This window comes from Streptomyces boninensis, from assembly GCF_048572725.1.
In the GTDB taxonomy this organism is placed as follows: Bacteria; Actinomycetota; Actinomycetes; order Streptomycetales; family Streptomycetaceae; genus Streptomyces; species Streptomyces boninensis.
This window is the reverse complement of the sequence record NZ_CP183837.1, coordinates 393,790-451,460: the sequence shown is the minus strand read 5'-3', so window position 1 is coordinate 451,460 and position 57,671 is coordinate 393,790. Positions and strand designations below refer to the sequence as shown.

General features: G+C 70.8%; 43 protein-coding genes and 4 pseudogenes (2 of these 47 only partly in view). 30 read left to right on the top strand and 17 right to left on the bottom strand.

Annotated elements, in window-relative coordinates; translation table 11 throughout:
• Positions 1 to 88: the 3' portion of a DUF1838 family protein gene (locus tag ACNNMR_RS02030; protein WP_419992727.1), read on the top strand. Its footprint begins 659 nt before the window's first position; the window shows 88 of its 747 coding nt (coding positions 660-747); its start codon lies beyond the left edge, outside the window; it ends in the stop codon at positions 86 to 88.
• A gap of 6 nt (positions 89 to 94) precedes the next feature.
• On the opposite strand, the gene ACNNMR_RS02025 is transcribed toward ACNNMR_RS02030, so the two are convergent.
• Positions 95 to 2,431, bottom strand: a complete 2,337-nt coding sequence (locus tag ACNNMR_RS02025; protein ID WP_419992726.1) for a glycosyl hydrolase family 95 catalytic domain-containing protein — start codon at positions 2,429 to 2,431, stop codon at positions 95 to 97.
• 148 nt (positions 2,432 to 2,579) lie between these two features.
• Between ACNNMR_RS02025 and ACNNMR_RS02020 the strand changes: the two genes are divergently transcribed.
• The 3 genes from ACNNMR_RS02020 to ACNNMR_RS02010 are packed head-to-tail and all read left to right on the top strand — an operon-like array spanning position 2,580 to position 10,129.
• On the top strand, positions 2,580 to 5,399 hold the full coding sequence (locus ACNNMR_RS02020; RefSeq protein WP_419992725.1) for a glycosyl hydrolase: 2,820 nt from the start codon (positions 2,580 to 2,582) through the stop codon (positions 5,397 to 5,399).
• Between the two features lie 10 nt (positions 5,400 to 5,409).
• Positions 5,410 to 6,954: a discoidin domain-containing protein gene (locus ACNNMR_RS02015; RefSeq protein ID WP_419992724.1), complete on the top strand. Its 1,545-nt coding sequence runs from the start codon at positions 5,410 to 5,412 to the stop codon at positions 6,952 to 6,954.
• Positions 6,955 to 6,991: 37 nt separating this feature from the next.
• Positions 6,992 to 10,129: a glycoside hydrolase family 2 TIM barrel-domain containing protein gene (locus ACNNMR_RS02010; protein ID WP_419992723.1), complete on the top strand. Its 3,138-nt coding sequence runs from the start codon at positions 6,992 to 6,994 to the stop codon at positions 10,127 to 10,129.
• A 33-nt stretch (positions 10,130 to 10,162) separates the two neighbouring features.
• Here the strand turns inward: ACNNMR_RS02010 and ACNNMR_RS02005 are convergent, their stop codons facing one another.
• From ACNNMR_RS02005 to ACNNMR_RS01995, 3 genes are all read right to left on the bottom strand, one after another.
• Positions 10,163 to 11,149, bottom strand: a complete 987-nt coding sequence (locus tag ACNNMR_RS02005) for a helix-turn-helix domain-containing protein (RefSeq protein ID WP_419992722.1) — start codon at positions 11,147 to 11,149, stop codon at positions 10,163 to 10,165.
• Positions 11,150 to 11,335: 186 nt separating this feature from the next.
• Positions 11,336 to 11,800, bottom strand: coding sequence for a hypothetical protein (locus tag ACNNMR_RS02000; protein WP_419992721.1), 465 nt, complete (start codon positions 11,798 to 11,800; stop codon positions 11,336 to 11,338).
• 174 nt (positions 11,801 to 11,974) lie between these two features.
• Positions 11,975 to 12,232, bottom strand: a complete 258-nt coding sequence (locus tag ACNNMR_RS01995) for a hypothetical protein (RefSeq protein WP_419992720.1) — start codon at positions 12,230 to 12,232, stop codon at positions 11,975 to 11,977.
• A 414-nt stretch (positions 12,233 to 12,646) separates the two neighbouring features.
• Here ACNNMR_RS01995 and ACNNMR_RS01990 point away from each other — a divergent pair, with 414 nt between their 5' ends.
• The 8 genes and pseudogenes from ACNNMR_RS01990 (at position 12,647) to ACNNMR_RS01955 (ending at position 24,180) form a co-directional block, all read left to right on the top strand.
• Positions 12,647 to 13,270 carry a hypothetical protein gene (locus ACNNMR_RS01990; RefSeq protein WP_419992719.1) on the top strand — a complete coding sequence of 208 codons (624 nt, stop codon included), beginning with the start codon at positions 12,647 to 12,649 and terminating at the stop codon, positions 13,268 to 13,270.
• 33 nt (positions 13,271 to 13,303) lie between these two features.
• Positions 13,304 to 15,367: an SPFH domain-containing protein gene (locus ACNNMR_RS01985; protein ID WP_419992718.1), complete on the top strand. Its 2,064-nt coding sequence runs from the start codon at positions 13,304 to 13,306 to the stop codon at positions 15,365 to 15,367.
• Between the two features lie 93 nt (positions 15,368 to 15,460).
• Positions 15,461 to 20,272: a DNA repair ATPase gene (locus ACNNMR_RS01980; RefSeq protein ID WP_419992717.1), complete on the top strand. Its 4,812-nt coding sequence runs from the start codon at positions 15,461 to 15,463 to the stop codon at positions 20,270 to 20,272.
• Between the two features lie 105 nt (positions 20,273 to 20,377).
• Complete coding sequence (locus ACNNMR_RS01975) at positions 20,378 to 21,508, top strand: PucR family transcriptional regulator (RefSeq protein WP_419992716.1); 1,131 nt, start codon at positions 20,378 to 20,380, stop codon at positions 21,506 to 21,508.
• Positions 21,509 to 21,734: 226 nt separating this feature from the next.
• A complete protein-coding gene (locus tag ACNNMR_RS01970) occupies positions 21,735 to 22,172 on the top strand; it encodes an NfeD family protein (RefSeq protein WP_419992715.1) in 438 nt (145 codons plus the stop codon).
• A gap of 29 nt (positions 22,173 to 22,201) precedes the next feature.
• Complete coding sequence (locus ACNNMR_RS01965; RefSeq protein WP_419992714.1) at positions 22,202 to 23,311, top strand: SPFH domain-containing protein; 1,110 nt, start codon at positions 22,202 to 22,204, stop codon at positions 23,309 to 23,311.
• A gap of 111 nt (positions 23,312 to 23,422) precedes the next feature.
• A pseudogene (locus ACNNMR_RS01960) lies at positions 23,423 to 23,521 on the top strand (flavodoxin family protein); the annotation flags it as partial.
• A gap of 164 nt (positions 23,522 to 23,685) precedes the next feature.
• Positions 23,686 to 24,180: a GNAT family N-acetyltransferase gene (locus tag ACNNMR_RS01955; protein WP_419992713.1), complete on the top strand. Its 495-nt coding sequence runs from the start codon at positions 23,686 to 23,688 to the stop codon at positions 24,178 to 24,180.
• 38 nt (positions 24,181 to 24,218) lie between these two features.
• Here the strand turns inward: ACNNMR_RS01955 and ACNNMR_RS01950 are convergent, their stop codons facing one another.
• From ACNNMR_RS01950 to ACNNMR_RS01940, 3 genes and pseudogenes are all read right to left on the bottom strand, one after another.
• Entirely contained in the window at positions 24,219 to 24,356 is a 138-nt protein-coding gene (locus ACNNMR_RS01950) for a LuxR C-terminal-related transcriptional regulator (protein WP_419992712.1), read from the bottom strand.
• A 1,216-nt stretch (positions 24,357 to 25,572) separates the two neighbouring features.
• Positions 25,573 to 26,199 (bottom strand): annotated as a pseudogene (locus ACNNMR_RS01945) (ATP-binding protein); the annotation flags it as partial.
• Between the two features lie 214 nt (positions 26,200 to 26,413).
• Entirely contained in the window at positions 26,414 to 27,982 is a 1,569-nt protein-coding gene (locus tag ACNNMR_RS01940; protein ID WP_419992711.1) for a helix-turn-helix domain-containing protein, read from the bottom strand.
• Positions 27,983 to 28,182: 200 nt separating this feature from the next.
• Between ACNNMR_RS01940 and ACNNMR_RS01935 the strand changes: the two genes are divergently transcribed.
• The 9 genes from ACNNMR_RS01935 (at position 28,183) to ACNNMR_RS01895 (ending at position 39,924) form a co-directional block, all read left to right on the top strand.
• Positions 28,183 to 30,048 (top strand): SIP domain-containing protein, encoded by a 1,866-nt coding sequence (locus ACNNMR_RS01935; RefSeq protein WP_419992710.1) that lies wholly within the window; start codon positions 28,183 to 28,185, stop codon positions 30,046 to 30,048.
• A gap of 62 nt (positions 30,049 to 30,110) precedes the next feature.
• Complete coding sequence (locus ACNNMR_RS01930) at positions 30,111 to 31,118, top strand: ABC transporter substrate-binding protein (protein ID WP_419992709.1); 1,008 nt, start codon at positions 30,111 to 30,113, stop codon at positions 31,116 to 31,118.
• A gap of 53 nt (positions 31,119 to 31,171) precedes the next feature.
• On the top strand, positions 31,172 to 32,185 hold the full coding sequence (locus ACNNMR_RS01925; RefSeq protein ID WP_419992708.1) for an ABC transporter substrate-binding protein: 1,014 nt from the start codon (positions 31,172 to 31,174) through the stop codon (positions 32,183 to 32,185).
• Positions 32,182 to 33,234 carry a FecCD family ABC transporter permease gene (locus ACNNMR_RS01920; protein WP_419992707.1) on the top strand — a complete coding sequence of 351 codons (1,053 nt, stop codon included), beginning with the start codon at positions 32,182 to 32,184 and terminating at the stop codon, positions 33,232 to 33,234. Before ACNNMR_RS01925 ends, ACNNMR_RS01920 begins: the two co-directional genes overlap by 4 nt.
• Before the next feature lie 71 nt (positions 33,235 to 33,305).
• The gene (locus ACNNMR_RS01915; RefSeq protein WP_420000239.1) at positions 33,306 to 34,343 is read left to right on the top strand and encodes a FecCD family ABC transporter permease; all 1,038 of its coding nucleotides are present in this window, start codon (positions 33,306 to 33,308) and stop codon (positions 34,341 to 34,343) included.
• Positions 34,340 to 35,194, top strand: a complete 855-nt coding sequence (locus ACNNMR_RS01910) for an ABC transporter ATP-binding protein (protein ID WP_419992706.1) — start codon at positions 34,340 to 34,342, stop codon at positions 35,192 to 35,194. The genes ACNNMR_RS01915 and ACNNMR_RS01910 overlap by 4 nt, the downstream gene beginning before the upstream one ends.
• Positions 35,187 to 36,389: an alpha/beta hydrolase gene (locus tag ACNNMR_RS01905; protein ID WP_419992705.1), complete on the top strand. Its 1,203-nt coding sequence runs from the start codon at positions 35,187 to 35,189 to the stop codon at positions 36,387 to 36,389. Before ACNNMR_RS01910 ends, ACNNMR_RS01905 begins: the two co-directional genes overlap by 8 nt.
• Entirely contained in the window at positions 36,386 to 38,155 is a 1,770-nt protein-coding gene (locus ACNNMR_RS01900; protein WP_419992704.1) for an ABC transporter transmembrane domain-containing protein, read from the top strand. Before ACNNMR_RS01905 ends, ACNNMR_RS01900 begins: the two co-directional genes overlap by 4 nt.
• A complete protein-coding gene (locus ACNNMR_RS01895) occupies positions 38,152 to 39,924 on the top strand; it encodes an ABC transporter ATP-binding protein (RefSeq protein WP_419992703.1) in 1,773 nt (590 codons plus the stop codon). Before ACNNMR_RS01900 ends, ACNNMR_RS01895 begins: the two co-directional genes overlap by 4 nt.
• Positions 39,925 to 39,987: 63 nt before the next feature.
• Here ACNNMR_RS01895 and ACNNMR_RS01890 read toward each other — a convergent pair whose 3' ends face one another.
• The 7 genes from ACNNMR_RS01890 to ACNNMR_RS01860 form a co-directional block, all read right to left on the bottom strand.
• Positions 39,988 to 40,245, bottom strand: a complete 258-nt coding sequence (locus tag ACNNMR_RS01890; RefSeq protein ID WP_419992702.1) for a hypothetical protein — start codon at positions 40,243 to 40,245, stop codon at positions 39,988 to 39,990.
• Positions 40,242 to 40,649, bottom strand: a complete 408-nt coding sequence (locus ACNNMR_RS01885) for a class I SAM-dependent methyltransferase (RefSeq protein ID WP_419992701.1) — start codon at positions 40,647 to 40,649, stop codon at positions 40,242 to 40,244. Before ACNNMR_RS01885 ends, ACNNMR_RS01890 begins: the two co-directional genes overlap by 4 nt.
• A 76-nt stretch (positions 40,650 to 40,725) precedes the next feature.
• Positions 40,726 to 42,255: a sodium:solute symporter family protein gene (locus tag ACNNMR_RS01880; RefSeq protein WP_419992700.1), complete on the bottom strand. Its 1,530-nt coding sequence runs from the start codon at positions 42,253 to 42,255 to the stop codon at positions 40,726 to 40,728.
• 90 nt (positions 42,256 to 42,345) lie between these two features.
• Positions 42,346 to 43,509, bottom strand: coding sequence for an N-acetylglucosamine-6-phosphate deacetylase (locus ACNNMR_RS01875; RefSeq protein WP_419992699.1), 1,164 nt, complete (start codon positions 43,507 to 43,509; stop codon positions 42,346 to 42,348).
• Entirely contained in the window at positions 43,506 to 44,813 is a 1,308-nt protein-coding gene (locus ACNNMR_RS01870) for a neutral/alkaline non-lysosomal ceramidase N-terminal domain-containing protein (RefSeq protein ID WP_419992698.1), read from the bottom strand. The genes ACNNMR_RS01875 and ACNNMR_RS01870 overlap by 4 nt, the downstream gene beginning before the upstream one ends.
• Positions 44,804 to 45,562 carry a sugar isomerase domain-containing protein gene (locus ACNNMR_RS01865; RefSeq protein WP_419992697.1) on the bottom strand — a complete coding sequence of 253 codons (759 nt, stop codon included), beginning with the start codon at positions 45,560 to 45,562 and terminating at the stop codon, positions 44,804 to 44,806. The genes ACNNMR_RS01870 and ACNNMR_RS01865 overlap by 10 nt, the downstream gene beginning before the upstream one ends.
• Positions 45,563 to 45,700: 138 nt before the next feature.
• Positions 45,701 to 46,687: a LacI family DNA-binding transcriptional regulator gene (locus tag ACNNMR_RS01860; RefSeq protein WP_419992696.1), complete on the bottom strand. Its 987-nt coding sequence runs from the start codon at positions 46,685 to 46,687 to the stop codon at positions 45,701 to 45,703.
• A gap of 112 nt (positions 46,688 to 46,799) precedes the next feature.
• On the opposite strand from ACNNMR_RS01860, the gene ACNNMR_RS01855 reads away from it, so the two are divergent.
• Genes ACNNMR_RS01855 through ACNNMR_RS01840 form a run of 4 tightly spaced genes read left to right on the top strand, consistent with a single transcriptional unit; the run spans position 46,800 to position 51,616 of the window.
• Complete coding sequence (locus ACNNMR_RS01855; protein ID WP_419992695.1) at positions 46,800 to 48,056, top strand: AGE family epimerase/isomerase; 1,257 nt, start codon at positions 46,800 to 46,802, stop codon at positions 48,054 to 48,056.
• Between the two features lie 47 nt (positions 48,057 to 48,103).
• Positions 48,104 to 48,859, top strand: coding sequence for a 6-phosphogluconolactonase (locus ACNNMR_RS01850; RefSeq protein WP_419992694.1), 756 nt, complete (start codon positions 48,104 to 48,106; stop codon positions 48,857 to 48,859).
• Positions 48,860 to 48,905: 46 nt separating this feature from the next.
• Entirely contained in the window at positions 48,906 to 50,114 is a 1,209-nt protein-coding gene (gene manD / locus ACNNMR_RS01845) for a D-mannonate dehydratase ManD (RefSeq protein WP_419992693.1), read from the top strand.
• A 20-nt stretch (positions 50,115 to 50,134) separates the two neighbouring features.
• Entirely contained in the window at positions 50,135 to 51,616 is a 1,482-nt protein-coding gene (locus ACNNMR_RS01840; protein WP_419992692.1) for a mannitol dehydrogenase family protein, read from the top strand.
• A 225-nt stretch (positions 51,617 to 51,841) separates the two neighbouring features.
• Here the strand turns inward: ACNNMR_RS01840 and ACNNMR_RS01835 are convergent.
• Positions 51,842 to 52,039 (bottom strand): annotated as a pseudogene (locus ACNNMR_RS01835) (transposase); the annotation flags it as partial.
• A gap of 201 nt (positions 52,040 to 52,240) precedes the next feature.
• Between ACNNMR_RS01835 and ACNNMR_RS01830 the strand changes: the two are divergent.
• Together ACNNMR_RS01830 and ACNNMR_RS01825 are read left to right on the top strand one after the other, a co-directional pair.
• Positions 52,241 to 52,726, top strand: a pseudogene (locus ACNNMR_RS01830) (transposase); the annotation flags it as partial.
• A gap of 58 nt (positions 52,727 to 52,784) precedes the next feature.
• Positions 52,785 to 53,156: a transposase gene (locus ACNNMR_RS01825; protein WP_419992691.1), complete on the top strand. Its 372-nt coding sequence runs from the start codon at positions 52,785 to 52,787 to the stop codon at positions 53,154 to 53,156.
• Here ACNNMR_RS01825 and ACNNMR_RS01820 read toward each other — a convergent pair.
• A complete protein-coding gene (locus ACNNMR_RS01820) occupies positions 53,117 to 53,482 on the bottom strand; it encodes a hypothetical protein (protein ID WP_419992690.1) in 366 nt (121 codons plus the stop codon). The genes ACNNMR_RS01825 and ACNNMR_RS01820 overlap by 40 nt on opposite strands.
• Before the next feature lie 417 nt (positions 53,483 to 53,899).
• Here ACNNMR_RS01820 and ACNNMR_RS01815 point away from each other — a divergent pair, with 417 nt between their 5' ends.
• Together ACNNMR_RS01815 and ACNNMR_RS01810 are read left to right on the top strand one after the other, a co-directional pair.
• On the top strand, positions 53,900 to 54,382 hold the full coding sequence (locus ACNNMR_RS01815) for a hypothetical protein (protein ID WP_419992689.1): 483 nt from the start codon (positions 53,900 to 53,902) through the stop codon (positions 54,380 to 54,382).
• Between the two features lie 407 nt (positions 54,383 to 54,789).
• Positions 54,790 to 55,170, top strand: a complete 381-nt coding sequence (locus ACNNMR_RS01810) for a hypothetical protein (protein WP_419992688.1) — start codon at positions 54,790 to 54,792, stop codon at positions 55,168 to 55,170.
• Positions 55,171 to 55,780: 610 nt separating this feature from the next.
• Here the strand turns inward: ACNNMR_RS01810 and ACNNMR_RS01805 are convergent.
• The gene (locus ACNNMR_RS01805; RefSeq protein WP_419992687.1) at positions 55,781 to 56,587 is read right to left on the bottom strand and encodes an HAD family hydrolase; all 807 of its coding nucleotides are present in this window, start codon (positions 56,585 to 56,587) and stop codon (positions 55,781 to 55,783) included.
• A 166-nt stretch (positions 56,588 to 56,753) separates the two neighbouring features.
• Between ACNNMR_RS01805 and ACNNMR_RS01800 the strand changes: the two genes are divergently transcribed.
• Positions 56,754 to 57,671, top strand: partial view of an aminoglycoside phosphotransferase family protein gene (locus ACNNMR_RS01800; RefSeq protein ID WP_419992686.1) — the 5' portion only. 12 nt of this gene lie beyond the right edge of the window; the window shows 918 of its 930 coding nt (coding positions 1-918); the start codon lies at positions 56,754 to 56,756; its stop codon lies beyond the right edge, outside the window.

Genomic DNA, 57,671 nt, shown 5'->3' with positions numbered 1-57,671 from the left:
CCCGCACTTCGCGCACGCCCCGGAGAAGTGGAGCGAGCCGAACGAGACCAGCTGGACGTACTTCCGCAAGCTCCACCCGCCGGAATAGGTTCCGTCATCCGATGCCGAGCGTGCGGTCGCCGAGTCGCTTGACGTCCGTCGCCGGACTTCCGCCGACACCCGCGAAGGGGAGCGAGGAATGGGGCCGGTCGACCCGCTCGACGAGGTAAGAGCGGCCGTCCCTGACCGGGAGTTCGACGACCGCGTCCGTAGTCGGGCCGGCGATCGGGCGGCCCTCGCCGGTGGCGCCGTCCACGACCCGTACCTCGTGGCCCGGCCAGGGGTTGGCGACCTTCAGGGTGCCGTCCTCGGCCGCCTGGATGCCGACGACGTCGGGCTCGCCGTCGCGCACCTGGGCGCTGACCCGGTGCCCGCCCTGGATCTGCACCGAGCCGGAGACGTCCCAGTCGGCCGGCCAGGCGGGTGCGACCCGTACGACACCCTCGTACGACTGGACCAGCGACTCCTGCAGCGCGGAGGCGACGACCGAGTTCCAGCCGTTGTAGTAGTTCGTCTGCTCGGTCGGGTCGTCGTTCTTGCCGTGGGAGCCGAACCCGTTGGGGAAGATCTGGAAGTCCTTCGTGCCCTGGACGAGCAGGTCCTTCATCTCACCCGGCAGGCCGAGCCTGGCCGCGAGGAGCGAGTCCTCGGCCCATTCCCGGGTCTGCACGAACACCCGGTTGCGGAAGGTCGACTGCATGAGTTCCGAATCCGCTCCGTACAGCCCCCAGGGGAAAAGCGGCTCGGTGTCGGGGTTCTGCGTGTTGTGCGCTTCCTCGTCGGTGGCCGACCAGGCTATGACCTCCTCGCCGTTGCGCGTGGTCCGGTGGAAGTCCGGGATCTTCGGCAGGGCCGCCCGCAGCTGTGCCGCCAGCTTCTTTTCGCCCCGCCGGTCCGCCTGCCCGGCGATGATCGGGAAGATCACCCGCATCGCGGCGAGGTCCGGTGCGGGATCGGTGGCGTCCCACTGCGTCTCCATGGCGTTCACATGGTGCAGATGCAGCTTCCCGTCGTCGCCCTCCTCGAGGATCGACAGGTAAAAGCGCACCACGTCCCGCATGAGCGGATAGGACTCGTCGAGGACGGCACGATTGCCCGTGTAGCGGTACTGGAGCCACAGGTTGTAGATGACCTCGGGTCCCGTCGAGACGATGCGGTTCAGCCAGCTCGGCTCCATGCTGCTGTCGCAGGCCTCCGCGGTGCCGTCGTAGCGGAGGTACTCGGGCACACAGACGCCCGCCTCCGCCTCGGGCCAGTGGGTGCGGGTCCACTCCCGCATCTCCTTGAGGCGATCGAGGTAGAGGCGGAAGTACGGCCTGTTGAACTCCTCGGTGTCCGCGCCGAAGTTGGTGTAGACGGGCTGGCGCAGGTTGAAGCCCCACCAGTAGTCGGCCGACCAGTGGACCTCGTCCTGCCAGGGCGAGAACATGTTGATCACGCCGCCGTGGCTGCTCGGCACCGAGCCGCGCATCGTGGCGGCCGTCATGTAGAGCTGCTGCGCCCGCAGGTGCTCCATGTACTCGCCGACGCCGTCCCGCGAGTCGATCCGCATCGGCGCCGCCTTCGACCAGAAGCGGTGCCACCACCGCTCGTGCGCGTCGTCGATGTCCTCCCCGGACGATCCGGCGAGCGCCTTGTCCGCCGCCGCCCCGAGGTCGCCGCCGGTGTACGCGGGGACACCGGTGACGATACGGAAGCTGCCGTCGGCGCGCGGCTTGAAGCTCACCCGTACGGTGCCGCCGTCGACGACCTTGGAGCTCACGTCGCGCCCGGACGCGGTCAGCGCCGCGACCGCCCCCGTCGTACCGCCGGACGCGTCGTCCGCGAACGTCTCGGCCAGCGCGGCAACCGCGCCGCCGGCATACGTCGACGGTGAGCGCCCTTCCCAGAGCCGCAGATCGGCGGTCTGTGTCCGGTCCGGGTCGGCTCCGGTCACCTCCAGGACGAACTGGTCCTTGTCGGCCCGGACGTAGCCGCGGGCGGACATGCCGCCGCCGCGCTGCGTCAGGTCGGCCTCATGCAGCCGCAGCCGACCGTCGTAGTCGGATGCCTGCATGAGCGGGCTCAGGCCGGGGACGGTGAGCTGGCCCGCGGACTTCAGATCCGGGAACGTGTCGGACCGGTTGAGCTGCGCCCGGAGCCCCTCCTCACCCTCCGCCCATATGGCCGCGCCCAGCGTGCCGTTGCCGACCGGCATGCTCTGGTACGGGCGGCTCGCGGGCTTCTCGAGTACGAAGTCCGACCGGGACACGACGCCCTTGGTGTCGACCTGGAGCGCTCCGTTCCGCCATGCCGTCGTGGGCTCGGCCTGCCCCTGCGGGTGCGCGGGTCCGCCCGTTCCCGCAAGTAACGCGGTGACGAGCACGGTCACGAACACGGCCCTGCGAGCCATCGGATCTCCTCATCGCGACAATCGATTCAATGGAGTCAACTCCTGCCACCTGCCGACCAATTGACGTGGCAGCGCCGCTCTTCTAACGTGAGCCCCTCGTTCCCCATTGATACGTTTCAAACGTCGCAGCGTCAAGGAGCGTAACCACGTGACTCAGGTGAAGGTGGTGCTGGCCGCGGCCCTCGCCTGGTGCTGCGTCCTGACCGTTCTGGCCGGTCCGCCGCCCGCGTCCGCCCGGCCGGCGGAGGGGTTCGTTTCCCGATTCGTGGATCCGCCGGCCGCCTTCCGCCCCTTCTACCGGTACTGGCATCCGGGTGGGCGGATGGACCCGGCCACGCTGCGAGCGGACTTCGAGGCGATGCGGGAGGGGGGCGCCGGCGGTGTCGAGCTCGTCAACTTCGTCCGCGACAACGAGATCGCTCCCATCGAGGGCTACGACCCCGCGGTACACGGTTTCGGGACGCCGGCGTGGCGCACCGGTTTCGCCGCCGCCCAACGGATCGGGCGGGACAAGGGTCTTCAGGTCGACGCGCTGTACACGTCCAAGTGGTCGGCCAACCTGCCGACCGTGTCGCCGGACGGGCGCGGCTCGGCCAAGGAGCTGTCCCTCGCCACCGCCATGCTGGACGGCGGCGAGACGTACGCAGCTCGCGTACCCGAACCGGATCTTCCCGATCGGGTCCACAAGCGGCAGCTGGTCGCGCTCCGGGCCTACCCGTGTCGTGAGAACTGCGGTGGCTCAGGGTTGCCGGTCCTCGACCAGGCGAGGTCCGTCGACCTCAAGCCCCGGCTCACTACCGGCCGGCGCCTGGACTGGACCGCTCCGGGCGGCGCCGCGCGGTGGGTGCTGGTCGCGTCGTGGCTGCACGGGACCGGGCAGCTGGTCGAGGGTGCGGAGACGGCGGGCGACTCCTTCGTGGTGGACCATTTCAGCCGCGATGGATTCGGCGCGGTGCGGGACTTCTGGACGAAGCGGGTGCTCGACCCGAAGGTCCGGTCCGCTCTCGCCGCCGGCGGCGGCTCGCTGTTCTTCGACTCGCTCGAGCTGAACCGCGACGGCAAGCAGCTCCGGCACTGGACCGCCGGCTTCCTGCGCGAATTCAAGGAGCGCCGGGGGTACGACCTGGAGCCGTACATTCCGGCGCTCGCCCTGCGCGACCCGGCGTTCGAGCTGCCGGGAGACAAGGGCGAGCGGGTGCGCGAGGACTACCGGCGCACGCTGCAGGAGCTGTTCCGCGACGAGCACCTGCTGCCGCTGCGGGCATGGGCGCACCAGCTCGGGCTGACGCTTCGCGGCCAGCCGTACAGCTCCTGGGGGCCCAGCTTCGCGGATCCGATCGAGTCCTCGTCGCTGCTAGACATCCCGGAGGGGGAGGACCGCTCCTTCAACGCCGGTGCGGGGCAGGACTTCATCGAGACGCAGGGCGCCGACGCCTACCGCAGCCTGGCGACCGCCGCCCATGTGACCGGCCGCCCGGTGGTGTCGACGGAGTGCTGCGCGTCGTTCGGCAGGGCGCATCGCGTGACCCGCCAGGAGCTGCTCTCGCACCTGAACCAGAACTTCTCCGCCGGTGCCAATCGCGTGGTGTGGCACGGCTGGTCCCACGACGCGCCGGGTACCGCGTCGACCTGGCCGGGCTGGGCGGCATTCGGCAATACCGGAGTCGATGACTCCTACGGGCCACGCAATCCCACCTGGGCCGACGACCGCCGCATCAACGACTACGCCGCCCGCCTGCAGGTGGCGCTCCGCGCCGGCAAGCCCCGTACCGACATCGCCGTCTACCACCAGAAGCCTGGACACAGCGCGGAAGGAACCGTCGGCGAGCGGTACTTCACCAGCTCGGCCCTGGAGGACCGCGGCTTCACCTACGGCTTCGTCAACGCGTCCCTGCTTACCGGCGACGACACACCGGTCGCCGGTAAGACCCTGGCTCCGGACGGCCCCCGTTTCCGCGCCTTCGTCCTCGACGACGAGGAGGCGGTCGACCTGGATGTCGCGCGGCGGATCGTGGACATGGCCCGCCGCGGCCTTCCCGTCGTCGTGGTCGGCGGCGCGCCGAGCCGCGCCACGGGCAACCGCGCGGCCGACGACGCGGCGGTGCGCGCCGCCTTCGAGGAGCTGCGCCGGTACGGCAACGTCCGGTGGGTGGGCCGCGAGGGCGACGTGCCGCAGGCGCTGGACGACCTCGGAGTCCAGGCGCGAGCGGCGTTCGAGAAGCCCTCGACGCTGGTCGGAGTCGGGCGCAGCGCCAAGAGGTCCGACACTTTCTACTGGTACAACGCCTCGGAGCGACGCGAGCGGGCGACCGCCTCCGTCGCGGCGGACGGCATCCCGTACCGGCTGGACCCCTGGACCGGTGCGATCACGCGGCTGCCGGCGTCGGTGAAGGACGGTCGTATGCGGATCGACCTGGACGTCGCACCCGGGGACGTCGCTCTCGTCATGGTCAGTGACGTACCGCTGGACGCCGCCGCGGCCGAAGCTCCCCGCGTCGCCGACGCCGGGGCCGGCCGCCCCCTGTCCGACTGGGACCTGACGGTCGAGTCCTGGCATCGGGGGACGGGGCCGCAGGACACCGTCGTCACCCGCCTGCCGAAGAGGCGCGTGACCGCCTCGGACACCGACGGACGACTGCCTTCCTGGGGAAGTCTCGACGGTCTCGAAGCCGTGTCCGGAGTGGGGACCTACCGTACGACGTTCGACCTGGACGGCAGGTGGCGGGGACGAGGGGCACACCTCGACCTGGGCGAGATCACCACCACGTACCGCGTCGAGGTCAACGGAAAGGACGTCGGTCCCGTCGACCAACTCGACTCCTCCCGGATCGACATCGGCCCGCTGCTGCGACCAGGTGAGAACACGATCGTGGTCAAGGTCGCCTCCATGCTCGGCAATGCCGTCGCCGGAAAGACGGTCGACGACTACGGACTGATCGGACCCGCCCGCCTCTTCCCACACTCCTAGGGAGCCGCACGTGAAGCCCGTACCCTCACGACGCACGCTCCTGCGCGGAGCCGCGGCCGCAGCTGCTTTGAACCCCGCGCTCGGTGCCCCGGCCGCCGAAGCGCGGGGGAGTGGCGGCGGGCGCGGCGTACCGGACCGGAGAATGCGGGAGGTCTACGAGGAGGCGCTGACGCCCTACAAGCACGGAGTCGTTCTCGAGAACGACCTCGGCTTCGCGGACGGGCCGTGCGTCTTCCGCCTGGACGACGCCTGGTACATGACCTATTTCGTGCTGCACGAAGAGGGCGCTCCCCGTAACGGATACACCACCGAGATCGCCAGGAGCACGGACCTGCTGCAGTGGGAGCCGCTCGGCTCGCTGCTGCCCTTCCGGGACGGGACCTGGGACGCCGCGCAGGCGGCCGGCTCGATCGCGCTCCCGAGCACCGCATGGGGCGCGAGCCGCCCGCACCGGCACGACGGCAGATACTGGATGTCGTATTTCGGCGGCGACCAGGAGGGGTTCGAGCCGGGCCCGCTCGCCATCGCCACGGCGGCCAGCGCCACGCCGCTGGCGCCGTCGACCTGGACGCGCCCCGACCGCCCGGCGCTGGACCCCACCGACGCCGGGGCGCGGTGGTGGGAGAACTACCGCCACTTCCGCTCCACGGTCGTCCACGACCCCGGCGAAACGCTCGGGGCGCCGTTCGTGATGTTCTACAACGCCAGGGGCGGCACGATCGACGACTGGAGCGAGCACATCGGCATGGCCGTTTCGACGGACATGACCGAGTGGACCCGCTACCGGACCGACCCCGTCATCTCGAACGCGCCTCTCGAAGGGGACGGCGGGCTGTCAGGTGATCCCCAGATCGTCCGCATGGGCGACGTCTGGGTCATGTTCTACTTCGGAGCCTTCTGGCGGAACGGCGCCTTCGACACCTTCGCCTGCTCCTACGACCTGGTGCACTGGACACAGTGGTCAGGGCCGATGCTCGTCGCCCCGACGGAGGCCTTCGACCGCACGTACGCCCACAAGCCGTGGATCGTCAAGCATGAGGGCACGGTCTACCACTTCTACACGGCGGTCGGAGACAAGCGCTCGATCGCCGTGGCCACATCGCGCGATCTCAGCGGCCGCCAGGACCCCGGAGCCGAGCGCGTGACGGCGTCGTACACGCACTGGACGACCAGCGTGTCCTCGGTCCGGGACGGCGTCGCCGAGCCGGACGGCTCCCTGTGGACCGCTTACGAGACCCCCAACTTCCAGGACTGGATCGAGGTTGCCTTCCCCGAGCCCCGCAGAATCTCCGGTCTGAGGCTGTACGTCCACGACGACGGCGCACACATCCGGCCCCCGCGCCACTACCACGTCGAGATCAACGCCGGCGGGGGATGGGCCGCTGTGGACCGCGTGGAGCGGACGCCCGGGGAGCCCGGCGCGGGTGCGAACACCGTGACGTTCCGGCCCGTGCGGGTCAGGCGGGTGCGGCTCTACCTCCACCATCGCCGCGGGGGAGTCAGCCCCGACGGTGGCGGCATGTACTCCGGGCTCACCGAGATCGAGTTCCTCTGAGCCGTTCGCCACCCACTCCTACCGAAGGTGCCCTCCGATGAACGACGATGCCCTGGATCGCCGCAGCTTCGCCGCGGGATCCTTCTTCCTGACGATGGCGTCCGCCGGCCTTGCCGTACCGGCCGCGGCGGCTACCCGCGACGATGATTCCGCTCCGCAGCAGGCGGTACGGGTCGAGGGCCGCCGTACCGGCTTCGACACCGGCTGGCGCTTCGAGCTCGTCGATGCCGAGGACGCGAGCGGCGCCGACGCGGCCGCGGCCGACCCGGCGTACGACGACTCCTCGTGGCGCGACGTGACGCTCCCGCACGACTGGAGCATCGAGCGTCTCCCGGCGGCCGACGGCGGCGTCAACGCGGGCACCGGCTGGTTCCAGGGAGGCCTCGGCTGGTACCGCAAGGAGTTCGTCCTGCCGGCGTCGCTGGACGGATCACGCGTCTCGCTCGAGTTCGACGGGGTCTACATGGACTGTGAGGTCTACCTCGACGGCCGGCTGCTCGTGAGCCATCCGTACGGCTACACGGGATTTGCGGCCGACCTCACCGATCTGGTGCACACCGACGGCCGCACCTCGAACGTCGTCGCCGTGAAGGTGCGCAATCCGGTGCCCACCAGCCGGTGGTATACGGGCAGCGGCATCTACCGGCATGTCCACCTGGTCGTCACCGCCCCGGTCCATGTCGCCCGGCACGGAGTCTTCGTCACGACGCCCGGCCTTGAGCGCACGGCCTCGCAGGGGTACGCCGACGTCCGGGTGCGGACGTCGGTCGCGGACAACCGCAAGTCTCCGGGCACAGAGGTGACCGTCGTCTCGACCGTGCAAGATCCGCAGGGGCGGATAGTCGGAACGGACCGCACGACCGTAACGACGGGTGCGGAGCCGACGACCGCGACCGGGAAGCTCCGAATCAGCCGCCCGCGGCTGTGGTCGACCGACGAACCCACGCTGTACACGCTCAAGACCGAGCTGTACGACGGAACGCGGAGACTCGACCGCACGACGACCCGCTTCGGGATGCGGTACTTCGCCATCGATCCGGATTCCGGCTTCTCCCTCAACGGCACGTCCATGAAGCTGCAGGGCGTCAACCTCCACCACGACCTCGGCGCCCTGGGCGCGGCGGTGAACGCCGACGCGATCGAGCGTCAGCTGCGGATCATGCGGAGCATGGGCGTCAACTCCGTGCGTCTTTCCCACAACCCGCCGTCGCCGGAGATGCTGGCGCTCTGCGACCGGATGGGCTTCCTCGCGATCGACGAGGCCTTCGACATGTGGAGCCGGCGCAAGGTCACCAACGACTACTCGCGCTTCTTCGACGAGCACAGCGACGCGGACCTGCGCGAGATGGTGAACGCGGCCAAGAACTCCCCGTCAGTCATCATGTGGTCGGTCGGCAACGAGATCCCCGACACCACCGTCCCCGAGGGCGTCCCCATCGCCCGGCGGCTCATCGACACGGTCCGTTCGATGGATCCGACCCGGCCCGTCGTCATGGGCTCCGACAAGTACCGCACCCTGCCCGCCAAGGGCTCGCCGCAGGACGTGATCCTGCGCATGCTGGACGGTGTCGGCGTCAACTACAACACGGCGGTGTCGGTGGACGACCTGCACGCCGCCTACCCGGACACGTTCTTCTTCGAGAGCGAGTCGGCCGCGCAGACCTCGACCCGCGGCAGCTACCAGGACCCGGACCAGCTCAACACGGGCCAGAACTACTCGCCTGGCAGGCGCGACTGCTCGTCGTACGACAACATGTCCGAATCGTGGTCGATGCAGGCCGAGTACACGCTCAAGAAGGACCGTGACCGGCCGTGGTACGCCGGGCAGTTCCTCTGGGCGGGCATCGACTACCTCGGGGAACCCACTCCGTACGACGTGTTCCCGGTGCGGTCGTCCTTCTTCGGGGCCGTCGACACCGCCGGCCTCCCGAAGGACAACTACTACCTCTTCCGCAGCCAGTGGACCTCGGACCCGATGGTCCACCTTCTGCCCATGGACTGGACCAGCCACAAGGAGGGCGACATCGTGCAGGTCCGGGCGTACGCGAACGCCGACACCGTCGAGCTCTTCCTCGACGGGCGTTCGCTGGGCATCCGGCGCTTCGACCGCAAGCGGACCACCGACGGCAGACCGTATCTGGAGACGACCGAGGCGACGCATGACGACAAGACGGTGACGTCGGGTGCGTACCCCGGCAGCTACACGAGCCCGGGCGGGAGCGCCGGTCACCTGCACCTGACGTGGGACGTGCCGTTCCGGCCCGGACGGCTGGCCGCGGTCGCCCGGCGCGACGGCCGCGTGGTCGCCCGCGACGAGGTGGCCACCGCCGGGGCAGCCCACGGCCTCCGGCTGCGTGCGGACCGGGCCGCAATCCCCGGGGACGGAAGGTCGCTGGCGTTCGTGACCGCCGAGGTGATCGACGCGCACGGTGTGGTCGTGCCCACCGCCGACGACCTCGTGACCTGGGACGTGTCCGGGCCCGGCCTCCTGGCCGGACTGGACAACGGACGCCAGGAGGACGCGGAGGGACATCGAGGTCCGTCCCGTACCGTCTTCAAGGGCAAGGGCCTGGCGATCATCCAGTCACAGGGCCGGCCCGGACCGATCAGGGTGACCGCGCGGGCCTCAGGGCTGCGCTCAGCCACCGCAACGGTGACCGCGACCTCGTCAAGCACCGCCATCACACCCCGGCCCGCGCCCTCCACCCCTGTCGTGCCTCCCATCCCACTGCCCGAGGACGCGCGGGCGGACGCGAGCTACTCGGGCAGCGAGGACACGTTGCCGCAGCAGCTGCTGGACGGCGACACCACGACCGTCGGATGGTCGAACCTCTACGTAAAGCCGGCCTCACTCCTGCTGCCCGAATTCAGCCTGGCCCACCCCGAGGAGTGGGTGTCGGTCGCCTGGCCGGACGAGCGCGACCTCGAGAAGGTGACGGCCTACTTCACGGTGGACGAGTCCCGGGCGCTGCCCAAAGCCGTGCGGGTGAGCACATGGAACGGCCGCGCCTGGGTCCCGGCCGACGGGGTGCACATCGACTGGGCGACCGGGTCGCACCAACCCACGGCCATCCGCTTCGACCGGGCCCGTACCACCCGGATCCGGCTGCTTCTGACGAGCGTGGCGCCGGACACCCCACACGGATTTCTGGGCATCGCCCACCTGGAATTCTGAGCCCCCCGGCCCTCGTGGCTGTCCTGTGGGTGCTCACCCTGGGAGTTCGGCGGCCCCATGGGCCTGCCGCCGGTAGTCCCGCGGTGATAGGCCGTAGGCGGCGTGGAAGCCGCGGCTGAAGGCCGGCGGATGGGTGAAGCCCCAGCGAGCGGCGATCGTGTGGATGGGCCAGGAGGCGCGAGCCGGGTCCGCGAGGTCGCCTCGGGCGTTCTCCAGTCGCTCGCGGCGGATGAACTCCGCGACGGTGTGACCGTGCCCGCTGAAGAGGCGGTGCAGGCAGCGGACGGAGATGTGGTGGGCGGCCGCGATGGTGCCGGGAGACAGCCGCGGGTCGCCCAGATGCTGGTGGATGAAGGCCTTGATGCGCAGATAGAGGGCGCCGTCCCGGGCTTCCTGCGGTACGGACCGCTCGTCGTCGAGGTGCTGGGCCAGCAGGACCGTGAACAGGTCGCAGAGGATCCCGCCCAGGCGCGGGCCGTCGGCGGGCCGGCAGGGGACGCTGCCGGTGCTCAGGACGGTGAGGAACTGGCGGAGTACCGCGGCGATGCCGTCGTGCCCGGGCGCCCACGCCGTCGACAGGCGGTCGAGCTTGCTTCCGGACAGGGGGAGTTGCGCCCGTGGAAGGAGAGCGGCCACCGACGCGGCGGTGTGCCGCCCTCCGTCGATCCAGGCTTCGAAGGGTCTGAAGGTGGGGTAGACGACCAGGTCGTCGCGGTCGGATGCGAATTCCCTGCCGCCCTGAGTGATCGCTTGCGCACCGCGGAGCGACAGCCCCAGCACGTACAGCTCCGGATCGGACCGGCGGATCAGCGCCGGCGTCCGCCGGGTTCGCATGGACGAATAGGTCAGGACGGTTACGTGAGCGACGCCCAGCTCCGCGAACCGCAGCGAGGCGCGGAAGTCGGTCGCGGCATCCAGGCTGAACGCCATGGGGGCGTGGGCCCGGGCAGTCAGCTCGCGCCAGGCCTCGGGCCGGTCCGAAACCGGTAAGTCATCGCTGTTGAACACGCTCTCCAACATGGCCTGCCCCCCCGGCGGACGCGCGTCTGCAGGCGTCCCCTCCGAACCTATTTGCCCCGTACATGCCACGGGTGCTGGGGTCCATGTACAGGCAACTGCCGCCGCGCGCAAGGGAATCGACGCAGGGAGACGGTGCCGCCCCGTTCAAGGAAGGAGCGGGAAGTGGAGACGAGTGGGCTGCGGCCGCTATTGCCAGCCGGCGTCGTCACAGTCGATCAGCGTGTTGACGTTATAGATACAGACCGCCATCTGTACGTAGCGGGTGGCTTGATTGGCCCCATAGCCGGCATTGCGGTCGGGTACCCATTTGCCCGTGGTTCCTCCTACGGAACTGACGACGGTTGCGTAGTGCCAGCCGCTCCAGCCGCCACGATCCGCTACCTGGTACCGAATGCGCAACTCGGCATGACGTCCATCGCCGACGGTGTCCATGACCCGCCCAGTGACGTAGACGTCAAGTGTGCCGCGCCAGCAGATGTCCAGCTCGGCCAGCCCTCGGTCTCGCCCGTCATGAACCACAACGCTGTCGACCCATCTGGAGTTGAAGTAGTCAGGGTCGCAGTTCCAGTGGTTCAGGTTGTGCCACTCATCCGAGGCGTACGCGGTCGTGGGGGCCAGGAACCCGACCGCCAAGGCTGCCCCCGTCGCCATCGCCCATCTCCTCTTCCAGCCCATCAGCCCACCACCTGATCTGTCGTCCAAATTGGCCTCTCTCACTGTTGGGGACCGGACGACAGCTGTCGTTGCCAGCGAGCGCCAGACTTGTTGACGATGCGCGCCAGGTGAGCCGCCGCCATCGCCGGTCCGGATCCGTAGCCCGGCGCGTTACGAGACAAGTGCGCCTCCACGGTCACCGCGTTGGTCGAGGGTCTTCCAGAAGGCGTAGTCATGCTCCTTGGCGAAGTCCACCGGGCGGATGCCGCCGGGGTCCGAGGCGAGGGTCTGGACGTTCGGATCATTCTGTCCGACAGCGCGCGCTTTGCCGCTGTCCACCGACGGGCGTGCCCACTTGGCGTCGGTGAGGGCGGCGGCGACGGCCAGGGCGGGGGAGTCCCCGTGGGCGCTCACCGGGTAGCGCGCCATGATGCGCTCGACGTTCTCCGCGCCGAACTCTGCCTCCAGCCTCGCCCGGTAGTCGCCTTCGTCGAGCTGCGCGTCGGGGTCGCCGGTCTCGGCTACGGCCTCCGCGGGGGAGCGCGGCAGCAGCTTTCCGCCGTGGACCGGGGTGTATGTCGGGCCGGTGCCGAAGAGGGTGATCTATTGCTCGGGGGCGGCGTCGCACCAGTGGGCCAGGCCGTGACCGAGCAGGTCCCGCATCAGTGACGCGGTGGTGTGCCGGCTGACCGGACACTACGGCGGGTCGTCATGCTGTCGTCAGCAGGACATCAGGAACGCGTTAAAACTGCCGGGTTCGGGAAATGAACGCCCTCGCCCTCCCCTGCCACTATCAGGTCAGCGGCGCACCACAGCGTCGAAATCCGGCAAGGGGGACAGGGCATGGGGGCGTTCGTCGCGGCTGCGCTGGGGTTTCCCGCCGTCGTGTTCACCTATGCGCTGCTGGTGGTCGTCGGGTACTGGCTGTTCGCGCTCGCCTCCGGGCTGATCGAGGAGGGAAGCGGCGAGGTGGCCGGCGGCGCCGGAGGGGACGGCGGCGGCCTCGCCGGCCTGCCCGGCGCGCTTGGTCTCGGCGGCGTGCCGGTGACCGTGTCGCTCTCGGTGGTCGTGGCGGTCGGCTGGTTCGCGGCGCTGGCCGCGGGCGTCGGCATCGACGCCGCCGGGTTCAGCGGGCCGTCCGCCTGGCTTACGGGGGTAGTCGGGCTGGCGGCCGCGCTGATGGCTGGCTGGGGTGCGGCCCGAGGGGTGGCCGTGCCGCTGCGGCGGCTCACGGCGGACGCCACGCCGCCGACCCGCGCCGACCTGGTGGGGCAGTTGTGCACCGTGCGGACCTCGACGGTGGACGAATGCTTCGGTCAGGCCGAGGCGTACGCGCACGACGGCTCCACCGCCATCGTGCAGGTCCGGGCCGAGCCCGACGCCGGGCTCACGGCCGGCCGTATCGCGCTGATCTTCGATTACGACGCCGACGGCGAGTTCTTCCGGGTCGCTCCCTTCGACCTCTGAACAGAACCGCGTCGCGAGACAAGGAATTCTTCGATGGAAGTCATCACCACGGGCTTCGGCGTGCTGCTCGCCGTGCTCCTGCTCATCGGCCTCGCCGTGCTCTGCATACTCACCCGGCTGTTCCGCAAGGTCCAGCAGGGCCATGCGCTGATCGTCTCCAAGATGCGCAAGGTCGATGTGACCTTCACCGGCACCGTCGTGCTGCCGGTGCTGCACAAGGCCGAGCTGATGGACATCTCGGTGAAGACCATCGAGATCACCCGGACCGGCAAGGAAGGGCTGATCTGCCGGGACAACATCCGCGCCGACATCCGCATCTCCTTCTTCGTACGGGTCAACAAGACCGCCGAGGACGTCGTCAAGGTCGCGCAGGCCATCGGCACCGCGCGCGCCAGCGACCAGGAGACGCTGCAGGAGCTGTTCAACGCGAAGTTCTCCGAGGCGCTGAAGACCGTCGGCAAGCAACTGGACTTCGCCGACCTCTACACCAAGCGCGACGAGTTCCGCGACCGGATCATCCGCGTCATCGGCACCGACCTCAACGGCTACAGCCTTGAGGACGCCGCCATCGACTACCTGGAGCAGACCCCGCTCGGCCAGCTCGACGCGCAGAACATCCTCGACGCCCAGGGCATCCGGAAGATCACCGAACTGACCGCGGTGGAGAACGTCCGCACCAACGAGCTCAAGCGCGACGAGGAGAAGGAGATCACCCGCAAGAACGTCGAGGCCCGCGAGGCCGTGCTGGAGCTGGAGCGCCGCGAGGCCGACGCCGAGGCGAAGCAGCAGCGGGAGGTCAACACCGTACGGGCCCGGGAGGAGGCCGAGACCGCCAAGGTGCAGGCGGAGGAGCGGCTGAAGGCATCCAGCGCGTACATCAGGACCGAGGAGCAGGTCGGCATCCAGGAGGAGAACCGCGAGCGCGAGGTCGCCGTGGCCCGGCTCAACCGCGACCGGGTCGTCGCCATCGAGAACGAGCGGATCGAGAAGGACCGGCTGCTGGAGGTCATCGCCAGGGAGCGGGAGACCGAGCTGCGCCGCATCGCCAAGGACAAGGAACTCGAGGGTGAGCGCCGCGATATCGCGGACGTGATCCGGGAGCGGATCGCGGTGGAGAAGACCGTCGCGCAGCAGGAGGAGGAGATCAAGAAGCTGCGTACGGTCGAGGAGGCCGAGCGCGAGCGGCAGGCCCTGATCATCGCGGCCGAGGCGCAGGCGCAGGAGCGTCTGGTCAAGGACATCAAGGCCGCGGAGGCCGCGGAAGCCGCCGCGCAGCACTGGGCCGCCGAGGCGCTGACGAAGGCCGAGGCGCGACGCAAGGCCGCCGACCTGGACGCGACCGCCGCGGTGAAGCTGGCCGAGGGCAAGCAGGCCGACACGGCCGCCACCGGCCTGGCCGAGGCGCAGGTGCGGGAGCGCAGCGCGGAGGCCATCCACAAGGTGGGCAAGGCCGAGGCGGACGTCGCCCGCGACAAGGCGCTGGCGGACGCCGACGGGCTGCGGGAGAAGCTGAAGGCGGAGGCCGACGGCATCAACGAGAAGGCCGCGGCGATGGCGGCGCTGGACGCGGCCGGCCGGGGGCACGAGGAGTACCGGCTGCGGCTGGCGGCGGAGAAGGACGTCCGGCTGGCGTCGATCGATGTGCACGCAAAGATCGCCGAGGCGCAGGCATCCGTGCTGGCCACGGGGCTGGAGAACGCGGACATCAGCATCGTCGGCGGCGACAGCGTCTTCTTCGACAAGCTCGTCGGCGCGGTGTCCGCGGGCAAGGCCGTCGACGGTTTCGTCGGCAACTCCCAGGCGGTGCAGGCGATGGCGGGCCCGTGGCTGGACGCGGACGGCTCCACCTTCACCCAGGACCTGGGCACGCTCGCCTCCGGCCTGGGCACGGCGGGGCTGCGGGACCTGACGCTGTCCGGTCTGCTCACGCGGCTGATCGCCGCCGGCGGCCCGAACGCCCCCGCGCTGACCGAGCTGCTGGAGACGGCCCGCGGCTCCGGCGCGGCGGAGCTGCCGCTCGCGGCACTCGCCGCTCCGGCCGCATCCGCCGCTCCGGCCGCATCCGCCGCGGCCAACGGCGGCCCGGCCAAGGGCTGAACGGCCGGGGACCGATCCCCGCGCCGGGAGGGTACGCACCCGAGTCCCCTCCCGGCGCCCGCCGCATCCATCACCCCAAGGAGCTGAACCGCGGTGACATCCGCCCGCGAGGTGACATCCACCTCCGAAGCCCGCCTGGACACCGGCACCTACGAGGTCCTGCGCGACCGGCTGCGCACCGCCGCCCGGGACCTCGCCGGACGCGCCGCGGCCCTCAACACCCGCCGCATCGCCACCTTCGGCGGCACCAAAGCCCAGCTGCTCGGCACCGAGCGCATCCGCACCGAGCACAACTGCGTGCCCCGCGACATCGTCGAGGCCGGCGGCCGGCTGCTGTTCGGCTACAACGTCTTCCCCGGCCTGAAGCCGGAGACCGAGATCGGCGACGTCTTCGCCCTCCAGCACCACGAGACCGGCACCGACGGTGAACCCGCGATCCGCTTCACTCCGGCCGAGCTGCCCGGCCTGCTCGACGACCCCGCATTCATACGGGACTTCGCCGAACTCCACCGCTACTACGCCGACGCCCGGCTGCTCCAGCTGCGCCGCCTCGGCCCGCTGCTCCTCGCCGTCTTCCAGGTCGGCGCGCAGACCTCCGACATCCGCGTGCTGCGCTGGCGCATCGCCCCCGACGGCACCGTGGCCTACGTGGACAACCGCGGCGAGCGCGATCACACCTTCCCCGCCGCCCACGACTTCACGTGGACACCGGCCACCCGAGCGGAGCACGTGCTGGGCCGGCACCCGCATGTGGCGATCCAGGACACCGTCTACGTCGCGTGCGTCGGCGGCACCCTCACCGTAAAGCCGGAGAACGACACCGAGACCGGCGAGGGCAGCTACAGCGAGCCGGTCGACGAGCCGCTGCAGGCGCTCGCAGACGCCGAGATCGAGCATGCTCGCATCGGCCCGCTGATTCTGCTGCGCGTGCTGCCGTACAACGAAACCACCCGCCGCCACCTCGTCTTCAACACCCGCACCCGCGAAGTGGTCCGCCTCGACGGCATCGGCCAGGCCTGCCGCCGGCTGCCCGAGGACCAGGGCATCGTCTTCCCCGGCGGCTACTACCTCGCCGACGCCCCGGCGGGCCGAGCCGCGAAGACCTTCGACACCGACACCACCGACCTCGAATACGAGCGCGCGATCCGCTCCCCGAATGGCGAGGACGTGCTGTACGTCTTCCACGCCCGCGCCGCCGGGCGGACCCTGCTGCTGCCGTACAACGTCATCCGCAAGGAGACCGGCACGCCCTGGCAGACGCACGGCTGGTCGCTCTTCGACGACGGCACGATGATCGTCTTCCGGGTGGCGAGCGACGAGCCCACCCGCGTCCACCCGATGCAGGTGTGGCACACGCCGTTCTGCTCCGACGCCTACGCCGCCGCCCGTCCGGACGGCACCGGGCCGCTGGCCCGGATCGGCAACGCCGACCTCGTACGCGGCATCTCCGACTGCCTGTCGGTGGCGCGGATGGCCGACGAGATGGAGCCGAACGTGGCCGTCTTCGAGGCGATCACCGCTGCGGCGACGCGGTTCGCGGACAGCTACCACTGGCTGGACGCCGAGCTCGAAGGCGAGGCCTGTCTTGCCGAGCCGCTGACGGCTGTCCGGGCCGCCGCCGAGCAGGTGGTCGAGGAGTTCGAGCGGGTCGAGGCGCTGCGCCGCCAGGCCGCCGACGCCCTCGGCGAAGCCGCGGTGGCCACCGCCACGCTGGTACGGCGCATCCGCGGCGAACAGCCGCACACCGCCGACGGCTGGGTGCGGCAGATCGCCGCGCTCCGGCGGGCCCAAGGCCGGCTGGAGACGCTCCGGGAGACCCGCTACATCGACCACGGCGAGATCGACGCGCTCGCCGCGGGCCTGGCTGACGACCTCGCCGCCACCGGCCGCCGCGCCGTCGCCTTCCTCGCCGACGAGCACGCCTTCGACGCCAGCCACGAGGCGGTCGCCCAACTCGCCGACGAGGCCACGGCGGCGGAGACGGTCGCGGCCACCGAGCCGGTCGCCGAGCGGATCGCCGAACAGGCCGCCGCGCTCGGCATCGTCACCGAGGTGGTCGGCTCCCTGGACCTCGCCGACGCGACCGTACGCACCTCCATCCTGTCCCGCATCGGCGATGTGCTGGGCGCGGTCAACCGCGCCCGCGCGCTGCTCGACGCCCGCCGCCGCGCGCTGCTTGAGCAGGAGGGCCGGGCGGCCTTCACCGCCGAGTTCGCACTGCTCAGCCAGGCGGTAACCGGGGCGCTGGCCGCCGCCGGCACCCCGCAGGCCTGCGACGACGAGCTCGGCCGGCTGCTGGTGCAGGTGGAGAACCTGGAGGCCCGCTTCGGCACGTTCGAGGACTTCGCGGCCCAACTCGCGGCCCGCCGCGACGAGATCTACGAGACGTTCGCCGCCCGCAAGCAGCAGCAGCTCGACGAGCGGGCCCGGCACGCCGACCGCCTGGCCGCCTCCGCCGAGCGCGTCCTGGGCACCATCCGCCGCCGCGCCGCCGCCCTCACCACCGCGGACGACATCAATGCCTTCTTCGCCGCCGATCCGCTGGTGGCCAAGATCCGTACGACGGCAGCGGAGCTGCGCACGCTGGACGCCGCGGTGCGCGCCGGCGAGCTCGACGGCCGGCTCACCGCCGCCCGCCAGGAGGCGGCCCGCGCGCTGCGCGACCGCGGCGACCTGTACGACGCGGCGGGCACGCTGCGCCTGGGCCGGCACCGCTTCGCCGTCAGCACCCAGCCGGCCGAGCTCACCCTCGTCCCGCACGACGGCGCCATGTCCTTCGCCATCACCGGCACCGACTATCGCGCCCGCGTCCACGACACCGGCTTCACCGCCACCCGCGCCTTCTGGGACCAGCCGCTGGTCTCGGAGTCGCCGGAGGTCTACCGGGCGGAGTACCTGGCGGCCCGGCTGCTGCCGGAGATCGCTCCGGGCGCCCCCGCGAACGCCGACTCGCTCACCGGACTCGCCCGCCACACCGCGCAGGCGGCGTACGACGAGGGCTACGACCGCGGCGTCCACGACCACGACGCGGCCGCCATCCTCGCCGCTCTGCTGCGGCTGCGCGAGCAGGCCGGACCACTGCGGTTCACCCCTGAAATACGCGCGGCGGCACAGCTGTTCTGGGCCTACGGAGCCGACGAGCCGCAGCGCGACGCCTGGACGACGCGCGCGCAGTCGCTCACCCGGGCGCAGACGGCGTTCGGCGCCGTCGGCGCGGTGGCGGAGCTGTCGGAGGAGCTGGCCGCGCGCGCCGCCGGCTTCCTTGCGGGGGCGGGGCTGCCCGCTGCCAGGACGCCCGCTGCCGTGGGCGCGTACCTGTGCGAGGAACTCGCCGCCGCCGACCCGGCCTTCGTCACCAGCCCCGGCGCCCGCACCCTGCTCGGCGGTTTCCGCGACGCCCTCGGCGGCCCCGCCGCCAAGGAGTTCGCCGCCGACCTCGACTCCCTCGGCGGCGACCTCGCCGCCCGGCACCAGCTCGCCGCCGCCTGGCTCGGGGCGTACGCCGGTCAGGCCGCCGAGCTGCCGGAGGCGATCGCCGTGGAGCTCACCGGCGACCGGCTGCCCCGGCACGCGTCAGAGGGCCCTGTCAGCGCCACCGTTGACGGTCTGCTCGGCGCACACCCGCGCATCGAGGGCGGCCGCCTGGAGCTGCGCCTGGACGAGTTCCTGGTCCGTACGGGGGACTTCCGCGAGACCCGGGTGCCCGCCTACCGCTCTTACGCCGCCCGCCGCGCGGAACTACTCGCCGCCGAACGGGACCGCCTGGGCCTGGAGACGTACCGCCCCCAGGTCATGCCCGCCTTCGTCCGCAACCGCCTGCTGGACGAGGTCTACCTGCCGCTCGTCGGCGACAACCTCGCCAAGCAACTCGGCGCGCACGGCGACGGCCGCCGCACCGACAGCCAGGGCCTGCTCCTCCTGCTCTCCCCGCCCGGCTACGGCAAGACGACGCTGCTGGAGTATGTCGCCGCCCGCCTCGGGCTGCTCTTCGTCAAGGTGGACGGCCCGGCGCTCGGCCACCGCACCACCTCACTTGACCCGGCCGCAGCGCCCGACGCCACCGCCCGCCGCGAGGTCGAGAAGATCAACTTCGCGCTGGCGCTCGGCAGCAACACCCTCCTCTGCCTCGACGACATCCAGCACACCTCCCCTGAGCTGCTGCAGAAGTTCATTCCGCTGTGCGACGCCCAGCGCCGGATGGAGGGGGTGTGGGAGGACCAGCCGCGGACGTACGACCTGCGCGGCAAGCGCTTCGCGGTGTGCATGGCGGGCAACCCGTTCACCGAGTCCGGCGCCCGCTTCCGCATCCCGGACATGCTCGCCAACCGTGCCGATGTGTGGAACCTCGGCGACGTGCTGTCCGGCAAGGACGACCTCTTCGCCCTCAGCCACATCGAGAACGCGCTGACCGCGAACCCGGTCCTCGCCCCGCTGGCCGCCCGCGACCGCGCGGACCTCGACCTGCTGCTCCGCCGCGCCGCCCGCGACGGGACGGCGACGCCGGACCGGCTCACGCACCCGTACCCGCCGGCCGAACTGGACGAGATCGTCTCGGTGCTGGACAAGCTCCTGCGGATCCGCGACACGGTGCTCACGGTCAACGCCGCCTACATCGCCTCGGCCGGTCAGGCGCCGGAGACCCGCACCGAACCGCCCTTCCTGCTCCAAGGCTCGTACCGCAACACAGCCCGCCTCGCGGAACGCCTGGTCCCTGCCATGAACGCCGGCGACGTCCAGGCCCTCATCGACGACCACTACCTCGGCGAGGCCCAGACCCTCACCACCGGCGCCGAGTCCAACCTCCTGAAACTGGCGGAACTCCGCGGCCGCCTCGCCCCGGCACAGGAGGCCCGCTGGGCGGAGGTGAAGTCGGCCTACAGGCGGATCACTGCGGGCCGTGGCTAGCGGCGGGGACCGCCTGGTGCGTTACGCTGGCGCCCATCTTTCCGGGAACCGGCAATCAGCGGCGCTCCCGGTTGCGGCGATCGCGGGAACCAGGGGGTCGAGGATATGGGCAAGGCGCGCGACGCGAACATATCCGCACAATTCCTCGCTGCGTACCCCGAGCTGCTCGCCGAGGTCTCCGTGACCGGCCGGCTGCCCCGCCGCGAGGAGCTGGACGCGCTGCGCGATCTGGGCGAGAAGGCAGGCGAGTCCGGACACGGGCTGCGCGAGTTGATCGGCCTGTACGTCGCCGAGACCCGCCGGCTGTGGAGCGAGCTGCCCGGCGTGGCGAAGGCCGCGGGGGCGGGGGAGCGGGCCCGTACCGGAGACGCTGTGCTGGCGATACTCGAGGCCGCGGTGGCAGCGCTCGGCGAGGGCCATGACCGTGCCGTGCGGCTGGCGGTGCGGCAGGCGGAGGCGGAGCGGCGCGAGTTCATCGACGATCTGCTCTACGGGCGCAGTGACCCCGGCCGGCTGGCAGAGCGTGCCGAACGCTTCGGCCTGCGCCTGGCCCGCGCACACGCGGTGGCCGTGGCCTGCGGCGGGCCGGACGCCGCCGACGGCGGCTTCGACGACGTCCACCCGCTGGTGCGCCGGATCGAACGCGAACTGCTGGCCCGCTTCGGCGAGCGCGACGTGCTGCTGACCACCAAGGAAGGCCGCCTGGTGTGCGTCGCCGCCAACGACGAGCAGGCCGTACTCGACGCCTTCGCCACCCTCGCCGAGCGCCCGGGTCCCGGCCACACCGGCGCCCACCGCATCGCGGTCGGCCGCCCGCACAGCGGCCCCGGCGGGGTCGTACGCAGCTACGAAGAAGCCCTCGGCGCCCTCGACATCGCCGACAGCCTGGGCGTGCCCACCCGCCGCTTGAACGCCGTCGACCTGCTGGTCTTCCCCGTCCTGCTGCGCGACCGCGCCGCCATGGCCGACCTCGTACGCACCGTCCTCGGCCCGCTTTCGGACACCCGCGGCGGCGCCGGACCGCTGCTGGAGACCCTGCACGCCTGCGCCGCCTCCGGCTACGTCGGCGCCGAAGCCGCCCGCCGCCTGAACATCAGCGTCCGCACCCTCACCTACCGCCTGGCCCGCATCAACACCCTCACCGGCTACGACATCTCCGAAGGCCTGCACCGCTACACCCTGGAAACCGCCGCCATGGGCGCCCGCCTCCTCGGCTGGCCGGAAACGGAGCTTTAGCGGCGCCAAGGTGCACAATGCGCAGTTCCAGCTGCGCCCGCAGCGGCCCGGCGTGCTCCCGCAGCTGGATGCGTTACTCCCGGCACGTTGCCGCGCTCCGGGCAATCTGCGCCCCTCGTCCCGTCCGGTGGGACGCACGCCGCTCAACGCGGCGGGACACATCTGTTCTCGCGCGTATTCCGGGAGGTAGCGTGGTGGGCAAGTCCCCTGAGCGGAGGGCGATTCGATGCCGTGGTTCGTATGGCTGCTCGCCGCCGCGGCGCTCGGTGCCGCGGAGTTCCTCACGCTGACGCTCGTCTTCGGGCTGATGGCGGGCGCCGCACTGGTGGCCGCCGTGGTCTCCGGGGTGGGCATCGGCCTTCTCGGCCAGCTCGTGGCCCTCGGGGTGACGGCGGCGGGCGGCCTCCTCGTCTTTCGGCCGGTCGCGCTGCGGCATATGGCACAGCAGCCCCTCACCCGCGACGGAACCGACGCGCTGATCGGCAAGCGGGCCGAGGTCCTGCAGCAAGTCACCGCGACCCGGGGCCTGATCAAACTCTCCGGCGAGGAATGGTCCGCCCGGGCTCTCGACGACAGTCAGGTGATCCCGGTAGGGGCGTGGGTGGACGTCATGGAGATCGACGGCGCCACCGCGGTCGTCTACCCCCGCGAGCTACTTCCCTGAACGGCTGAGCACCGAGCGACGGAGGCAGTGTGGATCCAGTTCTCATCCCCATTCTCGTGGCGGCCATTGTCGTCGTCTTCCTCGTGGCCTCCAGCGTGCGGATCGTTCCGCAGGCGCGTCGCTACAACATCGAGCGGTTCGGCCGGTATCGCCGTACGCTGCAGCCCGGACTGAATCTCGTCCTGCCGGTGGCGGACCGGATCAACACCAAACTCGACGTGCGCGAGCAGGTGTACTCCTCCGACCCCAAGCCGGTGATCACCGAGGACAACCTCGTGGTGAACATCGACACGGTGCTGTACTACCAGATCACCGATCCGCGGTCGGCGGCGTACGAGGTGGCCGACTACCTGCAGGCGATCGATCAGCTCACGGTGACCACGCTGCGGAACGTCATCGGCGGCATGGACCTGGAGGAGACGCTCACCTCGCGCGAGGAGATCAACGCCCGGCTCCGCTCCGTACTCGACGACGCCACCGGGAAGTGGGGCATCCGGGTCAACCGCGTCGAGATCAAGGCCATCGACCCACCGCGCACGATCCAGGAAGCGATGGAGAAGCAGATGCGGGCCGAGCGGGACAAGCGGGCGGCCATCCTGCATGCGGAAGGCGAGCGGCAGGCCAAGATCCTCACGGCGGAGGGCACGAAGCAGAAGGACATCCTGGAGGCCCAGGGCACACAGCAGGCGATGATCCTGCGGGCGGACGGCGAGGCGAAGGCGGTGGAGCGAGTCTTCCAGGCGGTCCATCGCAACAACGCCGACTCGAAGGTCCTGGCCTACAAGTACCTGGAGACGCTCCCGCACCTGGCGCGCAGCGACAACAACACGTTCTGGGTGATCCCGGGAGAGCTGACCGAGGCGGTGCGCACCGTCACCACGGCGTTCGGCGACAAGTCAACGGCGGGACCTCCCGCGCCTCCGCAACCGGCGGAAGCCGCCACCGCTGACGCCGCCGACACGTCGGGTGAAGGCGCGACTCCGCAGCTCGAGGCAGGCTCGACGCTGGCGCTGGATGCTGCCGCGGCGGCCGACGAGGCGGCGAAGCAGGCTGCCGCCGCGGTGAACGACGCCAAGGCCGAGGCCGAAGCGGCACGGTCGCCCCAGGTGCCGGGCAAGAGGCAGACGTCCGGCGATTGACCCGCACGGCCGCCGTCACCGCCCCGCGGGGCAGCGCGCTCTTGACCCGGCGCGCCCGATAAGGAGCCTCAACAACGCGTAAGCAACGCACGCGCTGTCGACCACGACCGCCTGCTCCAGGATGCCGGCGGCATCCCCGTACACGGCAGCCAGCGCTCCGAGTGGGACGCGGGCTGCCGCTTCGACTTCCCCACCCCCGACTACCGCTGACACCTGCGCAGTTCGCGAAGTGGTGATCCTCAAGAAGATCGCTGAGACGGCGTCCGCTGACGCGTGTTCATTTGAGGGTTCCGCGGCGCGCGACGCCACGAAGACCAGCCGGCCTCACCGGCAGGCCCACGGCTTGGTCCCACGGGCCACTACCCTCACTCCCGATGAGTTTCGACGTCGGCATCCGCCGAGCCGCACCTGGCGATCTCGCCGCAGTAGCCGCGCTGCTGGCCCAGCTCGCACCGAGCTGGCACCCGGACGCGCCACCAGCCCCGCCGACGAGGCACGACGAGCAGGTCTGGAATGACCTCCTCGACCAGGACCACCGCATCGTGCTGGTCGCCACCGCACAGCAAGAAGTCATCGGCATCGCCGACCTCGTACTGGTCATCAGCCTGCTCGATGGAACCGCCCCGCACGCCATCCTGGACTATCTCGTGGTCAGCGATCGGTACCGCAACCAGGGAGTCGGCAAGGCACTGATCGCTGCCGTCGCCGACGCCGCCCAAGACTTCAGCTGCTGCCGGCTGGAACTCCTGTCATCCAAAGGACTGGCTCAGGCACACGCCTTCTACCGGGCCACGGGCTTCAAGCCCACCGCAGAAGGCTTCCGGCGCAACCTACCGGACCACCGCCAAGGCCCTCCGGGCACGACCTAGACGTCACCCTTGCACCATCCTTGGAGGCTGTCGGCGAGCTACTCGGTCGGCTCGGATTCCGTGGGCTGATCAGGCTTGCTGGTGCCGATCATGATGGCGACCTGAGTGCGGGAGCGGATGCCGAGTTTGGTGCGGATGTGCTCGGTGTGGGCGTCGGCGGTCCGTTTGGAGATCACCAGGCGTTCGGCGATCTGCCGGTTGCTGAGTCCCTCGGCGATGAGCCGGTACGGCGGCCGCCCGGCCGATGGCCAGCGCTGCCAGCTCCGGTACGGGGCGCGCGGCGCCGTCGCTGTACAGCCGGGTGAAGCGCTCCGCGCCGAGCGCCTGGATCAGAGTCTGCTCGCACTGGTCATGCAGGGCCTTGAGGCCCGGCTCGCCCCACAGCAGCTGCCCGATCTTGCGCCAGACCGCCCCGGCCCCGCCGAGCAGGGTCGCGGCGAGCTCGTGCTCCTCGTCCGCGGCCGTCGCCCACGCCAGATACTCGATGATGTTGCCCAGGCCCAGATCGTCGCCCTGCTCGATAATGGAGGGCAGGGCGGACCGGCCGAGATCCCGCGCCTCACCCATGCGGCCGAGGATCAGCAGGCACAGGACCTGTGTCGACCGCAACAGGTTGCGGTTGTAAGTCTCCTTCGGGATGTGCGCCAGGCTGTTCAGGCCTTGCTCCGTCGCTGCGAGCGCGCCCTGCGGGTCGCCGTGCGCCGCCTTCAGGAGCGTGATCGCGAGGCTGGTGGTTGTCCGTAAGAACGGATCGCCGGTGGTGCCGGCTCGCGCGTGCACCCGGACGCACTGCTCCACGGCCTCTTTCGTGGATCCCCAGATGGCTTCCCCCATCGCCTGGGTGTAGGCGGCGCGGGCGCGCAGGAAGTCGTCGTCGAGTTCGTCCGCGAGGGCGCGAAGCCGGACGACCCCTTCTGGATCGCCGGGTCGGACTGCAACGCGCCGAAGTAGGTGGGGTAGAACAGGGCGAGGCCATGGTCGTATGTCGTCCGCTTCGGCGGCCACCGCCCGGGTCGCCAGGCGCAGGAAGAAGTCATGGTGACGGGCAGCGAACACCTCGGTCCGGCCGCTGTGTTCCAGCCGCTCGGCGCCGTACTCCGCGAGCGTGTCCAGCAACCGGTACCGGTCCTCTTCGACGTCCTCGATCCGCTGCACCACGGACTTGTCGATCAGCCCGAGCAGCACCTCGATCACGTCGTGGCCGTCCAGCTCCCCGCCGTCGCACACGTCCTCGACGGCGACCATCGGGAAGCCACCGGCGAACACCGACAGCCGTGCCCACAGTTCCTGCTCCACCGGCGAGCACAGCTCGTGGCTCGACTCGATCGTGGCGCACAGCGTGGAGTGCCGCGCCTGCGCGGACCGGGCACCGGTAAGGATCTTCAGCCGGCTGTCGAGCCGGCGCAGGATCTGCTCCAGCGTCATCGTCCGCAGCCGCGCCGCGGCCAGTTCGATCGCCAGCGGTATCCCGTCCAGCCGCCGGCACAGGGCGATCACCTCGGCACGATTGTCATCGCTGAACACGAACGACGGCCGGGCCGCCTTGGCCCGCGCGACGAACAGCGCGACGGTGTCGTTACGGGCCTCGCTCGCGTCGCTGTCCGGCTCGGGCATCGGCGGCACCGGCAGGACGTACTCGCCGGGCAGCGACACCGGCTGCCTGCTGGTCAGCAACACCACCAGGTGCTGCGTATTGCGCACCAGGATGTCGACGAAGACCGCGACGGCATCCACCAGGTGCTCACACGTATCGAGCACCAGCAGGGCGCGCTTGTCGCGGAAGTACGCCAGCAGGGCGTCCATCGACTCCCTGGCCTCGGTCTCCGGCAGCCCGACGGCCGCGGCGACCGCGTTCGGCAGGAGATCGGCGTCCCGCAGACCGCTCAGCTCGACGAACGACACCCCGTCGGCCAGCTCGCCGCTCGCCCGGTGCCCGGCCCGCAGCGCAATCCGCGTCTTGCCGATCCCGCCCGGCCCCTTCAAAGTCACCACCCGGGCCTGTCGCAGCGCTTCGGCCACCGCCCGCAATTCGGCCCTGCGGCCGATGAAATCGGTGGGCTCGTACTGGGCGCCGGTCCGCGCCCACGCCCACGTGTCACCAGGGCTTGCCGTCACTGATCTCACCCTCCCCGAGGCGCGCCCGGCACCGTTCGTGCCAATGGGAGCGCCTTGAACCAGTCTGCCGCGGGAGGCAAACCGGCGGCCCACCCGTTCGGGGGACGAAGCGGCGCGGTCAGTGCTCTGAGCGGCTGTTGGCCGCCTCGCCTTCCTGGTATTCGCGTGGGGAGAGTCCGTGGAAGCGGGAGAAGGCGGCGCTGAATGTGGGGAGGTGGGCGTAACCGATCCGGCGCGCGACGGTGCTGGGCGGGGCGCCCCCGGCGAGCAGGTCGCGGGCGACGCGCATGCGGGCGGCGTAACGCCAGCGGCCGAGTGTCATCCCTGTCTCGTCGCGGAAAGCGCGGTGGATCTCGGCATGGACATCGACATCGTGCGTACCACCAGCCTCGACATCACGCGTCCCGCCGGGCTCGCCGATACGACGTAGGCACTCCATCGCGACTGCACGCGCGCGTGGATCGGTGGGCATCGGCACCGACAGCGCTCGCTGCGCGGCGACCTGTTCCGCGAAGAGGTCGAGGATGTGCCGGGGGTCGTGGTCGTCGGGACGCAGCGGGGACCGGGCGCTGATCGAGCAGAACATCAAGTAGTCGTCCCACGCGGGTGAGAACCGCACCTGCAGCGGCGCGGTCAGGTGGAGATCGGCGGTGCTCGCGTTGCCCAGCGGCAGGGAGACGGAGTTCTCGCGGAGGCCGGTGACATGCTCCAGCTTTGCCGGGATCCAGGTCGCCATGCCTCGCTCCCGCTCGTAGTGCTGGTCGCCGATGTCCAGGTACCCGCTGCCTCGGTACATCCAGCTGAGGACGTGGATGTCGTTGGTGTGTGACGGCGTGCTGGCCGCGGGCAGGATCTCAGGCGCGGCGGGCGTGTCCGTCTCGCGCATCATCCGGATCAGGTCGTCGGTCTGCCGTGCTGCCGCCGCCCGTTGGGTCAGCCGACCGGCGCCGGGCCGGGCGAACAGTCCCCGTCCGAACTCATGGGGGGTCAGTCCGAACTGTCCCTTGAAGGCCCGGGTGAGGCCGTTGCGGCTGGCGAAGCCCACCAGGGCGGCCACCTGGTCCACGTCGTAACCGGCGGCGAGGAACTCCACGGCGGCGCCGAGCCGGCAAAGCAGCCGCCACCGTTCGAACGTAAGGCCGGTGTCGGCGAGGAAGTCACGGCGAAGGGTGCGCGCGCTGCAGAGCACCCGCGCTGCCCATCGCTCGACGGTGAGGCCGAGCCCGGGGTCGTGCATCAGCTCCTCGGCGACCGCTCTGGCGCCGCGCGCTCGCGGCATCGCGGGCGAGGCGAACCCCGCTGGGCTTGCCGCTCGCCCGCCCACGGCGGGCGCCGGCGGGCGCGCGCCAGGGCGCCGAAGGAGCTCCTTGATGGCCTCGGGGGGATACCCGCGGCCGCTGAACGGGGTGACCTGCAGGTTGAAGAGCTGGATCAGCCAGTCCTGCCAGCCGCTGGGAATGTCGAACCGCGTCAGTGCCGGCGACCCCCGGACGCCGGCGCCGGCGTGGGGACACAGCGGGAAGGCGACCGTGCCCGGCTCGGTGGTGATCGCCCGCTCCGGCGGGCCGTCCGCGGGAATCCAGACGCCTTCGCCGGCCTCGAGGCGGAGCACCGGCCCTTCGTCGAGGCGCACGTGTGCCGTGCCGGTGCGCACCCACAGCAGCAGCGGTCGGAGGGGCGCGTCCACCGGACTCCACCGCGCGCCCGGAATCGGCGGAGGGGAGCCGGAACCGGTGGCGAACGATGAAGGCACGGCCATGTCCTAACTATGCGGCAGTCTGCGCACACGTTACGAGGTAAGGTTCGCCTAACCTTACCTGCGCGCGCCCTCCCGATGCCGGCGTGCGAATCCTTCCCTCGAAGCGATGAGAAAGTTTGGTTTCCCGCATGCCCAAGACCTCGCGCCGGCTCACCGTGCATCCGCCGACCCTGCGTGAGGTCGAGGTGGTCCGGAGCGTCGACCTCACCACGGGGATGCGGCGGGTCACGCTGAGCGGCGCACAACTGCGCACGTTCACCACCCCGGACGGCCTCGTGCGGCCGGCCTTCGAATCCGAGGGCTTCGACGACGACATCGGGCTCTACTTCCCGTACCCGGGGCAGAGCGATCCGGTGCTCCCGGTCCAGGGCGAGGCGAAGTTGATCGTGCCCAAAGATCCTCGACCGCTGTCGAGGGCCTACACGGTCCGCCGGTGGGACCCCCAGGCCGGCGAGCTGGACGTGGACTTCGTCAAGCACGGGGTGGGCGTGGGAACGACATGGGCCTATCGCGCCGGGCCGGGGGACCGGATCCACCTCAGCGGCCCGCGCACGTCGAAGGCGTTCCCGGTCGGCGCCGACTGGTGGCTCGTGGCGGGCGACGACACCGCACTCCCCGCGATCGGCCGCCTGCTCGACGAGCTCCCGTCCGACGCCCGGGCGCAGGTGTTCATCGAGATCGCCGAGGACGCCCACCGCCAGGAGCTGTGCAAGCTGCCCGGGGTGGACGTGACATGGCTGGTCCGCTCCGGCCCCGCGGCCGGGACCGGGTCTCCCCTCACCGAGGCCGTCCGCGGTACGCAGTGGTGGCCGGGTCAGACGTTCGTGTGGCTGGCCGGTGAGCACACGGCGGTACGGGACATCCGCCGGCACCTGGTCGAGGACCGTGGCGTGCCCAAGGAGGACATCGACTTCGCCGGCTACTGGCGCCGGTCCGCGGTCGTCGCCCTGGAGACCGACGGGGCGGTGCCCGACCCGGAGAGGACGGTCACCCCGTTCAAGAAGCTCCACGACCTGACCGAGCTCGTCGCGCCGATCGCGATCCGTACGGCCGTCGAGCTGGGCGTCCCCGACCTGATCTCCCGTGGCGTGACCGGCGTGGCCGAGCTGGCCGCCAAGGCCGGCGCCGACGAGCGCGCTCTGGGCAAGCTGCTGCGTTACCTGCACACCCTGGACGTGGTGACCGAGACGGAACCGTGTCGCTACGCCCTGACACCCGTCGGCGATGTCCTCACCCTCGACTTCATCGCCGACCGTCTCGACTCCGCCGGGGTGGTCGGCCGCGAGATGCTCGGGATTTACGGACTGACGGAGTCGGTCCGCACCGGGCGGGCCGCCTACGCCTCGGTCACCGGTCAGACCTTCGCCGAGGTGCGAGCCGAGCAGGACCACGAGGACCGTTACCTGGAGCGCCTGGCGAAGTTCCAGCCCGCACTGGCCGGCCCGATTGCCACGTCCGGCCTGCTCGCCGGAGTCCGGCATTTGGTGATCCACTCCGGTGGCGCCGGCGCGCACGCCCGTGAGTACGTCGCGGCCCACGAGAACCTGCGCGTGACGATCTGCGCCCTGCCCGCCCAGGCCGACTGGTTGCGCCGCGACCTGCCCGCCACGATCCCCGACGAGCGGGAGCGCACGCGGGTCAGCGTCCTTGAGCAGTCCGTCTTCGAGCCCGGCCCGGCAGCCGACGCCGTGCTCATCAGCCGCGCCTTCAAGACGCTGCCCGACGCCGACGCCGCTCACGCGCTGCGCCGTGCAGCCGAGAACCTCACCCCCGGCGGACGAGTGCTGCTGATCGAGGAGGTCTTCGACACCGACGACCTCGACGAGCACGACGGCGAGGAGGACCTGATCGGCCTGGTCTGCCACGGCTCCGGCCTCCGTACCGCGGCGGAGCTGGATGCCGTCATCGCCCGGGCCGGCCTCATGCGCAGGCCGGCGCGGACCGTCGGCATGGGCGTCACCGTCCACGAACTCGTCCGCGCCACCGCTGAGTAATCCCCTCCGTTCCCCTCCACCCCGGGAAACCCTCCCCGGGGAAGAAGAGAAAGACCACCACCATGAGCAGCACCCCCATAACGAGGCGCGGCACGGCCGTTGCCGCCGCGCTGATCAGCGCGGCGCTCCTGCTCACCGCTTGCGGCGGTGACGGCGACGACACCGGCGGCAAGGCCGCCGGGACCCGCGGCGACAACGCCGCAAAGACCCGCAGCGTCCGGGCCGAGAACGGCACCGTCGAGATCCCCGCCGAACCCCGGCGGATCGTCACGATCGGCAACACGAACTTCCCCTTCATCGATCTGGGGGGCAAGCCGGTGGGCGTCACCGAGGTGCCCGGCTCCGAACTCGACGTACTGCCGAAGGAACAGAAGACCGCGTACGAGGCGGCCGAGGTCGTCGGCAGCAGTGGTGGTGACGTGGACCTCGAGAAGCTCGCCGCCCTCAAGCCGGACCTCATCCTGGTCCAGTTCCACTCGAATGACTGGGACAAGGTCGGCAAGCGACTCGAGTCGATCGCCCCGACTGTGTTCTGGGGGCTCGACACCGAGTGGAAGGGCTTTACCAGCGAGATCGCCGAGGCCGGCAACGTCACGGACGAACTCGGCCGGCAGAAGGCGAAGTTCAAGAAGAAGGTCGCCAAGATCAAGGCGACCTACCGCAAGACCATCGACGACACCAAGTTCGTCGACGTCTCCCGGGGGGACTGGAGCGATCCCGGAACGTTCTACATCGCGGACATCGGCTGCTCCGAGATCGCCCGGGACGACATCGGCCTCGACCTGCCCGAGGCGGCCGAGGGCAAGGACCCCCTGGCGTACGAGTCCCTGCCGTTCGAGCAGATCGGTGAGCTGTCCAAGTACGACGTGATCACCTACCCCGTCGACGCCGAAGGCCGGCCGACCGAGCCCTTCGTGCCGGTGACCAAGACCAGCACCTGGAAGGCGCTGCCCACCGTGACCTCCGGTCGCGCGCTCGGAGTCTTCTGCCCCGGCAACAACTCCTACGGGCCGGTCCTGCGGTACCTGGACTCGTTCGACCGTGCTATGGCGACGCTCCCTCCGAAGTAGCACACCGTCGGCACCCTCACTCCGCAACAACGAAGGAAAAGAAGAACACGGCGATGACCTTGACACCCCTGAGGCGGCGCGGCACGACCCTTGCCGCCGCGATCGTAAGCGCTGCGCTCGTCCTCACCGCGTGCGGCGGCAGCCCCGAGGAGACACCGGCCGGCAAGCAGGGCGCCGCGAGCCAGACGCGCAGCTTCAAGGCCGACAACGGAACGGTCGAGATCCCCACCGACCCGAAGCGGGTCGTCGCGCTCGGCTCGCCGGAGACCTATCTGGCCCTCGGCGTAGAGCCCGTCGGACTCGGCGAGCGGGCCACAAAGAGAAACCTTGCCTGGCTCCCACCGGAGGCGGCGAAGGTCAATGAGTCGGTCGTCGAGGTCGGCGACGAGGTCGACTACGAGAAGGTCGCGGGCCTCAAGCCGGACCTCATCGTCGTCTATGAGCCCGAGCACGTGCTGACGGGAGACTCGTACAACGAGAAGAGGCTCCAGTCGATCGCCCCGACCGTCTTCATCGAACTCAGCAACGAGAGGTGGAAGACCCAGGTCAAGCGCCTCGCCGAGGTGGTCAACGCGGTGGACACCTTCGAGGCGGGCAAGGCCGAGTACGACGCGCTCATCTCCGACATCAAGGAAGAGCACGCCGAGGTCCTCAAGTCCACGACGTTCATGGCCCTGCAGCGCTGGGGAGGGAATTTCTCCCAGCAGGCCGGAACGCTCAGCCTGGAGTACCCCGGTTCGTACTGCACGTCCTATGCCGAGGACGCCGGCCTTGACATCGTCCCCGAGGCTCCGGCCAACGGAGATCTGGCCAAGGAGTTGTCCATGGAGAAGCTCGGCGACACCGTGGCGGACGCGGATGTGCTGCTCTATCCGCTGGAGGCCGACGGGAAGGTGAAGCCCGAGTTCGAGCCCGTGCTGGAGAGCAACATCTGGAAGTCGCTTCCGCAGGTGAAGGAGGGCCGGGCGCTCGGAGTCCAGTGCAACCAGACGTCGACTTACGCGAGCAAGGTCCCGAACGTGAAGTCGCTCAAGGAGAAGCTCGGAAGGTTGTCCGAGGCAGGATGAAGCTCGTGGATGAAAGGGCGGCGGCTCTCACCGCAGAGCCGCGGCCCTCGGTCTCCTATCGCCGCCGCCGTGTCGCCGGTCTTGTGGCGGCCCTCGCCGTGCTGTTCGTGGTGATGGTGCTCAGCGTCATGGTCGGCACCAAGTCGATTCCGGTGTCGGTGGCCTGGGACGCACTGGTCAACCCGTCTGCCGACCCTGACCAGTTCGCGGTCCGCGACTTCCGGCTGCCGCGCACGATCGTGGGTCTGGTCACCGGCGTCGCACTCGGTCTGTCGGGCGCGCTGATCCAGGCGCTCATCCGCAACCCCTTGGCCGATCCGGGTGTACTCGGCGTCCACGCCGGCTCGTCCTTCGCGGTGACAGTCGCCGTGGGCGTGCTCGGCGTCCGCGACGCGCAGGGCTACATGGGGTTCGCGTTCGTGGGCGCGCTGATCGTCACGCTCCTGGTGCTCGCCCTCGGGTCGACACGGAAGGGCTCCTCGCCGGTGGTCATGGTGCTCGCCGGGGTCTGTGTCGGCGCCGTGCTCGGCGGCGTCAGGGAGGCGCTCCAGCTGACCAACCCGGATGCCTTCGACGCGATGCGGTACTGGAACGCCGGGTCGATCACGGGTCGCCCGCTCGACGTCCTGTGGCCGATCCTGCCGTTCTTCGCGGTGGCACTCATCCTGGCCTTCGCGGTGTCGGGCCCGCTCAACGCGCTGGCTCTGGGTGATGAGCTTGCGGTCGCCCAGGGGGTCCGGCTGGGACGCACGCGTGTGCTCGCGGTGATCGCACTCACCCTGCTTGCCGGTGGCGCCACCGCGATCGCGGGCCCCATCGGATTCGTCGGACTCATGGTGCCGCACGTGGCCCGCTGGATCGTCGGCCCGGACCAACGCTGGATCTTCGCCTACAGCGTCCTCCTCGCCCCGAGCCTGCTGCTGGCCTCCGACATCCTCGGCCGCGTCGTGATACGACCCGGCGAGATCCCCGTGGGTATCGTCACCGCCTTCGTCGGCGCTCCCGTCCTCGTCGTGCTGGTGCGGCGCAAGAAGGCGAGCGGACTGTGAACACGAACAGGCGCCCTTTGCGGGCGGAAGAAGGCGAGCCGACTGTGAAGCCGGGCACGCCCACTCCGCGGGTGGACTTCGGGCGGCCGGTGCTGGTGCTGCGGCGCCGGCGGATCGCGGTCCGGCTCCAGTGGCGCTCGGTCGTCGTCTGCACGGTGCTCGCGCTCGCGGTCGCCGCTATGGCGGTGGTCGCGCTGATGACCGGCTCGTACGCGCTGAGTCCCGGGCAGGTGCTCGCCGCACTGACCGGCCGGGAGACCGGCTTCGTCCAGGAGCTCGTGGTCGAGTGGCGGCTGCCCCGGGTGGCCGCGGCGCTGGTGTTCGGCGCGGCTCTGGGCGTGAGCGGGGCGGTCTTCCAGTCGCTGCTGCGCAACCCGCTCGCCGACCCCGGCATCATCGGGTTCGCCCAAGGCTCCTACACCGGCGCGCTGGTCGTGATCCTGGTCGTCAACGGCACCTACGCGCAACTGGCCGGCGGGGCGCTGCTGGGCGGGATGGCCACCGCCCTGGCCGTGTACGTGCTCGCCTACCGGCGAGGGGTGAAGGGGTTCCGGCTGATCGTCGTCGGCATCGGCGTATCGGCGATGCTCGATTCGCTCAACACCTGGCTGATCCTCAAGGCCGACCTCGACCAGGCGATGTCCGCGGCCGCCTGGGGTGCCGGGTCGCTCAACGGCGTGTCCTGGAACCAGGTCGTGGTCGGCGGCGCCTGCATCGCCGTACTCCTGCTGCTGGCCGGGATGTTGAGCCGGCCGCTGCGGCAGATGCAGCTGGGCGACGAAGTGGCCGCCTCGCAAGGGGTACGGGTCTCGCCCGTACGCCTGGGCCTGATCCTGGTGGGAGTGGCGCTGACGGCGACGGTCACGGCCGCGTCGGGACCGATCCTGTTCGTCTCCCTGGTCGCCCCGCAGATCGCACACCGGCTCGTCCGCAGCGCGGGAATCACCCTCGCTCCCGCCGCCTTCGTCGGGGCGCTGCTGTGCCTGGTGTCGGACTACCTCGCCCAGCACATCGCCCCCACCCCGCTGCCGGTCGGCATCATCACCGTCGTGCTCGGCGGCGGCTACCTCGGATACCTGCTGTTCACCGAAGCAAGGAGACGCCTGTGAGCGCGAACCCGCCCGGCACCGCGCGCCTGAGTGTGGAGTCGGCGACGATCGGCTACGACAAGCGGATCATCTCCGAACACCTCTCGGTGGCGATCCCCGACGAGTCGTTCACGGTCATCGTCGGCCCCAACGCGTGCGGCAAGTCCACCCTGCTGCGCGGCCTGTCCCGACTGCTGAAGCCGTCGGCCGGGCGTGTCGTCCTCGACGGCGGCGACATCAACTCGTACAAGACCCAAGAGGTGGCGCGGCGGGTCGGACTGCTGCCGCAGAGCTCGATCGCCCCGGACGGGATCACCGTCGCCGACCTGGTGGCCCGGGGACGGTACCCCCACCAGGGGTTCATCCGGCAGTGGACCGAGGCCGACGAGCGGGCCGTGCTCAGGGCGATGCGCCAGACCTCGGTCACCGGCCTTTCCGGGCGGCCGGTGGACGAGCTGTCGGGCGGGCAGCGCCAGCGCGTGTGGGTGGCGATGGCGCTCGCGCAGCACACCGACATCATGCTGCTCGACGAACCGACCACCTTCCTCGACATCACCCACCAGATCGAGCTCCTTGAGCTGTTCACCGACCTTCACCACGCCGGCCACACCCTGGTCGCGGTACTGCACGACCTGAACCACGCCGCCCGCTACGGCACCCACCTGATCGCCATGAAGGACGGCGCCGTGGTCACCGAGGGCACTCCGGACGACGTCGTCACGGCCGAACTGGTCGAGGAGGTGTTCGGTCTGCGCTGCCTGGTGACGCGCGATCCGGTGGCCGGCAGCCCACAGGTGGTGCCGCTCGGCCGCGAACGAACCCGGCACCGGTCCGCTGACACCACCGATGCGGAGAGCGCGATACATGTCTGATCCGGCTGTCGAGAAGCTGTCGACCGGTGAGTGGAGTCCGGAGAGGTTCAGACGACATCTCCAGGAGACAGGTACACCGCTTGTCGAGCGGGTCTGTGCGGACGAGGTGGAGGTGACCTTCGTCGACGAGCCCGGAGCCGACTCGACGGTCACCCTCTCGGTGGTGATCGGCCCCAGAGTCGGCTTCAACCCGATCGGCACGGAGTTCACCTCGGTGGCGGGCACCCCGTTTCGCGTGCTCACCCTGCGGATACGTTCCGACCTGCGCTTCTCGTACGTGTTCACACGACGTGGGCCGACGGGTACGGGCGCGGTCGAGCAGGTCCCGGACCCGTTCAACCCGCCGCCGAGGTTCTCGGAGTGCTCGGTGGAGCGGTTCTCCGGGGCCTCGGCGGCCGTGCTGCCCGACGCGGCGCCGTTGCCCTGGCTCGACCAGGCCGAAGCGCGGCCGGCCCCGGCGATGGACTCCGCCGTGCTGGCGAGTGAGTTCCTGGGCAACGAACGCCGCATCTGGGTCTCGATGCCCCCTGGCGAGCCCTCGGACGACAGCGCACTGCCCTTCGTGATCCACCTGGACGGGACACCGGAACACAGTGCGCCGAGCGTGCGTGACGCCCTGGTCGAGGCAGGGCTGATCCGGCCCTGTGCGGTGGTCCTCGTCGACCAGCTCGGACAGCAGCGCTACAAGGAGCTGCTCTGCGATCCGGCGTTCTCCCGGATGCTGGTCGAAGAACTGCTGCCGTGGCTCCACCGCCGGTATCCGCTCGCGCGCGACCCCGCCGACGTGGCGCTGGCCGGTGAGAGCTTCGGCGGCTTGTGCGCCGGCTGGACAGCGCTGCATCACCCCAGTGCCTTCGGCAACGCCATCCTCCAGTCCCCGTCGTGCGGGTACCACCCCGACCTCACGTGGGGCACCGGAGCCGGCGAGCTGCTGCGGCGCACCCCCGTACCGACACTGATCGCCGACTACCTCGCCGCGGAAACGGCGCCGGTCCGCGTCTTCCACGACGTCGGTGAGCTGGAGGGATCGAACACTCACAGCCGGTGGCTGGACCACGTGCTCGCCACGAAGGGCTACGACACCCGCTACCGGGAGTTCGCCGGCGGACACGACTACGCATGGTGGCGGGGACTCTTCGCCGACGCCCTGCTCTGGTGCTTCCCGCTCAAGAGCAGGGACGGGAGCCACGCGTGAGCGACTCCTCGTGTGTCGCGGGCGCCGACACCGCAGGACTGGGGCGAGGACCTCTGACCCGCCGGCTGCTCGTGCTGCTGCAGGCGCCCCCCGAACCGGTCGAGGCTCCTGCGTTCGAGGCCGGGCCGGGGATGACGCCGGGGCGGTTCCTGCTGCGGGCGATCTTCTCGGTGAAGCGGGTCACCGTCCCGGCGATGCTCCTCGCGGTCGTGTGGCAGGTGGGCGAGTCGGCGGTCCCCGTGGCCATGGGTGTCGCCATCGACCGGGCGCTCGCGACCGGGAACGCGGCGCAGCTCGTGCTGTGGCTCGGCGTGCTGGTGGCCCTGTACATCGCGTTGACGGTGGCGGCGAAGCTGGCGAACCGGCTGACCTCGTATGCGGTGCAGCTGCTGCAGCACCGGCTGCGGAGCACCCTGTCGACCGCCGTGCTGCATCCGGTCGGCGGCGCGGCCCGGGCGCCGGACGGCAGCGTCGTCTCGGTGATGACCAGCGATGTCGCCCGCCTGGCCAACGCGGTGATCCTGCTGATCATGCCGGTCTCGAGGATCGCGGCTATCGGGTTCATCGCCGTATCGCTGCTGGCGACGCACTGGCTGCTGGGGCTCGTGGTGCTGCTCGGAGCGCCTGCCGCGGTGTGGCTGATGGGCGTGCTCAGCGAGCGGCTCTCAAGGGACACCCGCGCGTACCAGGAGCTCTTGGCCTCCACCGTCGGGCGGGCCACGGATCTGGTCGCGGGCTACCGGGTGGTCAAGGGGATACGCGCCGAGGCCGAGGCGACCAGGAGGTACCGGCAGGCGAGCCAGGAGACCCTCGTCGGGGCCCAGCGCAACGCGGGGCTCCTTGGGAGGTTCCTCGTGGGCTCGGGTGCGGTCAGCGGCGTGTTCGTCGCCGCCGTGATGGGGCTGGCGGGCTGGTTTGCCGTGGACGAGCGGCTGAGCATCGGCGAGTTGATCGCCGCCGTCGGCCTCACGCAGGCGCTGCTGCCGCAGATCCAGTCGATCGCGAGAGTGTCCATCCCCAACCTCGCCGGGGCCCGCGCCGCGTCCGCGCGCGTCATCGACGTGCTGCGCGGCAACGGCAGTCAGAAGCCAGGACAGGACGACGCGATACGGGCGGAGGTCGTTGCGCCGCTGCCCGTACTGGAGGTGGCCGCGCCGGCTGCGACGATCCGGGTGGACCCGGGCGAGCTCGTGGGAGTGCGCGCCGACGACCGGACCGCCGCCCGCATCGCGCGGGCGCTCCTCGACCCGCGCGCCTGCAGTGAGGTGGAGGCGCGGCTCGACGGGCTTCCGGCACGAGAGCTGACCGCGCAGGAATACCGCTCCCGGGTCACGGTCGCCCCGCACCGGGCCACACTGTTCAGCGGAACGATCCGCGACAACCTCACCGCCGGCGCCGGCGGGTCCGAGCTGGTCGATGCCGCGGTGCGAGCCGCGGCGTGCGACGACTTCGCCGCCGACCTCGGCCTCCCGGTCGGCGAGGACGGCAACCGCCTCTCCGGCGGTCAACGCCAGCGGATCGCGCTCGCCCGCGCACTGGCGAGCGACGCACCGGTACTCGTGCTGCACGACCCGACCACGGCGGTGGACCCGGTCACCGAGCACGCGATCGCGGAGCGTCTGCCCGGCGTCCGCGCGGGCCGCTCGACGCTGCTGATCGCCTCGTCCCGGGTGCTGCTCGGACGCTGCGACCGCGTCGTCGACCTGTCCGAGGAGGCACCCCTGCAAGACGGCGACGCACCCCTGCACGGAAGGACGGTGGGATGAACGTGGCATCCGCTGCGACCGGGCACGCGCTGCCCGTCGCGGGCGGCCGGGCGACGGCCAGGGAGGTGTGGCTGCTCAGCCGCGGAGACCGGCTCCGGCTCACCGCCGTCGGCTTGGCCGGGATCGTCAGCACCGCCGTCGACCTGATCCCGCCGGTGGCGATCGGATATCTCGTCGACCGGGTGCAGGCGGGCACCGCGGATCTCGGCACCGTGCTCACGGTCACGGGCGTGATGGCGCTGTCGGCCGTCCTCGGTGCCGCAGGCACCGCGGTGACGATCGCGCACGCCACCCGCATCTACCACACCGTCCTCGCCGCGCTGCGCGAGCGGCTGGTGAGCCGCGCGATGCTGCTCCCACAGCACCTCGTCGAGCGCGCCGGTACCGGGGACCTGATATCCCGGTCCAGCGACGACGTCACGGCCGTCGCCGATGCCGCCCCCGCGGTGATCCCCGCGTTCACCGTCACCGCGTTCACCATCGTCGTGTCGCTGGCCGGGCTCGCGGCCCTGGAGTGGCCCTATGCGGCCGCGTTCGCCGTCGTACTGCCCGTCTACGCGCTCGCCATGCGGTGGTACCTGCGCATCGGGCCTCGGGTGTACCGGGCCGAGCGCGCGGCGATGAGTGCGCGTGCCCAGCAGATCCTCGAGTCCCAGCGCGGTTACGCCACCGTGCTCGGCTTCGGGCTCGCCGAGCACCGTCATCGCGCCGTGCTGACGGACTCCTGGGGTGTCGCGGTGCAGTCGATCCGGGCACGCACCGTGCAGAGCATGCTCAACGCCCGGCTCAACCTCGGCGAATGCCTGAGCCTGGCCGCCGTGCTCGTCGTCGGCTTCGTCCTTGTCGACCATGGGCTTTCGACTGTCGGCGGAGCCACGACCGCCATGTTGCTCGTGCTGCGGCTGCTGGGGCCCGTCAACCAGCTGCTGTTCGTCTTCGACACCCTTCAGTCGGCCCTCGCCTCGCTGAGCCGCATGATCGGAGTGGTCACCATCCCGACGCTGGAAGCGGCCGACGCGTCGACGACGCCGGCCGACCCGGCAGACGTTACGGAGACAGCAACCGCCGTCCGGCTCCGCGGGGTCGCGTTCCACTACGCCGACGGTCCACCCGTACTCGACGACATCGACCTCGACATCGCCGCCGGCCAGCACCTCGCGATCGTCGGCCCGTCCGGGGCAGGGAAGACCACGCTCGCCTCCGTGATCGCGGGCGTTCACCCGCCTGACGACGGGACCGTGAACCGGCCCCGCCGCACCGCGGTGATCTCCCAGGAAGTACACGTGTTCGCCGGGACGCTGCGAGAGAACCTCACGCTCGCCGCCCCCGCCGCCACCGACCGCGACGTCCGCGCCGCGCTCGAAACCACCGGCGCAGCCGATCTACTGGACCTGTCGGCGGATGCCCTCGACACGGTGCTCGGCATCGGCGGACATCCGCTCACCGAGGCACAGGCGCAACAGCTCGCCCTGGCCCGCCTGCTCCTCTCCGACCCCGAGCTGGCGATCCTCGACGAAGCCACCGCCGAGGCCGGTTCCGCCCACGCCGAGCGGCTCGACCGCGCCTCGGAAGCGATCCTCGCCGGCCGGACCGGCATCGTGATCGCTCACCGCCTCGCCCAAGCCGCCACGTGCGACCGGATCGTGGTCATGGACGCCGGCCGCGTCATCGAGACCGGCTCCCATGACGAACTCCTCACCGCCGGCGGCACATACGCCCGGCTGTGGGCGGTGTGGCAAGCCGGGCAACACATCAGCGCGAGCAGGTGAGGGCGGCGCGCCGGGTCGGCTCCGGCCTCGAACCCAACGGTCGGCCTCCGTGCCCGGGGGAGGTCACCGGTCTTTCTCCAGCGTGAACAGGTTCATCCGGTACGAGTTGACGGCGGGCGGGACCAGGCGCGCCAGCAAGGGCATGCCGTAACGGTGGCGCCAAGGCCAGGTGCGGGCCACGTCCGGCTGCGGGGTGGCAAATGTCCTGCTCTCACGCAGCCTCAGCCCCCAGCCCTCCAAGTGCTTCGGGTCGTCGCAGGTCCAGGTCATCCGTGCGTCGACGGTCTTGAACACCGGGTTGCGGTCCTGGTTGCGCATCATGGCACCGCCGCCGGTCCGCGCGACCTGTTCGAACCAGTCGGTGTCCAGTACCGAGGCCGCGGGGTCGTGGTCCGCTCGGTGTCGGTGAAGAACCGCCGCCGCAACTGGACGGTGTCCGGCAGATCGAGGTCGAACCAGCGCGCCTGCCCGTTGTCGAGGCGGTGCGAACGGGTGCCGAGCCCTGCTCCGAGTTCGATCACGGTGCCGTCGGCGTGTTCGGCGAGGAACTGTCCGACCCACCCGTCGAAGATCGCACTGCGCAGCACGGAGCCGCCGAGGGAAGGGCCGGGGAACTTGGCGAAGTCGTAGTCGATCCTCTCGACCATGGTGCGCGCTCGGTCGTCCCGCAGCGGAATGAGCAGCGTCTCCTGCACAGTGCCCAGCCGCACGCTCTCCTTGGCCACACCATCACCAACCGGGCGAAGTTAGGGTTACCTAAGTAAGGCTATGGCTGTGTCGGTGGACCTCAACTCGTTTACCTCAGGCGCGGACGGCCTGAGTCGGTTCGGCCGTTTCCTCGGCGTCCTCGTTCAGCGCGTCGATCAGCGCCGCGGACTGTTCGTCGCGCCACGGGCGTACGAGTCCAAGGCCGACGAAGACGACCAGCGAGCACAGCACGGGACCGGCGACCTCCACCGTGGTGGTCCAGTCCGTGCCCAGATTCGCGACCTGACTCTCGAACACGTACTTGACCAGGAAGAACACCACGAGACCTGTGGCCCAGGAGCCGATCGCGGCGGACGGCCCGCAGCGCCGGAACAGCGGCAGCATCCCCAGCAGCATGGGGATGGCGATCGGGCCGACGAGGGCGCCGAACCACAGGATCAGCAGGCCGAGCACGCCGCCGAAGCTGTCGGCCGTGAGCGCGATCGCCATCGACAGGGCGATGAACAGAAAGGTCGACAGGCGGCCGGCGAACAGTTCGGTCTTCGCGGAGATGCGCCGCGCGCCGGACCAGACGGCGGGGATGATGTCGCGGATCACCACCGAGGAGATGGCGTTCGCGTCCGAGGAGGTCATCGCCATGGTGTGCGCGAACATGCCGGCCAGCACCAGGCCGATCAGCCCGGCGGGCAGCAGGTCCTGGGTGAGCAGTGCGTAGGACTGCTCGGGGTTGTCGAGGCCGGGGAGGAGGACGGGCGCGGCCCACATGGGGAAGAACAGCACCAGCGGCCAGACGAGGTACAGCCCGGCGGACAGCAGCGCCGCGCGGCGGGCGGACGTGCCGGACGGGGCGGCGATGAAGCGCTGGGCGAGGTTCCAGGTGCCGCCGTTGTAGGACAGCGTGTTGATGAGCAAGTACACGAGGACGAACGTGAGCGTGTACTCGTCGTTGAAAGGACGCAGGTGCCCCTCGGGGAGGCGGTCCCACACGCTCCACACCGCGGAGACGCCGCCCAGCTGCGACAGCACCGCGACGAACATCGTGACGCCGGCGACGAGCTGGATCAGGAACTGCCCGAGGTCGGTGAGCGCGTCCGCCCACAGGCCTCCGATGGTCGAGTAGACGAGGGTGACGCCGCCGGTCAGGAGCACGCCCCAGCCGATCGGCACGCCCGCGAACACTTGAAGCAGCAGCGCCGTCGCCGTCCACTTCGCGCCTACGTCGAAGACCTTCAGCGCGGAGCCGCTCCACGCCAGCACCTGCTGGGTCGGGACGTTGTACCTGGTGGTCAGGTACTCGAGCGGGGAGATGATGCCGAGCCGCTGCCGCAGCCGCGGCCAGCGCGGCGCGAACAGGAAAGAACCGACCACCATGGCGATCGTGATGCCGATCGCCCACCAGATGTAGAGGGTGAACCCGGCGGTGTAGGCGATCGCGGCGTAACCGACAAAGACCGCGGAGCTGTAGCCCGACATGTGATGCGAGATGCCGGACAGCCACCAGGGCATGCGGCCGCCTGCGGTGAAGAAGTCCTTCGCGTCGTGTATTCGGGACTTCGCCCATACGCCTATCACGATCATGACGACGAAGTAGGCGCAGATGACAAGCCAGTCGAGCAAAGCCATGGGGTCTCCCTGTGCCGCGCCGGGACAGCCGGCGGGCTGGTTTCTTCGTGAACGCTCTGGGATGACTGCGTTTGCGTTTGCGTTGCGGAGTCAGGATTCGTGGACGACCACGCCGTTCACGACGGTCAGCCGGACGGCCAGACCGCCGTCCGGGGTGCGGTCGGCGACGACCAGGTCGGCGTGCGCGCCGCGGGTGATCGTGGCGCGCCCGGCCAGGTCGAGCAGCCGGGCGGGATTGCCGGCGGCGAGCCGTACGACGGTGGCCAGGTCCGCCTCGGTGTGTGCAAGCGCCCATGCGGCGCAGTCCGCGAGTGAACGCCCGGAGCCGGCGAGCAGGTCCGAGCCGGCGAGGGTGAGCCGCCCGTCCGGCCGTACGGTGACGTGGCCGCCGACGGGGGTGGTGTAGTCGCCGGGCGGGCAGCCGGCGAGCGCCGCCGAGTCGCTGACCAGCAGCGCGCGCTCAGGTCCCTTGGCCCGCAGCATCGCGGTGAAGGTGTCGGCCGGCAGATGGTGCCCGTCGGCGATGAAGGTCGCGGCCAGCCGGTCCTCGGCGAGCTGCGCCCACAGGTAGTTGGGGTGCCGTGGCAGCACCGGATGCGCGCCGTTGCCCAGGTGGGTCGACAGTCGCGCGCCCGCATCGGCTGCGGCGGTGATCTGCGGACCGGTCGCCGCCGTGTGCCCGATCGCGGCGAGCACGCCCTGTCGCGCGAGGCCGGCGATGTATTCCGGTGCGCCGGGCCGCTCGGGCGCCAGCGTCACGATCCGCACCAGGCCCTCGCCGGCGCGCTGCCAGCGGGCGAACTCCGCCGCGTCGGGATCGCGCAGGTACCTGGCGTCGTGCGCTCCGCGCGGACCGTCCTCGGCGCACAGATACGGCCCCTCTACGTGCACGCCGGGGATCGCGTGCCGGACGAGTGGGTCGGCGGCGCGCGCCGCGGCGATGGCACGCAGGGACGAGACGATCCGCTCCTCCGGGGCTGTGATGATCGTGGGGTACAGCGTCGTCACGCCGCGCCGCCACAGCGCCCGGACCAGCGCACCGATGTCGTCGGCGGTGGTGGCGTCGCCGTTGACGTCGATGCCCGCGTAGCCGTTGACCTGGATGTCCACCAGGCCGGGCAGGATCAGTCGTTCGCCCTCGCCCTCGCCCTCGCTGCCGCCACCGTCGCGCGGCGTGACCGCGGTGATGCGGCCGTTCTCGTACGTGACCGCGGCGGTGCGTCCGTCCGGGAGCCGTCCTGCGATGGTCGTCATGCGCCGCTCCCCAGCGTCTCGGCCAGTGTCCGCGCCGCCGCCAGGACCCGCGGACCGGCGCCGGGCGCCAGGGCCGCGGGCTGTCCGTAGGCGCGGTGCGCCTCCGTCACCTCGTAGCCGCCGTCGAGATAGGCGGCGGGCGGATACGGCAGATATCCCGGCACGCCGCCTGCGTATCCGGCGACGACCATCCCGGGCTCGGCGAGCATCTCCCGCAGTTCCAGGGCGAGTTCCACGAACGGCTCGCCGGGCAGGAAGAGCAGCCGCACCGGGCCCCAGCGGTGCGCGGAGACGGTCACCGGCACGTCGGCGGGCAGCGGGTCGCGCAGGCAGGCCTGGGCCCATCGCGCCCAGCACTCCAGGACGCCGCGGTCGCCGGGATCCGCGGCGGCCACGCGGGCCCACTCGCCCGCCCGCGCGCGCAGCGCCTCGCTCGGCTCGGGCGGGCCCAGCGGCAGCTCCAGGTCGGCGGCGGCCACCTGGACCGGCCCGTACTCGGCCGCCGGTGCAAGGGTGCGCGCCACGCCGATGACCACGCGGGCGACCTCCGCACCGATGCGCTCGGCCGCCGCGAAGGTACGGTCCGGGGCGCCCGCCGCGCGGTAGCTCGCGTCCGCCGGGTGGCCGGTGTTGAGCTGGCCCGCGCAGCCCTGGAGGAAGACGGGGACGCCGCCGAGTGCGCGGGCGACGTCGCGGCGCGCGTACGCCGGCCAGTCGGCGGTGATCTCCCGGTTGTCGGGACCCAGGGTCACGGGGTGGCAGGCGTAGCTGAACACGGTGGCGATCGGCGTGCCGTCGGCTCCGTCCAGCCGCAGCACGGGTACGCACGGGTCGGTGAGCTCGCCGCCGCGCCGGTTGTGCGCGACGCCGGTGAGCCGGCCGTGGCCGGACGCCACGGTCGCGGGCCTGAGCCCTGCGACCGCCGCGGCTCCAGCCTCGGCCAACCGCTCGACCAGGTCGGCCACGTAGTCCGGCGCCGCGACGCCGCCGATGCCGCCGCGGGTGACGGCGGGCCCGCCGTGGGTGTGGGTCACCGCGACCGCGACGTGCCGCGCCGGGACCCCGGTGCGGGCCTGGACGCGGTCGGCCACCAGGGCCGCGGTCTCGTGGTCGAGGGCGATGAGGTCGGCGGCGACGACGACCGAGGTCGCCGAGGCGTCGGCGACCGCGACCGCACTCGCCCGCAGCGGATCGTGCACGCCGGTGGCCGGTGCCCGGCGCGCCGCGAAGCCCGCCATCGAGCAGCCGGGGGAGGGGGTGATGTCGACGACGGCGGCGCCGGCCCGTAGGCGGGTCACAGCCATCGCACCCGCCCGCGGAAGCGGTGCAGGAAGCGGCCGTTCCGCTCGTCGCCGCCGGGCGCGTTGCCGCTGCGCCAGATCGTCGGGTCGGCGCCGCGGTCGGCGAGTACGGCGATGGCCTGGGCGGTGAGGCAGTTCAAGGCGTAGGCGTTGGCGAAGGTGGAGATCGCGGCGACCCGCTCGGTGACGCCGTCGAGCTCCAGTACCGCGTCGCCGATCGGCACCTTCGTGTCGATGTGCACGTCCACCAGATCGTGCAGGTTCGCACCGGTCGGGTGGCGCGCCGGGTGGTCCGGCGCGGTGCCTTCGGCGTGCTCCCGCGACGAGATGCCGATGATCGTGGCGCCGCGGGCCCGCGCGGTGCGGGCGGCGTCGATCAGTGCGGCGTTGATGCCGTAGGCGTTGACCAGGATCAGCAGGTCGCCTTCGCCGATCCGGTTGTCCTCGATCACCAGGGCGCCGTATCCGGGGGTGCGTTCCATCGCCATCGACCGCAGCGCGCCGCTGGACAGCAGGGTGCCCTCGTCGAGGATCGCGCTGATGTTGACCAGGCCCCCGGCCCGGAAGAAGACCTCCTGGGCAGCGAGGTTGGAGTGCCCGCCGGGCCCGTAGACATAGCACAGGCCGTCACGCTCGACCTGGTCGGCGATCAGGTCCGCGGCGTGGGCAAGCGCCGGGCCCTCGGTGTCCGCGATCCGGCCCAGCAGCCCGGTGATGTGGTCGAGATAGGGGCGCGTAACCGATTCCGTCATCGGTTTCCTCCGGGGTCGACTGTCGTCGCCCGCGCGGTGCGGTGACGCACCGGATCGAGCGAATCCTTGCAACCGATTGCAGGGAATGTAATCGGCCACCGGGAGGCGGTCAAGGGGTGATCGCCAGCTGGCGGGCGGCTACTTCGGGGCCGGTCCGGTGGAGTCGCGTGGCACGAATACGCCCGGGAGTCGAACCTGCGCGGGATCCGCGTCCGGCGCCTCGACCAGGCCGTTCAGGAGGCTGACCGCGGCGCGGCCGAGGTCCTCCATCGGTGCGGCCACCGTGGTGAGCGCCGGAGTCTGGGTCTGCGCGAGGAGGACGTCGTCGCAGCCCACGAGGGAGTAGTCGGCCGGCACGGCGGCACCGTGCCCGGCCAGTTCCGCGATCACGCCGCAGGCCATCAGGTCGTCGAAGGCGAAGGCGGCCGTCGCGTCGGTGTCCAGCAGGGCCTGCCCGGCACGCCGGCCGCCCTTGTACGTCGCGCGGAACGGCCCCAGCTCGACCAGCCGCACATCACGGCCGCGCGCCCAGCGCCGGACGGCCTGGGATCGCCGCGTCGCCGCCCACGACGCGCTCGGCCCTGCGAGCAGGGCGATCGTGCGGTGCCCCAGCTCGTAGAGGTGCTCCCCGGCGTCGAACAGCGCCGCCGTGTTGTCACACACGACCGCCGGGAGATCGCGCAGCACCCGGTTGAGCAGGATGCACGGCAGGTCGCGCGCGGCCCCGCGCAACGCCGCCGACGACGACCGGGGCGAAGCCACGAGCACCCCGTCCACCCGTCCGCGCAACGTCTCCACCAGGCGCGTCTCGGCAGCGGCACGCTCCTCGCTGTCGACCAGCAGCACCGCGCTGCCCATGCGCGTCGCCGCCGCCTGCACCGCCCGGACCAGCGGCGGGAAGAACGGGTTGGTGATGTCCGGCACCAGCAGCCCGATCGTCTCGGTACGGCCGGTCACCAGGCCGCGGGCCGCCGTGCTGGGCCGGAAGTCGAGTTCGCGGGCGGTGGCCAGCACCCGCTCGCGGACGGTCGCGCTGACCAGTTCCGGCCGGCTGAACGCGCGCGAGACCGTGGACGGGGAAACGCCGCACCGCTTCGCGATGGAGTAGATGGTCACCCGGCTCACACGGTGCTCCTCAGCCTGTCCTCTGCCCGGTCAAAGATGTGTTGACAGCTGCACCTTAATCGAATCAGAATCGTGCAACCGGTTGCAGCACTTCACGGTTCGAAGGGACGGCATGGATCCGGGTTCCACCGCGCGCCGCCATCTGGAAGAGCTCGTCTTCCCCTTCTGGCTCGGGCACGGCATCGACGAGTCCTACGGCGGCTTCTTCACCTGCTTCGACAATCGCGGCAGACAACGGCTGTCCACGGACAAGTTCACCTGGTCCCAGGGACGTTTCGTCTGGCTGCTGGCTCGCGCCGCACGGCTGGCCGACCGCGGACTGCTCGACCTCGACGCGGCCGAGCTGCTCCGGCACGCCGAGCGCGGCGCGCGGTTCCTCGCCGACCATGCGATCCGCCCGGACGGCACCTGCGCGTACCTGCTCGACCGGGTGGGGGCTCCGCACGGCGCCGACAAGCGCAGCATCTACGCCGACTGCTTCGCCGCCATGGGACTGGCCGAACTGACCCGATGCACCGGCGGCACACGGTGGCTGGCGACCATCGACACGATCGTCGAGCGCGTCGCCGCGGACATCGCGTCCGGCCGTGCGCCGACCCCGCCGTACCCGGTACCCGCCGGATTCGCCGCCTTCGGCCCCCGGATGATCCTGCTCAACGCGCGGCTCGACCAGGTGCACGCGTACGAGGCAAGCGCCCCGGGAGCACCCGGAGCCGCCCGCGCCCGAGCGGGCCTGGCCGCCGCGCGGCGTGCGGCCCTCGGTCACCGGGAGCCCGACGGGCGGTTCGCCGAGATGCGCCCGGCCGATTCCGCCGCCGGTCACGCAGCCGGCACCTTGCTGGCCCGGCACCGTACGCCCGGCCACGCCCTGGAGTGCGTCTGGATGGCCCTGGAAGCCGGTGACCTGCTCGGCGACCACGCCGCTGACGGCGCGCTGCTCGCCTCTGTGGCCGTGTTGTGCCGCCAGGGGTGGGACCCCGAGCACGGCGGCCTGCTCCGCTACACCGACGCCGACGGGCCGGACGAGCCCACCGGACGTGCCGTGGGCGGACGTTACGAGGAACTGGTGCGGGCCACCTGGTCCAGCAAACTGTGGTGGGTGCACTCCGAGGCGTGCTACACGACGGGCCTCGCCGCGCACCGCTACCAGGACGCCGCCTCCGCCCGGTGGTTCGACCGGATCTGGGACTACACCCTCGCGACGTTCCCCGGCGGCCACGACGGGGCGGAGTGGATCCAGATCCGCGACCGGGCAGGGCTGCCTCTCGACGAGGTGGTCGCGCTGCCGGTCAAAGACCCGTACCACATCAGCAGAAACCTCATGCAGCTGGTGGAGCTGCATGCCGAGCCACAGGACGCTGCCAAGTGACAGAGAGCCCCGAAGAGAGCCCCGTTTTCTCCCGTACCGCCGGACGCATGGACGTTCAGGTGTTCCCCGACCGGGCCGCGGCCGGGCGGGCAGCCGGTGCGGCCGCCGCGGCGGCGCTGCGCGCCACCCTCGCCCGGCAGGACACCGCCCGCGTGGTGTTCGCCGCCGCTCCGTCCCAGCTCGCGACGCTCGCCGCGCTGCGCGCCGCCCCCGGGATCGACTGGTCCCGGGTGATCGCGTTCCATATGGACGAGTACATCGGCCTGGCGCCGGATGCGCCGGAACGGTTCGGCCGGTTCCTGCGCGAGCAGGTGGGCGACCTGCTGCGGCCCCGCGAGCTGCACCTGATCTCCCCTGGCGACGACCCCGAGGCCGAGTGCGCGCGGTACGCGGAGCTGCTGGCCGCGGCGCCGATCGACCTCGTCTGCCTGGGCATCGGCGACAACGGGCATCTGGCGTTCAACGACCCGCCGGTCGCCGACTTCGCCGACCCCCACCCGGTCAAGGTCGTCGCGCTGGACGACGCGTGCCGCAGGCAGCAGGTCGGCGACGGCTGCTTCGCCCGGCTGGACGACGTACCGGAGCACGCCGTCACACTGACGGTCCCGGCGCTGCTGGCCGGGCGGCGGCTGATCGCCACCGTGCCGGGTGCCGCCAAGCACGACGCCCTGCACGCGGCGCTCGAAGGGCCCGTCACCACGGCGTGCCCCGCTTCGGCGCTGCGCGGCCATCCGGCGGCCGAGCTGTACGCCGATCTCGCCGCGTACGGGCCGTGCCCGCAGCCGCAGACCGCACACCGATGAGCACCCGGCTCGTATCGAAGCCCGTACCGAAGGAGGACCCGTCACCGTGAGGATCGTCGACGCCAAGGTCATCGTCACCTGTCCCGGACGCAACTTCGTCACGCTGAAGATCACCACCGACGACGGCGTCACCGGCGTGGGCGACGCGACGCTCAACGGCCGCGAGCTGGCCGTCGCTTCCTATCTGCGCGACCACGTGTGCCCGCTGCTCATCGGCCGCGACCCGGCCCGGATCGAGGACACCTGGCAATACCTCTACCGCGGCGCGTACTGGCGGCGCGGCCCGGTCACCATGACCGCGATCGCGGCGGTCGACACCGCACTGTGGGACATCAAGGCCAAGGTCGCCGGGCTCCCGCTGTACGAGCTGCTCGGCGGCCGCTGCCGCGACGGCGTGACGGTCTACGGGCACGCGAACGGCGAGACGATCCCCGAGGTGCTCGACGAGGTCGCCCGGTATGTGGACCTCGGCTACCGGGCCGTGCGCGTCCAGTGCGGCATCCCGGGCATCCCCACGACGTACGGCGTGAGCAAGGACAAACTGTTCTACGAGCCGGCCGACGCCAATCTGCCCAGCGAGGCGGCGTGGTCCACCGAGCGGTATCTGCGCTTCATGCCCGAGCTGTTCGCCGCGGTGCGCGAGCGGTTCGGCTTCGACCTGAACGTGCTGCACGACGTGCACCACCGGCTGACCCCCATCGAGGCGGCGGGTCTCGGCCGCAGGCTCGAGGAGTACGCGCCGTTCTGGCTGGAGGACCCGGTGCCCGCCGAGTGGCAGCAGGGCTTCCGCACCATCCGCGAGCACACCACGGTGCCCATCGCCGTCGGCGAGGTGTTCAACTCCATCTGGGACTGCCACGAGCTGATCACCAATCAGCTGATCGACTACATCCGCGCCACGGTGGTGCACGCCGGCGGCATCAGCCACCTGCGCCGCATCTTCGACCTGGCCGCCCTGCACCACGTGCGCACCGGCTCGCACGGGGCCACCGACCTGTCGCCGGTGTGCATGTCCGCGGCGCTGCACGTGGACATCTCGGTGCCGAACTTCGGCATCCAGGAGTACATGCGGCACACCGAGGCCACCGACGAAGTCTTCCCGCACGGCTACCGCTTCGCCGACGGCTACCTGCACCCGAGCGAGGAGCCGGGACTCGGCGTGGACATCGACGAGAAGCTGGCCGCCCGGTACCCGTACGACCCGGCGTACCTGCCGGTCAACCGGCTGATGGACGGGAGCATGCACAATTGGTGACCCAATCGGAGACCCAATCGGTGCCCCATCGGCTGACCCCCGCGGCACTCCCCAGTCTGGCCCCGGCGCTCCGTCCGCGTACGGAGCGCCCGCGGGGCATCGGCGTCGTACACCTGGGCGTGGGCGCGTTCCACCGCGCGCACCAGGCCGTCTTCACCGAAGACGCGGCGGCCCTGACCGGCGACGACCGGTGGGGCATCTGCGGGGTCGCGCCGCGCAGCACGGCCGCGGTGGAGGCGCTGCGCCCGCAGGACGGGCTGTACTCGGTGCTCTCCCGGGACGCCGACGGCGGCGACCTCCGGGTGCTCGGAGCCCTGCGCGAGGTGCTGCACGCCGGGACCGACGCCGAGGCGCTGACGGAGCGGATCGCCGCGCCGGACACCCGCATCGTGTCCCTGACCGTCACCGAGCAGGGCTACCGGCGCGACCCGGTCACCGGCGGGCTGCGCGTGGCGGATCCTGAGGTCGCCGCGGATCTGAGCGGCCGCACGCCGCGCACGGCCGTCGGGATGCTGGTGCGCGGCCTGCTCGCCCGCGCCCGCGCCGACGCCGGCCCGGTCACCGTGCTGTGCTGCGACAACATCGCCGACAACGGAACCGCCACGGCCCGGCTCGTCACCGAGTACGCCGACCGCCTGCCACCCGCCCAAGCGTCCGTACTACAGGCGTGGCTGCCGGCGAACGTGCGCTTCCCCGCCACCATGGTGGACCGGATCGTGCCCGCCGCCACCGACGACGACCGGACGCGGATCGCCCGGCAGCTCGGCGTCGCCGACGCGGCGGCGGTCGTCACCGAGCCGTTCCGGCAGTGGGTGATCCAGGACGACTTCGCCGCCGCCCGTCCGGCATGGGAGCGTGCCGGGGCGCTGCTGGTCGACGACGTGGTGCCCTACGAGCGGATGAAGCTGCGCCTGCTCAACGGCGCGCACTCCACGCTCGCCTACCTCGGCGGCCTGGCCGGCCGGCAGACCGTGGCGGAGGCGATCGCCGATCCGGCGCTGGCCGAACTGGTCGACCGGCTCATGACCGAGGACGTGACCCCCACACTCACCGGCCTCGCCGGCTTCGACCTGCCGGCCTACCGGGCAAGCCTGCTACGCAGGTTCGCCAACCCCGCCTTGCGCCACCGGACCGCGCAGATCGCCACAGACGGCTCGCAGAAGCTGCCGCAGCGCCTGCTCGCCCCCGCCAGGCAGCGGCTGTCCGCCGGAGCCCGGCCGCACTGGCTGACGCTGGCCGTCGCGGCCTGGATCCGGAACGTCACCGCGCGCCGCACCGACGACGGCGCACCGCTGACCGTGTCCGACCCGCTCGCCGCGCTGATCGCCGAGCAGGTGACCGACCACACCGACGCACCCGCCACGGTCCGCGCAGTGGCACGCTGCGGGGTCTTCGGCGACGACCTCGCGGCCGACCCCGACTTCACCGACATGGTCACCACCTGGCTCGACCGCCTGATCACGGACGGCGCCACCGCCACCGTCCACGCCGCACTCCACTGACCGCTACGGATGCACCGCGCGCCGTCCGCCCGAGTCGGACGCCCGACGCGACACCGGGCCGGGAACTGGTGCCACGGGTCGCCGTCGGCGCTGTCCACCCAGCCGGTTGCCATTTCTGGCCCGTGCAGGAGAACCCGGTTCACGATAGGGCTATCCCGGAGGATGCTGGCGGCGAGAGCGCCGGCGGCAACGGCTTCGGCCCCATCTCCGGCATCGACGCGTTCAGGAGGCGCCGAAGACCGGCGGAAGTTGTCGCCACGTGCACCCCGAGGCGGCGGCGAAGATGATCGCGGCAAGTACCGCGCGGTCGTCGCACCGCCGCCGGCCCCCGCCTTGAGCCCGTACCGGCACTTCCGGTGCAACGTCCAGGAAGATCTCCCACAGCCCGTCCGGCACCAGCCGCTCAACTATTCCCACGCCCAGCCAACGAACTGCCGCCAATCAAACACCGTCTAAGTGGCTGTTGTCGTACCGAGCGGGTGCGCCATGGTGATCGAACGGGATGTCTGTGGGGGTGATCTTCCACGACTGCAGGCATGAAGACAGGGCCTCTAGGTAGCTCGTTGTTGCGATTACGACGAGTGTCAGGAGGCCCTGTTGCCGCAGTTGTACGCGGATGCGTCCGTGGAGTTCAACTCGTCGGCGCGGTCGTGTGACTGTGCCGCGCATCTGTACGGCAACGCCGTAGATCATCCGGTTCGGGTGCGGCGGTATCCGTCGGATCTGACGGATGCGGAGTGGACGGCGATCCGGCCGCTGCTGCCGGTTCCGGCCTGGTTGGCCGGGTGGGGCGGGCAACCGGAGGGCTACTGCCACCGGATGATGCTCGATGCGATTCGGTATCTGGTGGACAACGGCATCAAGTGGCGGGCGATGCCCGGCGACTTCCCGGCCTGGGAGCGGGTCTATGCGTTCTTCCGCCGCTGGCGCCGTCAGGGGCTGATCGGCAAATTCCATGACCGACTGCGCGCCAAGGTGCGTTTGCTTGAGGGCCGTGCGGCGAAGCCGACCTCCGGCATCATCGACTCGCAATCGCTGCGGGCCGCGACCACCGTCGGCGCCGCCACCAGCGGCTTCGATGCAGGCAAGAAGGTCCACGGGCGCAAGCGGCACCTGGTGGTGGACAGCCTGGGACTCGTCCTGGGCCGTGCTCGTCACCCCGGCCAGCGTGCAAGACCGCGACGGGGCAGTGCCCCTGCTGGCTCACCTGCGCCGAGGGCACCGCCAGCTCACCTGGCTCTGGGCGGACGGCGGCTATGCGGGCCAGCTGGTGGAGTGGGCCGCGCAGCAGCTGCGGCTGACGATCGACATTGTCAGGCGCGGCGAGTCGGCAACCGGGTTCGTGGTGCTGCCGCGCCGCTGGCTGGTGGAGCGCACCCTGGCATGGCTGATGCGCTCGCGTCGGCTGGTCCGTGACTACGAACGCCGGCCGGTCACCCACCAGGTCATGGTGCTCTGGTCGATGTCCATGCTGATGGGACGCCGGCTGGCCAAACGCCCTCAGCGGGCCGGTGCGGTGAACACGCCTCGCTGCGGCTGAGCCGCCCAGCCCCGCTCCACCAGCCGCTTCACCGTCGCCCGCACGCCCTCGATCTTCGCCGGCACCATGTCCACGCCGACCGCCGCCGCCAGCTCATTCACCCGCAGACCGCGAGACGGGTGCAGGACTGCCAGGATGCGCCGATACTCCTCGCCAAGCGCCTGATCCGTCAGCCCGTCACGCCAACGCGGCACCACCCGCGAGGGCGTCGGGGTCCTCGCGACGGAGGCCGTCGGTCCGACGGGCGACTCGGGCACCACAGCGTCCGCTCCTGCCAGGTCCGGTTCGGCGAGCACCTCGCTCACCATCTCCTGGGCTACGACCAAGCCGCTCGACCGCCGCCTCGGCATCCCGCAATTCGGCTGCGATCCGCTCGGCCTCCCGCTGCAACTCCTCCAGCCGACCGCGCGCAGCCAGCTCTCGTGTTTCCAGCAGACTCAGCACTGACGCCACGGTGAACCCCTCGCGATCACGGGTCGATGAGACGCCTCATCCCTCCCGCACCGCGTCGCCACCCATGCCGACCAGCACAAACTCAACGATCACGTTCGGTACGACAACAGCCACTAAGTGTCTGGCTGCCTGTGATCACGGGTGCGCTTTGGCCCCATCCGATGTCCATGCCTGGGCCGATCGAGGTGATCGGTGAGTCGCCCCATCCGTTTGCCGGTCTTGCGCGAACAACTACCGGCGGGCGGCGTTGCCGCCGCCCGACTCGTACACCTCCAACGAGAGGAAAGCCCATGAGCCGAAGAGCTGTCCTGGCGCCGACGACCCTCTTGGCGGCGGTGGTCCTCGCGCTCGTCGCGATGGTCGGGGCCTACGCTCCCCGGTCGCACGCGTCGGGACCGGCCGCGCGGATCGCGCCGGCAGCGCACACCGCGCAGACCACCGCAACGCTCGCAACGACGACCCAGACCGCGGACGACCCCAACTTCTTCATCACGTCCTTCACCTGCCGTGCAAATCGCCTGCAGGGCGGCCCGGGTCAAATCACCTGTACGGCACAGTGGGTCGGGGGCATGCCCAATTTCGATCCGACGTTCAGGGCGGATCCTGGGGGAAGCAACCCGGTAACGAACTCGAATAATGCGACCCGGACCGCGACATTCACCTTCGGGTGCATTCGAAGCATGGAATACACCGTGACCGTATTCATCGAAGACGGTAGGGATGTAAGAACCCCATCCCAGACGCGTGCCTATATCCCGTGTGGCAACTTCTGACACCGCTGGAGTGACCGGCGAACTGGCTGACTGTGAGCGATGAATGCCTGTCGGCACACGCCGGATGAGGCAGCGACGCGCAGGATGTGGCAGTGACGCGCGCATGACTCCCGCGACGGTGAAAACGGTGATTCTCACACCATCGCCGGTCATCGCCGCGGGGGCATGTCCGCGATCGCGGGCCGAGGCTGGCGCGCTCACGCGTAGTGCAGGTCAGCGCCGATGTGGGCGGGTGACGACCGGCTGTGCCGCGGCACCGGTTGCCTCGCTCAGCACGACGGATGCGGCGGAAGCCGCAGCAGCAGGGATCAAACGCCGTCCAACAACTACCCCCTTTTGAGGCAATCGCGGGCCTTCCCGGCGATGTCAGACCTCGGCTGCGCCGCGACCGGGATAGACAACGGGTCATGAAGCTTTCTCGCTTGATCCCCGCAGCGGCTCTTGTCGCACCGATGCTGTTCGTGACCGCGTCCGCCGCCTCAGCGCAGGCGGCCCAGCCGGGCGTACCCGAGGGCTCGTACCTGGGCTGCGCCAGCGAAACCGCCAGCATGCCCCTGCCCACCGACACAGGCCTTCTCTCCGGCCTCCTCAATGCAGGAGATGCCTCCGGCAAACCCGAGATCGCGATCTTCCAGCAAGTGAGCAAGGTGAGCACCGACAACATCATCGGTATCCAGGACGCAGCCAATCAGTGCAAGGGCACACTGGTCGTCTGTGAGGAGCGCCAGTCTCACGATTCCGTGGTCGGTGTCGGCCTTCCATGTGTCAGGTATGACATCCTCAGCTGAGCGAAGTCGAAACTGTGGCGTCGGTGGCCCGGGCGACCGACGCCGCGGCCTCTTCCGAGTCCGAGCGCCGTGTTCCGCGCCAGGATCGTCGGCCTTGGCGGCTGCCAGGCGGGCAGACGCGTCGACGTCAACGTCCGGTAGCGACTCGGCGACCTCCCGGGTGATTGCCAACTTGTGCAGCCGCTCCTCGCCCGCGTCCAACCGCTTGCGAGCCGCCTCAAATTCCTCCAGCAGCACCGCCACATCAGTACGGGCCGCAGTTTCCTGATGCGCCAAACGCCCAAGCGTCGATGCCATAACCGCCCCCCGGCTCCAACCCCAGCACCTCGGCCCCCCGGCGCTCCCGCCAGGATCCCCCCCCCACACGGTAGGAGCCACAGCCACAAGATCACACGAGGTGCTGGACGCGTCGCGGGCGTCGGTTTGGCCTCACCGGGATAGAGATCGGCGATCCGCCGCATTGCCGGCCGACGTGACAGCGGTGGCGTGGTATTCGCCCTTGCGGACGTCCAGGCCGAGGAAGACGTCGATGTCGCTGATGTCGATCACGTCGTGGTTCCTTCGGTGCTGTTCACCCGGCCTCGTCACGGCACTGGTCGCCACATCCGCATTACGAAGAGACTCCCGGCCTGGGGAAAGGCCGGTGGTCATGCCCCTGACTTGTTGAATCGACCCCAGACGCCCGGTCTGCAGCCGTAGCGTCCAGGGTGCCGGTCGGCACGGGCTCGCATTGCCTCATGCCGCCCTGCGGGGCTGGCTCATGCCAAGGCTCATCAAGCAGGAGACTGATCGCGGCAGCCGCGTCCGTCACCGTTTCATCCGGCTGCGGTTGATGCGCAGACCACTCGCTGTCGCGGCCGATCCACGCCGTCCGTAGGCCGGCCGCACGCCCACCTGCAATGTCGTGCTCAGGGTTGTCGCCAACCATCCAGCCCCCGGCAGCCAGCGTCGTCCCACAACGCTGCGCGGCCAGCCGAAAGATCCCGACATCAGGCTTGCGGATGCCGACCTCCCCCGAGACGCAGCTGGCATCCACGCGCTCTTCCAGCCCTGCCCGCCGGATCTTCATCAGCTGGTTATCGGCCATCCCGTTACTGACGATCCCCACCCGCCAGCCGGCCTCCCGCAACTGCTCCAGGCCAACAAGCACGGCAGGATCACACCGCACCAACTCCGGCATCCGCGCCCGATAGGCGGCCCACAGCTCCACTGCTGACTCGACAAGCCCGAAATGATGGTGCACACGGTCGAAGAATTCGTCGCGCGGCCCCCGTCCACCATCGTCCGCGGCTGTCAGCCAGGCCACCGCATCCGAGCCAAGGCCCCGCTCAGCCGCGAACTCGGCGACCCAGGCTGCGAAGGCCTCCTGGCGATCAACGAGTGTGTTATCGAGATCGAAAAGCGCCAGCCGCTGCACAGCCACAACCCCCGCGAAGCACCAATACCGTCCTCCACCCGGTGTCCGGGTGGGGCCACATGCCGTTGTCAGATCATGGCACGGAGATCATAAAATGGGTCCAACCCGGCTTGTCCCTCGGGGCCCGCAAACGCTGAAGGAAGCCACTGGCGCGTAGGGTGCCGGGATGATCGCGATGCCAAAGGAGTTCGCGCAGAGCACCGTCGACCGCGAGGGGGAAGCTGGGGCGGCGTGGCTCGCCGAGCTGCCCGGGATCGTGGAGGAGCTGGTGGGGTGCTGGGAGTGCGTGCCGGATGGCGAGGTCATGCACGGGGGCGTCGGCGTCATCGTTCCGGTACGGCGGCGGGCCGAGGGCGCCGTGCTGAAGGTGTCGTTCCCGCATCCCGGCAACGTTCATGAGCCGGATGCGTTTGTTGCGTGGGGCGGGTGCGGGGCCGTGCTGTTGCGTGAGCGTGACGACGAGCGGTTCGCGATGCTGCTGGAGCGGGTTGAGCCGTCGACCCTGGCGGAGGTCGAGGACGGCGACGAGGTGGTGACGGTCGCCGGGCAGCTCAACCGCCGCCTGGCCATCCCCGCGCCGCCCGGTCTGCCCCGGCTGCGTGAGCAGGCCGATGCCTGGGAGGAGCAGCTGTGCCTGGATGCCGAACAGCTGCCGCATGCATTGCCGCGACACGTGCTGGATGCTGCCGTGGCGACCGTTCGGGAGCTGGGCCGGGCCCAGCCGGACACCCTCATCCACGGCGACCTGCATGCACGGAACATCCTGCGTGCCGGCCGCGAGCCGTGGCTGGCCGTCGACCCCAAGGGGTATGCAGGTGATCCGGCGTACGACGGCGGCACGTTGCTGAAGTCCCGCGCGCTGGCGCTTCTGGAGGCGGATGGCCTGCGCAAGGCTGTCGACCGAGTCTTGGACATCTTTGCCGAGGCGGCGGAACTCGACCGCGGGCGCGTCCAGCGGTGGGCCCAGTTCCATGCTGTCCAGGCTGCTTTCTGGGGTCGCCGTCACGGGTTTCGTATCGGCCGCAGTGGACCTCGGCTGGACTGGCTCACGGAGTTCGCCGACCGCCTGGCGGAGTTGCTCACC

What these genes read in the sequence shown, in the direction of transcription:
- ACNNMR_RS02005 (WP_419992722.1), bottom strand. Translation starts at nt 11,149, where the DNA reads ATGTTGGAGAGCGTGTTCAACAGCGATGACTTACCGGTTTCGGACCGG.
- ACNNMR_RS01880 (WP_419992700.1), bottom strand. Translation starts at nt 42,255, where the DNA reads ATGGCTTTGCTCGACTGGCTTGTCATCTGCGCCTACTTCGTCGTCATG.
- ACNNMR_RS01875 (WP_419992699.1), bottom strand. Translation starts at nt 43,509, where the DNA reads ATGACGACCATCGCAGGACGGCTCCCGGACGGACGCACCGCCGCGGTC.
- ACNNMR_RS02010 (WP_419992723.1), top strand. Translation starts at nt 6,992, where the DNA reads ATGAACGACGATGCCCTGGATCGCCGCAGCTTCGCCGCGGGATCCTTC.
- ACNNMR_RS01855 (WP_419992695.1), top strand. Translation starts at nt 46,800, where the DNA reads ATGGATCCGGGTTCCACCGCGCGCCGCCATCTGGAAGAGCTCGTCTTC.
- ACNNMR_RS01810 (WP_419992688.1), top strand. Translation starts at nt 54,790, where the DNA reads ATGAAGCTTTCTCGCTTGATCCCCGCAGCGGCTCTTGTCGCACCGATG.
- ACNNMR_RS01985 (WP_419992718.1), top strand. Translation starts at nt 13,304, where the DNA reads ATGGAAGTCATCACCACGGGCTTCGGCGTGCTGCTCGCCGTGCTCCTG.
- ACNNMR_RS02025 (WP_419992726.1), bottom strand. Translation starts at nt 2,431, where the DNA reads ATGGCTCGCAGGGCCGTGTTCGTGACCGTGCTCGTCACCGCGTTACTT.
- ACNNMR_RS01890 (WP_419992702.1), bottom strand. Translation starts at nt 40,245, where the DNA reads ATGATGCGCAACCAGGACCGCAACCCGGTGTTCAAGACCGTCGACGCA.
- ACNNMR_RS01920 (WP_419992707.1), top strand. Translation starts at nt 32,182, where the DNA reads ATGAAGCTCGTGGATGAAAGGGCGGCGGCTCTCACCGCAGAGCCGCGG.
- ACNNMR_RS01975 (WP_419992716.1), top strand. Translation starts at nt 20,378, where the DNA reads ATGGGCAAGGCGCGCGACGCGAACATATCCGCACAATTCCTCGCTGCG.
- ACNNMR_RS01930 (WP_419992709.1), top strand. Translation starts at nt 30,111, where the DNA reads ATGAGCAGCACCCCCATAACGAGGCGCGGCACGGCCGTTGCCGCCGCG.
- ACNNMR_RS01925 (WP_419992708.1), top strand. Translation starts at nt 31,172, where the DNA reads ATGACCTTGACACCCCTGAGGCGGCGCGGCACGACCCTTGCCGCCGCG.
- ACNNMR_RS01905 (WP_419992705.1), top strand. Translation starts at nt 35,187, where the DNA reads ATGTCTGATCCGGCTGTCGAGAAGCTGTCGACCGGTGAGTGGAGTCCG.
- ACNNMR_RS01970 (WP_419992715.1), top strand. Translation starts at nt 21,735, where the DNA reads ATGCCGTGGTTCGTATGGCTGCTCGCCGCCGCGGCGCTCGGTGCCGCG.
- ACNNMR_RS01990 (WP_419992719.1), top strand. Translation starts at nt 12,647, where the DNA reads ATGGGGGCGTTCGTCGCGGCTGCGCTGGGGTTTCCCGCCGTCGTGTTC.
- ACNNMR_RS01995 (WP_419992720.1), bottom strand. Translation starts at nt 12,232, where the DNA reads ATGGCGCGCTACCCGGTGAGCGCCCACGGGGACTCCCCCGCCCTGGCC.
- ACNNMR_RS01935 (WP_419992710.1), top strand. Translation starts at nt 28,183, where the DNA reads ATGCCCAAGACCTCGCGCCGGCTCACCGTGCATCCGCCGACCCTGCGT.
- ACNNMR_RS01955 (WP_419992713.1), top strand. Translation starts at nt 23,686, where the DNA reads ATGAGTTTCGACGTCGGCATCCGCCGAGCCGCACCTGGCGATCTCGCC.
- ACNNMR_RS01815 (WP_419992689.1), top strand. Translation starts at nt 53,900, where the DNA reads ATGAGCCGAAGAGCTGTCCTGGCGCCGACGACCCTCTTGGCGGCGGTG.
- ACNNMR_RS01870 (WP_419992698.1), bottom strand. Translation starts at nt 44,813, where the DNA reads ATGGCTGTGACCCGCCTACGGGCCGGCGCCGCCGTCGTCGACATCACC.
- ACNNMR_RS02000 (WP_419992721.1), bottom strand. Translation starts at nt 11,800, where the DNA reads ATGGCGACGGGGGCAGCCTTGGCGGTCGGGTTCCTGGCCCCCACGACC.
- ACNNMR_RS01865 (WP_419992697.1), bottom strand. Translation starts at nt 45,562, where the DNA reads ATGACGGAATCGGTTACGCGCCCCTATCTCGACCACATCACCGGGCTG.
- ACNNMR_RS01850 (WP_419992694.1), top strand. Translation starts at nt 48,104, where the DNA reads ATGGACGTTCAGGTGTTCCCCGACCGGGCCGCGGCCGGGCGGGCAGCC.
- ACNNMR_RS01895 (WP_419992703.1), top strand. Translation starts at nt 38,152, where the DNA reads ATGAACGTGGCATCCGCTGCGACCGGGCACGCGCTGCCCGTCGCGGGC.